The organism is Micromonospora sp. CPCC 205558, from assembly GCF_036902955.1.
Classification (GTDB): Bacteria; Actinomycetota; Actinomycetes; order Mycobacteriales; family Micromonosporaceae; genus Micromonospora.
Genome location: NZ_JBAKHR010000038.1, coordinates 1 through 47,067 on the forward strand (window position 1 = coordinate 1; position 47,067 = coordinate 47,067).

Annotated in this window: 50 protein-coding genes; 26 read left to right on the forward strand and 24 right to left on the reverse strand. The window is 72.9% G+C overall.

Features of this window, described 5'->3' with window-relative positions; translation table 11 throughout:
- Positions 1–99 precede the first annotated feature (99 nt).
- From V6U86_RS29660 to V6U86_RS29670, 3 genes are all read right to left on the reverse strand, one after another.
- A complete protein-coding gene (locus V6U86_RS29660; RefSeq protein ID WP_334509168.1) occupies positions 100–1,290 on the reverse strand; it encodes a mechanosensitive ion channel family protein in 1,191 nt (396 codons plus the stop codon).
- Between the two features lie 83 nt (positions 1,291–1,373).
- Positions 1,374–2,195 (reverse strand): DUF1206 domain-containing protein, encoded by an 822-nt coding sequence (locus tag V6U86_RS29665; RefSeq protein WP_334509067.1) that lies wholly within the window; start codon positions 2,193–2,195, stop codon positions 1,374–1,376.
- A 60-nt stretch (positions 2,196–2,255) separates the two neighbouring features.
- Positions 2,256–2,621, reverse strand: a complete 366-nt coding sequence (locus V6U86_RS29670; protein ID WP_334509069.1) for a hypothetical protein — start codon at positions 2,619–2,621, stop codon at positions 2,256–2,258.
- A 76-nt stretch (positions 2,622–2,697) separates the two neighbouring features.
- Between V6U86_RS29670 and V6U86_RS29675 the strand changes: the two genes are divergently transcribed.
- Entirely contained in the window at positions 2,698–3,924 is a 1,227-nt protein-coding gene (locus tag V6U86_RS29675; protein ID WP_334509072.1) for a cysteine desulfurase-like protein, read from the forward strand.
- Positions 3,921–4,208: a GNAT family N-acetyltransferase gene (locus V6U86_RS29680; protein ID WP_334509074.1), complete on the forward strand. Its 288-nt coding sequence runs from the start codon at positions 3,921–3,923 to the stop codon at positions 4,206–4,208. The genes V6U86_RS29675 and V6U86_RS29680 overlap by 4 nt, the downstream gene beginning before the upstream one ends.
- A gap of 10 nt (positions 4,209–4,218) precedes the next feature.
- Here the strand turns inward: V6U86_RS29680 and V6U86_RS29685 are convergent, their stop codons facing one another.
- Entirely contained in the window at positions 4,219–5,709 is a 1,491-nt protein-coding gene (locus V6U86_RS29685) for a glycoside hydrolase family 3 protein (protein WP_334509076.1), read from the reverse strand.
- Between the two features lie 216 nt (positions 5,710–5,925).
- Between V6U86_RS29685 and V6U86_RS29690 the strand changes: the two genes are divergently transcribed.
- The 4 genes from V6U86_RS29690 (at position 5,926) to V6U86_RS29705 (ending at position 9,413) form a co-directional block, all read left to right on the forward strand.
- A complete protein-coding gene (locus V6U86_RS29690; RefSeq protein WP_334509078.1) occupies positions 5,926–6,051 on the forward strand; it encodes a hypothetical protein in 126 nt (41 codons plus the stop codon).
- Positions 6,052–6,135: 84 nt separating this feature from the next.
- Positions 6,136–7,086 (forward strand): TIGR03557 family F420-dependent LLM class oxidoreductase, encoded by a 951-nt coding sequence (locus V6U86_RS29695; protein ID WP_334509081.1) that lies wholly within the window; start codon positions 6,136–6,138, stop codon positions 7,084–7,086.
- A gap of 104 nt (positions 7,087–7,190) precedes the next feature.
- Positions 7,191–8,822: a RecQ family ATP-dependent DNA helicase gene (locus V6U86_RS29700; RefSeq protein ID WP_334509083.1), complete on the forward strand. Its 1,632-nt coding sequence runs from the start codon at positions 7,191–7,193 to the stop codon at positions 8,820–8,822.
- An 87-nt stretch (positions 8,823–8,909) separates the two neighbouring features.
- On the forward strand, positions 8,910–9,413 hold the full coding sequence (locus tag V6U86_RS29705; protein WP_334509086.1) for a hypothetical protein: 504 nt from the start codon (positions 8,910–8,912) through the stop codon (positions 9,411–9,413).
- On the opposite strand, the gene V6U86_RS29710 is transcribed toward V6U86_RS29705, so the two are convergent.
- Entirely contained in the window at positions 9,403–10,998 is a 1,596-nt protein-coding gene (locus tag V6U86_RS29710) for an MFS transporter (RefSeq protein ID WP_334509088.1), read from the reverse strand. The two genes, V6U86_RS29705 and V6U86_RS29710, sit on opposite strands and share 11 nt — an antisense overlap.
- A gap of 76 nt (positions 10,999–11,074) precedes the next feature.
- Between V6U86_RS29710 and V6U86_RS29715 the strand changes: the two genes are divergently transcribed.
- Positions 11,075–11,836, forward strand: coding sequence for a TetR/AcrR family transcriptional regulator (locus V6U86_RS29715; protein WP_334509090.1), 762 nt, complete (start codon positions 11,075–11,077; stop codon positions 11,834–11,836).
- A 9-nt stretch (positions 11,837–11,845) separates the two neighbouring features.
- Positions 11,846–12,880, forward strand: coding sequence for a helix-turn-helix domain-containing protein (locus V6U86_RS29720; RefSeq protein ID WP_334509093.1), 1,035 nt, complete (start codon positions 11,846–11,848; stop codon positions 12,878–12,880).
- Positions 12,881–13,032: 152 nt separating this feature from the next.
- Here V6U86_RS29720 and V6U86_RS29725 read toward each other — a convergent pair whose 3' ends face one another.
- From V6U86_RS29725 to V6U86_RS29760, 8 genes are read right to left on the reverse strand one after another with little or no spacing between them, the layout of a single operon-like run.
- Complete coding sequence (locus tag V6U86_RS29725; RefSeq protein ID WP_334509095.1) at positions 13,033–14,016, reverse strand: DNA topoisomerase IB; 984 nt, start codon at positions 14,014–14,016, stop codon at positions 13,033–13,035.
- Positions 14,000–14,953: a glycosyltransferase family 9 protein gene (locus V6U86_RS29730; RefSeq protein ID WP_334509097.1), complete on the reverse strand. Its 954-nt coding sequence runs from the start codon at positions 14,951–14,953 to the stop codon at positions 14,000–14,002. Before V6U86_RS29730 ends, V6U86_RS29725 begins: the two co-directional genes overlap by 17 nt.
- Positions 14,950–15,651, reverse strand: coding sequence for an SDR family oxidoreductase (locus V6U86_RS29735; RefSeq protein WP_334509099.1), 702 nt, complete (start codon positions 15,649–15,651; stop codon positions 14,950–14,952). Before V6U86_RS29735 ends, V6U86_RS29730 begins: the two co-directional genes overlap by 4 nt.
- The gene (locus V6U86_RS29740) at positions 15,648–17,120 is read right to left on the reverse strand and encodes a PfkB family carbohydrate kinase (RefSeq protein WP_334509101.1); all 1,473 of its coding nucleotides are present in this window, start codon (positions 17,118–17,120) and stop codon (positions 15,648–15,650) included. Before V6U86_RS29740 ends, V6U86_RS29735 begins: the two co-directional genes overlap by 4 nt.
- A 16-nt stretch (positions 17,121–17,136) precedes the next feature.
- On the reverse strand, positions 17,137–17,826 hold the full coding sequence (locus tag V6U86_RS29745) for a D-sedoheptulose-7-phosphate isomerase (protein WP_442935031.1): 690 nt from the start codon (positions 17,824–17,826) through the stop codon (positions 17,137–17,139).
- Positions 17,826–19,043 carry a glycosyltransferase gene (locus V6U86_RS29750; protein ID WP_334509103.1) on the reverse strand — a complete coding sequence of 406 codons (1,218 nt, stop codon included), beginning with the start codon at positions 19,041–19,043 and terminating at the stop codon, positions 17,826–17,828. Before V6U86_RS29750 ends, V6U86_RS29745 begins: the two co-directional genes overlap by 1 nt.
- Positions 19,028–20,002, reverse strand: coding sequence for a glycosyltransferase (locus V6U86_RS29755; protein WP_334509105.1), 975 nt, complete (start codon positions 20,000–20,002; stop codon positions 19,028–19,030). Before V6U86_RS29755 ends, V6U86_RS29750 begins: the two co-directional genes overlap by 16 nt.
- Entirely contained in the window at positions 19,999–21,690 is a 1,692-nt protein-coding gene (locus V6U86_RS29760) for an HAD-IIIA family hydrolase (protein ID WP_334509107.1), read from the reverse strand. The genes V6U86_RS29755 and V6U86_RS29760 overlap by 4 nt, the downstream gene beginning before the upstream one ends.
- Positions 21,691–21,838: 148 nt before the next feature.
- On the opposite strand from V6U86_RS29760, the gene V6U86_RS29765 reads away from it, so the two are divergent.
- The 3 genes from V6U86_RS29765 (at position 21,839) to V6U86_RS29775 (ending at position 24,217) form a co-directional block, all read left to right on the forward strand.
- On the forward strand, positions 21,839–22,279 hold the full coding sequence (locus V6U86_RS29765; RefSeq protein WP_334509109.1) for an SRPBCC family protein: 441 nt from the start codon (positions 21,839–21,841) through the stop codon (positions 22,277–22,279).
- Between the two features lie 2 nt (positions 22,280–22,281).
- Positions 22,282–23,283 carry an SDR family oxidoreductase gene (locus tag V6U86_RS29770; RefSeq protein ID WP_334509111.1) on the forward strand — a complete coding sequence of 334 codons (1,002 nt, stop codon included), beginning with the start codon at positions 22,282–22,284 and terminating at the stop codon, positions 23,281–23,283.
- Positions 23,284–23,449: 166 nt separating this feature from the next.
- Complete coding sequence (locus tag V6U86_RS29775) at positions 23,450–24,217, forward strand: polyprenol monophosphomannose synthase (protein WP_124771281.1); 768 nt, start codon at positions 23,450–23,452, stop codon at positions 24,215–24,217.
- A 31-nt stretch (positions 24,218–24,248) separates the two neighbouring features.
- Here V6U86_RS29775 and V6U86_RS29780 read toward each other — a convergent pair whose 3' ends face one another.
- Positions 24,249–25,856, reverse strand: coding sequence for a phytoene desaturase family protein (locus tag V6U86_RS29780; protein WP_334509115.1), 1,608 nt, complete (start codon positions 25,854–25,856; stop codon positions 24,249–24,251).
- A gap of 72 nt (positions 25,857–25,928) precedes the next feature.
- Between V6U86_RS29780 and V6U86_RS29785 the strand changes: the two genes are divergently transcribed.
- Positions 25,929–27,362, forward strand: coding sequence for an aldehyde dehydrogenase family protein (locus V6U86_RS29785; RefSeq protein WP_334509117.1), 1,434 nt, complete (start codon positions 25,929–25,931; stop codon positions 27,360–27,362).
- Positions 27,363–27,434: 72 nt separating this feature from the next.
- Here V6U86_RS29785 and V6U86_RS29790 read toward each other — a convergent pair whose 3' ends face one another.
- Positions 27,435–27,836 carry a ChaB family protein gene (locus V6U86_RS29790; protein WP_334509119.1) on the reverse strand — a complete coding sequence of 134 codons (402 nt, stop codon included), beginning with the start codon at positions 27,834–27,836 and terminating at the stop codon, positions 27,435–27,437.
- Positions 27,837–28,012: 176 nt separating this feature from the next.
- Here V6U86_RS29790 and V6U86_RS29795 point away from each other — a divergent pair, with 176 nt between their 5' ends.
- The 4 genes from V6U86_RS29795 to V6U86_RS29810 all read left to right on the forward strand — a co-directional run bounded on the left by V6U86_RS29795 (position 28,013) and on the right by V6U86_RS29810 (position 30,406).
- Entirely contained in the window at positions 28,013–28,999 is a 987-nt protein-coding gene (locus tag V6U86_RS29795) for a YihY/virulence factor BrkB family protein (protein WP_334509121.1), read from the forward strand.
- Between the two features lie 100 nt (positions 29,000–29,099).
- Entirely contained in the window at positions 29,100–29,516 is a 417-nt protein-coding gene (locus tag V6U86_RS29800) for a DUF2795 domain-containing protein (RefSeq protein WP_088947320.1), read from the forward strand.
- A 52-nt stretch (positions 29,517–29,568) separates the two neighbouring features.
- Positions 29,569–30,030, forward strand: a complete 462-nt coding sequence (locus tag V6U86_RS29805; RefSeq protein ID WP_334509127.1) for an SRPBCC family protein — start codon at positions 29,569–29,571, stop codon at positions 30,028–30,030.
- 115 nt (positions 30,031–30,145) lie between these two features.
- Positions 30,146–30,406, forward strand: a complete 261-nt coding sequence (locus V6U86_RS29810) for a hypothetical protein (RefSeq protein ID WP_334509129.1) — start codon at positions 30,146–30,148, stop codon at positions 30,404–30,406.
- Here the strand turns inward: V6U86_RS29810 and V6U86_RS29815 are convergent.
- Positions 30,364–31,743 carry an MFS transporter gene (locus V6U86_RS29815; RefSeq protein ID WP_334509131.1) on the reverse strand — a complete coding sequence of 460 codons (1,380 nt, stop codon included), beginning with the start codon at positions 31,741–31,743 and terminating at the stop codon, positions 30,364–30,366. The genes V6U86_RS29810 and V6U86_RS29815 overlap by 43 nt on opposite strands.
- Before the next feature lie 157 nt (positions 31,744–31,900).
- On the opposite strand from V6U86_RS29815, the gene V6U86_RS29820 reads away from it, so the two are divergent.
- Positions 31,901–32,110: a hypothetical protein gene (locus V6U86_RS29820; protein WP_030334989.1), complete on the forward strand. Its 210-nt coding sequence runs from the start codon at positions 31,901–31,903 to the stop codon at positions 32,108–32,110.
- Here V6U86_RS29820 and V6U86_RS29825 read toward each other — a convergent pair.
- Positions 32,107–32,556, reverse strand: a complete 450-nt coding sequence (locus tag V6U86_RS29825) for a hypothetical protein (RefSeq protein WP_334509135.1) — start codon at positions 32,554–32,556, stop codon at positions 32,107–32,109. The two genes, V6U86_RS29820 and V6U86_RS29825, sit on opposite strands and share 4 nt — an antisense overlap.
- Before the next feature lie 162 nt (positions 32,557–32,718).
- Here V6U86_RS29825 and V6U86_RS29830 point away from each other — a divergent pair, with 162 nt between their 5' ends.
- Positions 32,719–33,072, forward strand: a complete 354-nt coding sequence (locus tag V6U86_RS29830; protein WP_334509137.1) for a DUF6401 family natural product biosynthesis protein — start codon at positions 32,719–32,721, stop codon at positions 33,070–33,072.
- A gap of 71 nt (positions 33,073–33,143) precedes the next feature.
- On the opposite strand, the gene V6U86_RS29835 is transcribed toward V6U86_RS29830, so the two are convergent.
- A complete protein-coding gene (locus V6U86_RS29835; RefSeq protein ID WP_334509139.1) occupies positions 33,144–33,953 on the reverse strand; it encodes a mechanosensitive ion channel family protein in 810 nt (269 codons plus the stop codon).
- Positions 33,954–34,151: 198 nt separating this feature from the next.
- On the opposite strand from V6U86_RS29835, the gene V6U86_RS29840 reads away from it, so the two are divergent.
- The 3 genes from V6U86_RS29840 (at position 34,152) to V6U86_RS29850 (ending at position 38,399) form a co-directional block, all read left to right on the forward strand.
- Positions 34,152–36,287, forward strand: a complete 2,136-nt coding sequence (locus V6U86_RS29840) for a SpoIIE family protein phosphatase (RefSeq protein WP_334509141.1) — start codon at positions 34,152–34,154, stop codon at positions 36,285–36,287.
- Positions 36,288–36,319: 32 nt separating this feature from the next.
- Positions 36,320–36,997 (forward strand): HAD family hydrolase, encoded by a 678-nt coding sequence (locus V6U86_RS29845; protein ID WP_334509143.1) that lies wholly within the window; start codon positions 36,320–36,322, stop codon positions 36,995–36,997.
- 106 nt (positions 36,998–37,103) lie between these two features.
- Complete coding sequence (locus V6U86_RS29850; protein WP_334509145.1) at positions 37,104–38,399, forward strand: cation:proton antiporter; 1,296 nt, start codon at positions 37,104–37,106, stop codon at positions 38,397–38,399.
- Positions 38,400–38,432: 33 nt separating this feature from the next.
- Here the strand turns inward: V6U86_RS29850 and V6U86_RS29855 are convergent, their stop codons facing one another.
- Complete coding sequence (locus V6U86_RS29855) at positions 38,433–39,392, reverse strand: NAD(P)/FAD-dependent oxidoreductase (protein WP_334509147.1); 960 nt, start codon at positions 39,390–39,392, stop codon at positions 38,433–38,435.
- A gap of 85 nt (positions 39,393–39,477) precedes the next feature.
- On the opposite strand from V6U86_RS29855, the gene V6U86_RS29860 reads away from it, so the two are divergent.
- The gene (locus tag V6U86_RS29860) at positions 39,478–39,693 is read left to right on the forward strand and encodes a DUF3072 domain-containing protein (RefSeq protein ID WP_334509172.1); all 216 of its coding nucleotides are present in this window, start codon (positions 39,478–39,480) and stop codon (positions 39,691–39,693) included.
- Between the two features lie 171 nt (positions 39,694–39,864).
- On the opposite strand, the gene V6U86_RS29865 is transcribed toward V6U86_RS29860, so the two are convergent.
- Both V6U86_RS29865 and V6U86_RS29870 read right to left on the reverse strand, forming a co-directional pair.
- Entirely contained in the window at positions 39,865–40,365 is a 501-nt protein-coding gene (locus tag V6U86_RS29865) for a metallophosphoesterase family protein (protein ID WP_334509149.1), read from the reverse strand.
- 16 nt (positions 40,366–40,381) lie between these two features.
- The gene (locus V6U86_RS29870; protein ID WP_334509150.1) at positions 40,382–42,211 is read right to left on the reverse strand and encodes a glycoside hydrolase family 15 protein; all 1,830 of its coding nucleotides are present in this window, start codon (positions 42,209–42,211) and stop codon (positions 40,382–40,384) included.
- 110 nt (positions 42,212–42,321) lie between these two features.
- Here V6U86_RS29870 and V6U86_RS29875 point away from each other — a divergent pair, with 110 nt between their 5' ends.
- Positions 42,322–42,909 (forward strand): general stress protein, encoded by a 588-nt coding sequence (locus V6U86_RS29875; RefSeq protein WP_334509152.1) that lies wholly within the window; start codon positions 42,322–42,324, stop codon positions 42,907–42,909.
- Between the two features lie 43 nt (positions 42,910–42,952).
- On the opposite strand, the gene V6U86_RS29880 is transcribed toward V6U86_RS29875, so the two are convergent.
- Complete coding sequence (locus tag V6U86_RS29880; RefSeq protein ID WP_334509155.1) at positions 42,953–43,540, reverse strand: DUF1684 domain-containing protein; 588 nt, start codon at positions 43,538–43,540, stop codon at positions 42,953–42,955.
- Positions 43,541–43,600: 60 nt separating this feature from the next.
- A complete protein-coding gene (locus V6U86_RS29885) occupies positions 43,601–44,170 on the reverse strand; it encodes a TetR/AcrR family transcriptional regulator (RefSeq protein WP_334509157.1) in 570 nt (189 codons plus the stop codon).
- A gap of 60 nt (positions 44,171–44,230) precedes the next feature.
- On the opposite strand from V6U86_RS29885, the gene V6U86_RS29890 reads away from it, so the two are divergent.
- Complete coding sequence (locus tag V6U86_RS29890; protein WP_334509159.1) at positions 44,231–44,719, forward strand: FBP domain-containing protein; 489 nt, start codon at positions 44,231–44,233, stop codon at positions 44,717–44,719.
- Positions 44,720–44,777: 58 nt separating this feature from the next.
- Here the strand turns inward: V6U86_RS29890 and V6U86_RS29895 are convergent, their stop codons facing one another.
- On the reverse strand, positions 44,778–45,311 hold the full coding sequence (locus V6U86_RS29895) for a GNAT family N-acetyltransferase (RefSeq protein ID WP_334509161.1): 534 nt from the start codon (positions 45,309–45,311) through the stop codon (positions 44,778–44,780).
- Positions 45,312–45,469: 158 nt separating this feature from the next.
- On the opposite strand from V6U86_RS29895, the gene V6U86_RS29900 reads away from it, so the two are divergent.
- Entirely contained in the window at positions 45,470–45,952 is a 483-nt protein-coding gene (locus V6U86_RS29900; protein WP_334509163.1) for a MarR family winged helix-turn-helix transcriptional regulator, read from the forward strand.
- 12 nt (positions 45,953–45,964) lie between these two features.
- Entirely contained in the window at positions 45,965–46,951 is a 987-nt protein-coding gene (locus tag V6U86_RS29905; RefSeq protein ID WP_334509165.1) for a pirin family protein, read from the forward strand.
- Positions 46,952–47,067: the final 116 nt, after the last annotated feature.

Consider the following 47,067-nt stretch of genomic DNA (forward strand, 5'->3'; position numbering starts at 1 on the left):
GGGCGGCGCGGCGCGGCGCGGCGCGGGGCGGCGCGGGGCGAGGCGGGGCGAGGCGGCGCGAGGCGGTGCGGTGCGGGGCGAGGGCGAGGGCGACGGGGGCTACTGGGGGCGGGTTTCTTCGGGGCCTACGAAGGCTTCGCTGCGGGCGTCGCCGTCGTCGCTGCCGCCGAAGACACGGGCGTCGTCGGGCGCCTCGGTGTCGGACCGGCGGCGGGCCGGGCGCCGCGGCTGCACCCACTGCCAGGACAGGTTGCTGTTGGAGTCGCCAAGCTCGGTGCGGAGCCGGGGCATCGCGGTCGGGCGGTTGTCCCGGATCCAGGCGACCAGGTGCTCCCGCACGAGGCAGCGCAGGTCCCACAGACTGCCCGCGTCGGCGGCGCTGACCAACGCGCGCAACCGCACCGTCCCGCCGGTGGCGTCGGTGACCTGTAGGACGCAGACCCGCCCGTCCCACAGCTCGGTGCCCTCGACGAGGCGGCGCAGTTCCTCGCGCATGGTCTGCACCGGCACCGCCCAGTCCACGTCGAATTCGGCGGTGCCGAGCACCGCCGCCTCCGTCCGGGTCCAGTTCTGAAACGGCTTGCTGGTGAAGTACGAGGTGGGCAGGATCAGCCGGCGGTCGTCCCAGATCTGCACCACCACGTAGCTGAGGGTCAGCTCCTCGACGCGACCCCACTCCCCCTCCACGACCACCACGTCGTCGAGGCGGACGGCGTCGCTGAAGGCGAGCTGGAGGCCGGCGAAGACATTGCCGAGCAGGCTCTGCGCGGCGAGCGCGGCCACCACACCGACCACACCGGCCGAGGTCAGCACACCGGCGCCGATGCCCCGCACGCTGGGGAACGTCATCAGCATCACGCCGACGGTCAGGATGACGATCACCGCGATCGTCAGTCGGCGCAGCATCACCACCTGGGTCCGTACCCGCCGGGCGTGCCGGTTGTCCGGTACGTCGACCCGGAAGCGGGCCAGCGCGGTGTCCTCCACGACGACCAGCAGGCAGGCGACCAGCCAGGCCACGGTGGCGATGACGCCGAGGATGAGCAGGTGCAGCAGCAGCCGCCGCCAGCTCTCGCCGACCGCGTACCGGGTGCTGAAGCGGACGGCGAACTGCACGGCGAGGACCGTTGCGGCGACCTGGAACGGGCGGTGCGCGTGCTCGGTCAACTCGGTCAGCAGCAGTGACCGGCGGCCGAACCGCCGGGTCAACCGGTGGACGACCTCGACCAGGAACAGGGCGGCCGCCGCCGCGACGAGCGCGGCGACGGCCGTTTCGAGATAGCTCTGCACGGCTTCGGTGCTCCCCTTCGACCAGACGACGGGCACTCCGGGCAAAAGCCCAAGAGTGCCCGTCATCCTCAGAATCGACCAGCTCAGACCTTGCGGTACCGGGACTGGAGGAAGCAGTAGATGCCGAAGGCGGCGATGCCCAGGGCGACCAGGGTCAGCAGGAACATGCCGTACGACTGCTCGCGCAGGGTGTGCAGCGCGGCGTCCAGACCACGGGCCTTCTCCGGGTCGTAGTTCACCGCCGCCACGATGACCAGCAGACCGGAGATGCCGTACGCGACGCCCTTGGCGGCGTAACCGGCGATGCCGAGGCGACGGGCCAACTGGCGGGTCTTCGGGCTCATCTCACCGGTCTTCAGGTGCTTCTCGAACTTCTTGCGGATGCCGTAGATGACCAGGCCGATGCCGATCGCGGCGAGCACCAGCCCGGCCAGCCCGACCAGCCAACGGCCCCCGCTGGAGGTCATCAGCTTGCCGGTCAGCGCCTCCTGCTGGTCGGCGCTGTTCGACCCGGCGTCGGAGAAGACCTTGAAGGCGGTCCAGGCGAAGTAGAGGTAGACGATGGTCCGGCCCGCCGAGGCGACCCGTTCCATGACCCGCTCCTTGCCGCGCTCGGCGCGGTGCCCGACCGCCGCCTCCAGCGCCTGCCAGATCGCCATCGCGAGCAGGCCGACGCCGACGGCGATGACCAGGAACTTACCGAGGGGCTGTGCGGAGAGGGTACGCAGCGCGCCGGACTGGTCGCCGTCGTCGGACGACGTGCCGAACGCGATCTGCAACGCCAACCAGGCGAAGAGGAGGTGGACGATGCCGTAGCCGATGAAGCCGGCCCGGGCGAGGAGTTCCAGCCACCGGCTGTCCGCCGTTCGGGAGGCGGTGGCTTCGGCGCTACGGGTGAGTGACATGGCGTCACAATCTCCGATTCTGAAGATTCCCAAACGTCGGCCACCGCCGCCCGATGCGAATCAGTTACCCGGGTTGCGGGAGACGCGGACCTTGACCTGCTGGTCGGTGACGCTGTCCAGGGTGACCGCGAAACCGCCGGCCTCGGCAGCCTGCTGACCCACGGTGAGGCTGAGCTGCTCCCCGGCGACCTCGACAGTCACCTGGTCGCCCTCGGCACCGATCAGTTTGGCCTCGACGCCAAGGATGGTGGTCCGCGCTTCGACACCTCGCTCGAAGGTGACCGTGCAGGCGTCCAGCGCGCAGTCGGTGGAAGCACCCTGGGAGCTGCAACCGGTGAGTACGGCGAGGCCGAGCGCCAGACCGGCGAAGAGACCGGCGGCGCGGCGGACGGAGGGAATGGGCATGGTGGCGGGTCGGTTCGTCACCCCGCCAAGGGTACGAGACGCCGGCGACGCCGAGGCGACGGCGAGCGTGAGGGCTGCCCCGGCTAGGGTCCGGGACATGCCGTTCGACATCGCCCGTACCCGGGCCGCGTACCCCGCCCTGACCGAGGGCTTCGTCCACCTCGACGGTGCCGGCGGCACCCAGACCGCGGCCGGTGTGATCGACGCGGTCACCGACGCCATGCGGATGGCCGTCGGCAACCGCAGCACCGCCAACGTGGCGGGTCGCCGGTCGTTGAAGCTGGTGGCCGAGGCCCGTTCGGCGGTGGCCGACCTGCTCGGCGCCGATCCGGCCGGGGTGGTGCTCGGCCCGAGTGCGACCGCGCTGACGTACACCTTGGCTCGTACGCTCGGCGCGAGCTGGCGCCCGGGTGACGAGGTGGTGGTCTCCCGGCTCGACCACGACTCGAACGTGCGGCCGTGGGTGCAGGCGGCCGAGGCGGCCGGCGCGACGGTGCGCTGGGCCGAGGTCGACCGGCACACCGGTGAGCTGCCCGCGGCCCAGTACGCGGACCTGGTCGGTGAGCGGACCCGGTTGGTCGCGGTGACCGCTGGCAGCAACGCCATCGGCACCATGCCGGACGTGTCGGCGATCGCCAAGATCGCGCACGCGGTCGGCGCGTTGGTCTACGTCGACGGGGTGCACTCGGTTCCGCACGGCCCGACCGACCTGACGTCGCTCGGTGCCGACGTGCTGGTCACCAGCGCGTACAAGTGGTCCGGGCCGCACCTGGCGGCGATGGTGGCGGATCCGGCCCGGTGGGCGGCGCTGCGCCCGGCGAAGCTGGTGCCGTCCTCCGACGCGGTGCCGGACCGGTTCGAGTACGGCACGCCGAGCTTCCCGCTGCTGGCCGGCGTGGCCGCGGCGGTGGATCACCTGGCGGGGCTGGACCCGGCCGCGGTCGGGGACCGGCGGGCACGGCTGCGGGCCGGGTTGGCCGCCGCCCAGGCACACGAGGAGGCCCTGCTGGACCGGCTGCTCGCCGGGCTGGCCCAACGCCCGGCCATCACCGTCTACGGCTCGCCGGCGCGGCGTTGCCCGACGGTCTCGTTCCGGGTCTCCGGGATGTCGCCCGCGGCCACCCAGGAGGCGTTGGGCGCCGCCGGGTTCTGCCTCTCCGTCGGCGACTACTACGCCTACGAGTACTTCCAGCTGATGGGTCTGCGCGACAGCGGCGGCGCGGTGCGGGCCAGCATCTACCACTACAACACGGCCGACGAGGTGGACCGGTTGCTCGCCGAACTCGACGCGCTGGCCGAGCCGGCGGGGAGAATGGCCGGATGAGCACCCTGGTCGAGGACAACCCGGCGAAGCACCGCTTCGAGATCCTGGTCGACGACGCGCTGGCCGGGTTCACCGCGTACCTGCCGCGCGGGGAGGTCCTGGTCTTCACCCACACCGAGGTGGACCGGGGCTTTCAGGGCAAGGGGGTCGGCGGCGAGCTGGTCCGCGGCACCCTGGACCAGCTCCGGGCGCGCGGCACCAAAGTGGTGCCGCAGTGCCCCTTCATGGCCGCGTTCATCGACAAACACCCCGAGTACGCCGACCTGGTCGCCGACCTCCCGTAGGGCAGGCCGGTCAGCGGGCGCCGGTGAGCACCTCGGCGGCGGCCTGTCCGCTGGCCCGGGTGGCACTGTGGGTGGCCAGGTGCACCGCCCCGGTGACCAGCTCGGGCACGCCCAACTCGACCACCACCGCGTCCGGGCGGGTGGCCAACGCGCGGTGCACGGCGGCGCGCATCCAGTCGTGTCGGTGCAGGTCCCGGACGACCAGGACCAGGGGGCGGGCGCCCGCCCCGGCGCCCGGGTCGGCCGGCACGTCGGGTTCGGCGTAGCGGACCGTGCTGGTGCCGGGCAGCAGCTCGCCCAGCGGCCCGCCGATGCCCCAGGGGGTCTCGGCGCCGATGGCGATGTTGCGCAGCGGCTCGAACTCGACGACGTGTGCCGGGCGGGTCAACGGCAACGCGACAGTCGTGCCCGGTGCGGCGGTGACCCGCACGGCCCGGCGGGCGGCGACCAGCCCGACGTCGGTGACGCCGCGCGCTCCGGCTGAGCCGGCGCTGCGGGCGGTCACCGTCCAGGCGGCGAGTTGACCGACCCGCTTGGCGGCTTCGGCGAGCCGTTCCTCGGGCAGCTCACCGGAGACGACGGCGGCCACGATGGCGTCGCGCAGCTCGTGGGCGGACTGCTCGTCGGCCCGTTCGCCACCGATGCAGATCGCGTCGGCGCCGGCGGCGAGGGCGCGGACCGTCGCCCCGGCGAAGCCGTACCGGTCGGCGACCGCGCGCATCTCCACCGCGTCGGTGACCACCACGCCGGAGAAGCCCAGCTCGTCGCGGAGCAACCCACCGAGGATGCGCTGACTCAGCGTGGCCGGCAGGTGCGGGTCGAGCGCGGGCACCAGCAGGTGGCCGGTCATCACCGCCTGCACCCCGGCGGCCACGGCGGCGCGGAACGGGGCCAGTTCGCAGGCGTCCAGCCGGTCCCGGTCGGCGGTGATCCGCGGCAGGTCGTGGTGGGAGTCGACGCGGGTGTCGCCGTGCCCGGGGAAGTGTTTGGCGCAGGCCGCGACGCCGCCGGCCTGGAGCCCGCGGACCCAGGCGGCGGTGTGCCGCGCGACCAGCGCCGGGTCGGCGCCGAAGGAGCGGACGCCGATCACCGGGTTCGCCGGGTTGGAGTTGACGTCGGCGTCCGGGGCGTAGTTGAGGGTGATGCCCGCGGCGGCCAACTCGACGCCGAGGTCCCGGGCGACGGCCTCGGTCAGCGCCGGGTCGTCGACCGCGCCGAGGGCGAAGTTGCCGGGCCGGGAGCTGCCGTGGACCGACTCCAGCCGGGTGACGTCGCCGGCCTCCTCGTCGATTGCCACGATGACGTCCGGCCGTTCCGCGCGCAGCGTCGCGGTGAGCGCGGCCACCTGCTCGGTGTCGACGACGTTGCGGGCGAAGAGCACCACCGAGCCGAGACCCTCGCCGAGCCAGCGGCAGACCCACGGCGGTGGGGTGGTGCCGACGAAGCCGGGTTGCAGGACGGCGGCGGCGAGTGCCGGGAGGTGCCCGGTGGTCGTGGTCACTGCACTCCCTCGCAGTGATCTGCGTCGATCACCGGCGACGGCGCGACCCCGTCGACCCGCTGGTTGCGCTCGCTCATGCGGCCCCCGTACCCCATCTCTCACGCGCCCTCGGCGCACCGCCACCGGCAGGCGGTCCTGCCATGGTCACACCGAGCGATTCAATAGTCAATAAACCTTACAGTTGCCCGGCGGCCCGCTCCCAGGGAGAGTGCGGGAATGGATCCCGCAGTGCTGGCCGACGCGACGAGCCCGGCCGACATCCCCGGCGTACGCCTGCTCGGCCTGGTGGTCGGTGCCCTGCTGCTGCTCGCCGCGATCCGGGCGATGTTCGGTCGACGCTGACCGGGCCGGCGCGGGCCCCGGTGTGACCGGGCGTTACCGGGGTACGGCTCTCCCCGTCAGGTCCGCGTGCCGAAGGGGTAGACCATGAAGATCGGATACTTTCTGTCCAGTGAGGAGTTCACGCCAGCCGAGCTGCTGGAGCAGGCACGCGGTGCCGAACGGGCCGGCTTCGAGGCGCTGTGGATCTCCGACCACTACCACCCCTGGGTGGACGCACAGGGCCAGAGCCCGTTCGTCTGGTCGATGATCGGTGCGCTCAGCCAGGTCTGCTCGCTGCCGGTGACCACGGCGGTGACCTGCCCGACCGTGCGGATCCACCCGGCCGTGATCGCGCAGGCGGCGGCGACCAGCGCGGTGCTGCACGGCGGGCGCTTCGTGCTCGGCGTCGGCACCGGCGAGGCGCTCAACGAGCACATCTTCGGCGACGCCTGGCCGCAGGCCGACGTGCGGCTGGAGATGTTGGAGGAGGCCGTCGAGGTGCTGCGCAAGCTGTGGACCGGCGACTTCGTCAACCACCACGGCAAGCACTACACGGTCGAGCACGCCCGGATCTACACGCTGCCCGACACTCCCCCGCCGATCTACGTCTCCGGCTTCGGCCCGAAGGCGATCGAGCTGGCCGGCCGGATCGGCGACGGCTACGTGAGCACCATGCCCGACGGCGAGATGGTCCGGCGCTTCCGCGAGAACGGCGGCGGCGACAAGCCGTGCCAGGCCGGCTTCAAGGCGGCGTACGCGAACAGCGAGGACGAGGGCATGCGGATCGCGTACGACCGCTGGCCCAACGCGGGGGTGCCGGGTGAGCTGTCCCAGGTGCTGCCCTCGCCGCGCCACTTCGAGCAGGCCTCCGAGCTGGTCAAACCGGAAATGCTGAAGGAGGCGTTCGTCTGCGGCAACAGCGCCGACGCGCACCTGGAAATGATCGACAAGTACGCCAAGGCCGGCTTCGACGAGGTCTACGTGGCCAACACCGGCCCGCACTACCAGGGCCTGTTCGACCTCTACCAGCGCGAGGTGCTGCCCCGGCTGCGCTGAGTCGGCGGTCGGCGCGCCGTTCGTCGAGGGCATGACCGGACGCCCTGCCGATGATCGCCCGAAGGCGTTTCGGCGGTCATGGGCTCGGGTACCTCCGGCCCTCGATGAAACTGTCCACGCACTCGATGACGTTGCGCCGCGCGGCCCGCAGCCTTTTCGGCTGGAAGGCGCTGCGGCCCAACCAACTGGCCGCCATGCGCGCGGTCATGAAGCGACGCGACGCGCTGGTGGTGTTGCCCACCGGTGCCGGCAAGTCGGCGATCTACCAGATCCCGGCCAGCCTGATCCCCGGCCCCACCGTGGTGATCTCCCCCCTGCTGGCCCTCCAGCAGGACCAGATCGCCTCCCTCAACGAACGGCAACGCCCGGAGCTGCGGGCGGTGCGGATCAGCTCGAACGAGTCGCCCACCCAGCAGGCCGAGGCGATCACCGAGATCCGCGAGGGCCGGGCCGAGTTCCTCTTCATCACCCCGGAACAGCTCAGCAACCCCGAACGGATGACCGAGGTCGCCGCGCTGAAGCCGGCGCTGGTGGCGATCGACGAGGCGCACTGCATCTCCGCGTGGGGGCACGACTTCCGCCCCGACTATCTGGCACTCGGGCACCTCATCGACGGCATCGGCCGGCCGCCGGTGGTCGCGCTGACCGCCACCGCCTCCCCTCCCGTACGCGACGACATCATCGCCCGGCTGCGGCTGCGCGACCCGGAGGTGGTGGTCTCCGGGCTGGACCGGCCGAACCTGTTCGTCGAGGTCGCGCACTGCCCCACCGAGGACTACCGGTGGCGGCGGCTGTGTGCGCTGCTGCGCGACGACGAGCGGCCCGGGATCATCTACGTGCCGACCCGTCGCGCCGCCGAGGAGTTGGCCACCAGGTTGACCGACGCCGGCTTCCCGGCGCAGTTCTACCACGGTGGGATGGCGGCCGGCGCGCGCGCGGAACTGCACCAGGCGTTCCTCGCCGACCAGGTCCCCATCATGGTGGCGACCTCGGCGTTCGGCATGGGCATCGACAAGCCGAACATCGCCTGGGTGGTGCACATGGCGCTGCCCGACTCGCCGGACAGCTACTTCCAGGAGATCGGCCGGGCCGGACGCGACGGGCAACCGGCCCGGGTGCTGCTGCTGTGGCAGGCCGAGGATGTGGGCCTGCAACGGTTCTTCAGCGGCGGCCTGCCCGACGCCGACGAGCTGCGCGACCTCGCCGCGCTGCTGCGGCGCAAGCCGGCCACCAAGACCGAGCTGCGCGAGACCACCGGCCTCGGGCCGCGCAAGCTGGGCCAGTACCTCTCCCTGCTGGAGCAGGTCGGCGCGGCCGAGCCGCGCGCCCGGCAGCGCATCGGTGCTCCCCGTTACTCGCCCACCCCGGCCGACGCCGCGGCGGCGGCGTTGGCGGAGGCGGAACGCCAGCAGACCGTGACCCGGTCCCGCACCGACATGATGCGGGCCTTCGCCGAGACCAGAGCCTGCCGGGGGCAGACCCTGCTGGCGTACTTCGGCGAGCAGATGACGCAGGTCTGCGGCCACTGCGACAACTGCCACAACGGCACCAGCGTTGCCGACCAGGGCGCGGTCGGGCCGTTCCCGGTGCACAGCCAGGTGCGTCACCCGGAGTGGGGGCCCGGCCTGGTGCTCTCCTATGAGGAGGACAAGATGACGGTTCTCTTCGATGAGGTGGGGTACAAGACGTTGTCGGTGCGCGTGGTGTCCGAACAGGGCCTGTTGACCCTGGACTAGCCTTACCGGGCACCGGCGTCGGGCCCGGTGGATCGACCAGAGCAGGCACCGATTGATGAAGCAGAGCAGGGCGGAAGGGGCGTTGCCGTGATCGAGCAGCCGGCGTACACCGGGTTCGGTTTCTCCGACGAGGAGTGGGGGCTGCTGGTCGGCCTGCCGCAGTCGGTATTGACCGCGGCGAGCGCCGCCGAGTCCGACGGCACCCGCCGGACCATGGCGGAGAGCGCGGCCGGGTTGGAGACCATCGCCGCCGGCCGGGAGTCGGCCAGCCCGCTGGTCGCCGCCGTGGCCGGCGAGATCGTCACCCGGGTCGGCGACCCGGAGACCGGTGCGGAGCTGCCGGTCATCGCGCCCGCCGACCCTCGGGCGTACATCGACGACGTGTTGCTGCGGGCCGGCGAGGCCGGCGCGTTGCTGGCGGCGCGGGTCGACGAGGGTGAGGCCGGCGCGTACAAGCACTGGCTCGTGAAGATCGCCGAGCAGGTGGTGGGCGCCGCGTCCAGCGGTGGGCTGCTGGGCATCGGCGGCGAGTCGGTCAGCGACTCCGAGCGGCGGTTCCGCGACCGGCTCGCGCACGTGCTCATCGACTGATCGACGACAGCGAGGTGTCGGCCGGACCGGTCGGCTCGGCGGCCACTGCCGTGGAGTCGGCCGGTCGGACGCCGCGCAGCGCGACCAGCGCGGTGACCGCGCCGAGCAGCATCACCGCCATGGCGGCGTACGCGGCCAGGTGCAGCCCGTCGGTGAACGCGATCCCGGCGGCGTGCCGCACCGCGTCGGCCAGTTCCGCCGGCAGCCCCTGGGCGACCGCGAGCGCGCCGCCCAGGGTCTCCTGGGCCGCGTCACCGGCGTCGGTGGGCAGCCCGGCCGGCAGGCCGTCGACGATCTCGCGGCGATAGACCGCCGCACCCACGCTGCCCAGGATCGCCATTCCCAGCGCGCCGCCCAGCTCGCTGCTGGACTCGGTCAGCGCGGACGCGACACCGGCCTGCTCGGGCGGTGCCGCGCCGAGGACCAGCTCGGTGACGAGGGACATCACCATCACCAGGCCACCCGCGTAGACACTGGCGCCGACGAGCAGCAGCCACAGCGGCGTCTCCGGGGTGACCCGGGTCAACACCGCGAAACCGACCACGGCGATCCCGAACCCGGCGCCGATCAGGTATGCCCGTTCGACGCGCTGGGCGAGGGCGGCTGCGGCCGGCGCGACCGCGCCCACGGCGAGGGACGGCACCAGGCTCCACAGCGCCGCCCGCAGCGGGCTCAGACCGAGCACCAGCTGCAGGTGCTGGGTGGTGAAGATGGCGAAGCCGACGATGGCGAACATCGCCAACAGGTTGACCGCGAGCGACCCGGCGAAGCCGCGACGGCGGAACAACGCGAGATCGACCATCGGGTACGCCCGGGTCCGCTGCCGGTGCAGGAAGAGCGCGCCCACCAGCAGGCCACCGACGATGGCGAGCACCCGTACCGGGCTGAGGCCGTCGCGGGCCATCTCCTTGACGCCGTAGATCACCGGCAGCAGCGCGCCGAGCGACAGTGCCGCGCTGACCAGGTCGAACCGACCGGTCGGCGGGTTGCGGAACTCGGGCACCAGGAGCGGGGCGAGCAGGAGCAGCAGCAGCATCGCCGGGATGTTGATCAGGAAGATCGAGCCCCACCAGAAGTGCTCCAGCAGGATGCCGCTGAGCACCGGGCCGATCGCGATGCCGCCGGTCAGGGTGGCGGTCCAGACGCCGATGGCGGTGCCGCGCTGCTTGGCGTCGTGGAACATGTTGCGCACCAGGGCGAGGGTCGAGGGCATCAGGGTGGCCCCACCGACGCCGAGGAGGGCGCGGGCGGCGATCAGCGTCGCGGTGCTGTCGGCGTACGCGGCCAGCAGCGACGCCGCCCCGAACGCGGTGGCGCCGAGCAGCAGGAGCCGGCGTCGGCCGATCCGGTCGCCGAGCGCGCCCATGGTGATGAGCAGCCCGGCCAGCACGAAGCCGTAGATGTCGAAGATCCAGAGCTGCTCAGTGGCGGTGGGACGCAACTCAGCGCTGATGAACGGGACGGCGAAGTAGAGCACCGACACGTCCATCGAGACCAGGAGCAGCGCCAGCATCAGCACCGTGAGCCCGATCCACTCCCGTCGACCGGCTCGCGCTGCCGGTGTGGCGGCGACCTTCATGATCATCACCCCTTCTGCGTATGTCGTACGCTGTTATGCGTAGACCATACGCAGAACTAGGATGGCGAGGCAAGGAGGAAAAGTGGCGGCGAAGACGAACGACAGCGGGCCCGTACTCCCGCCGGCCATCGAGAGCGCCTGGGGGCTGCGCGAGCGACCACCTAAGGGCCCCCGGCCGGGAATGAGCGTGCCCGCCATCGTCGACGCCGCCGTGCGGGTGGCCGACGCCGACGGTCTGGCCGCCGTCTCGATGAGCCGGGTGGCCAAGGAGTTGGGCGCCGCGACCATGGCCCTCTACCGGTACGTCGGCTCGAAGGACGAGCTGCTGATGCTCATGGTGGACTCCGGGTACGGCCCATCCCCCGGCCCGCCCGACCCGCAGGACGACTGGCGTACCGGCCTCACCCGGTGGGCCTGGGCCGAGCACGAGGTGCTGCGGCGACGCTCCTGGCTGCTGCACGTCCCGATCAGCGGCCCACCGATCACCCCGCAGCAGCTCGGCTGGATGGAGGACGGGCTGCGCTGCCTCGACGGCACCGCGCTCGGCGAGGGCGAGAAGATGTCGGTGCTGCTGCTGATCACCGGGTACGTCCGCAACGAGGCCACCCTCACCTCGCAGATCGCCGAGGGCAGCCGGGCTGCCGGCGTCGAGCCCGCCGAGATGATGCCGGCGTACGGTCGGCTGGTGGCCCGACTCATCGACCCGACCCGCTTCCCCGCGCTGCACCGGGTGCTGAACGCCGGCGTGCTCAGCCAGGACGACCACCCCGACGACGAGTTCGTCTTCGGTCTGGACCGGATCCTCGACGGCGTCGAGGCCCTGGTCCACAGGCGAGCGGCCTGAGGGAACCCCATGCTGCCGAAAGAAACCCTCGACACGAGCGTCCTGCCACCCGGTGAACGATTCGGGATGTGGCTGGAACTGGTCGCACGCACCTCGGCGCCGATGCGGGTCCGGTCCGAGCACGACGAGGACTTCATCGCCCGGGCCGATTTCGTCGACCTCGGGCCGATCCAGCTGATCCGCTACGACTACCCGTCTCTGGACGCCTTCCGGACCCCGAAGCTGATTCGCCAATCGGACCCGGAGCTGTACATTCTCGCCCTCACCACCGGCGGCGTCGGCACGTCCAGCCAGGACGGCCGCCGCAGCGAGATCCAGGCTGGTGAGTTCACCTTCTACAACGCGTCTCGTCCGCACGACCTCGGCCACCACGCGAAGGAGCCGGAGCGGGACCAGGCCAGCTCGATCGTCACGATGATCCCGCACGCCGCCCTGCCCCTGCCGCCGGAGCGGATGGCCGCGCTCTACGGCGGCCGGATGTCCGGCAGCGAGGGGATCGGGGCGCTGCTGGCCCAGTTCCTGCTCCAGGTCACCGGGCACCCCGAGCAGTACCACGCCGCCGACGCCAGCCGGCTCGGCGCGGTGGGGCTCGACCTGGCCACCACCATGCTCGGCCGGCACCTCGTCGCCGAGGACGCCGTGCCCACCGAGGTCCGCCGCCGGGCGCTGCTCACCCAGGTGCAGTCGTACATCCACCGTCACCTCGGCGACGCGGCACTCGACCCACATGTCGTCGCCAACGCCCACCACATCTCGGTGCGGTCCCTGCACAGGCTGTTCGAGGGCGAGGACGCCACTGTGGCGTCGTATATCCGGGACCTGCGGCTGGCCCGGTGTCGGCGCGACCTGACCGACCCGGCGCTGCGCAACCAGCCGGTGCAGACCGTCGCCGCGCGGTGGGGGTTTCCCGACAAGGCCCACTTCAGCCGGGCGTTCAAGGCCGCCTACGGAACGACCCCGCAGGACCACCGCGACAGCGGCTCGGATCTGGCGCGGATCGTCAACCGCCGGGCGTCCACCGTCAACTCGCGGCAGGCAGACTGACACCAACGCGGCCGATCATCGCCTGTCGGCCGCCAACGGGGGCCGTGGCGAGGCGCCCGCCGCGCGAGCGGCGGGCGGCCGCCCGGTGGCCCCACTCACGCCCGATGCTCCGGCCCCGTCGCGTTTCCCCCCAGAATCGCCGACGGGGCCGGTCAGGCCCCCTCCAGCAGCTTCAGGACGATCCGTTCCGCCTCCTCGCGAGGCGCCTGCGGATCCACCGACGCCACCACCCCGTCGTGGTAGAGGTCGACCACCCGGGGGTCCACGTACGACGCACGAGCCACCGTCGGCGTGTTGCCCAGCAGCTCCGCCACCTCACGCATCACCGCGACCACGGCCTTGCGCCGGGCGGTCACCGAACGGGCCGGGCCGGCGGTGGCCAACTCGGTGGCCGCCAGCACGGTGGCGTGCCAGGTGCGGAAGTCCTTCGCGGTCATCTCCCCACCGCTGGCGTCGCGCAGGTAGCCGTTGACCTCGTCGCTGCGCACGTCGCGCCACTCCCGGCCGTCCCAGTAGCCGAACAGCCGCTCGGCCCGTCGCCGGCGACGACGCAGATTGACCAGCACCTGGCACAGCTCCGGATCCTCGATCCGACGAACCTGCTCGATGCCCCCCTTCGCCGGAAACACGAACACCACGCAGCCGCGCCGGGACCGGGCATGCTCGGGGCGCAGGGTGGACACCCCGTACGTCGGGTCGTCGCCGTTCGCGTACTGATCGCTGCCGACCCGGAACATCCCCATGTCCAGCAGTCGGGCCACCGTCGCCAGCACCCGATCCCGACCCAGCCCACGTCCGTCCAGGTCACGCCCCACCCGCTCACGCAGCGTCGGCAGCCGCCGGGCCACCTCCAGCATGTGATCGAACTTCGCCTCGTCCTGCTTCTCCCGCCACCGCGGGTGGTAGACGTACTGCTTGCGTCCGGCGGCGTCGATCCCGATCGCCTGGATGTGCCCGTTCGGATGCGGCGCGATCCAGACGTCCTGCCAGGCCGGGGGGATGACCAACTCCCGCAGCCGGGTCAGGACCTCCGGATCCCGCACCGGGGCCCCGGACGGGTCGACGAAGAGCCAGCCCCGTCCGCGACGACGCCGTCCGTACCCCGGCCGACCCGGGTCACTACGCCGCAACCGCACCGGAGACCCGCACCACCCTCTCCACCTCGGCCACCGCGGCCAGCACCTCGTCGAGGCGCAGCGCCGCCATCGTCGGGTGGCTCCCTACCCCGTCCCACCTGGGCCAATCGTCGGCACCGGCCCAGAGCACCCGATGCCGTGGCCGGTCCGGTGGCGGCCCCCAGTGCGCCGGCGGCACCGGCCCGAAGAGGACGACCGAGGCGGTGCCGTACCCGGTGGCCAGGTGGGCGACGCCGGTGTCCCCGCTGACCACCAACCGGGCGTCGGCCACCAGCGCGGCGAGCCCGCCGAGGTCGGTCCGACCGGCCAGAACCGCGTCCGAGGTCAGGCCCGCCGCGTCGGCCACCCGGGCCGCCAACGCCCGTTCGTCGGCCGAGCCGGTGAGCAGCACCCGGTGCCCCTTGTCGGTCAACGCCCGGGCCAGCGCGGCGAACCGCTCCGCTGGCCACCGCTTGGCCGGGATCTTGCTGCCCGGGTGCAGCAGTGTGGCACCGCTGGGCAGCCCCGCCGACCCGGGCCGACGCAGGCTGAGATCGGCCCGGTCGGCCGGTATGTCGTACCAGGACAACAGCCGGCACCACCGGTCCACCTCGTGCTCGTCGACTGCCCAGAGCGGACCGTCGGCACAGCCGGCGTCGGCGTTGGCGAAGGCGAGCAGGCGGCCAGGCCGGGTGGCCGCGAGCAGCCGGTGCGACTGCGGGCCGCGCCCGTGCAGGTTGACCGCGACCCGCGGGGCCGACCCGACCCGCAGCGGTCGGTCCAGCCCGGCGGTGTCCACCAGCCGGTCGACGCCCCCGACCAGGTCGACCAGCGGGGCCAGCCAGGCGGGCGCGGCGAGCGCCAACTCCCGCGCGGGGTACGCGGCCCGCAGCGCCCGCAACGCGGGCACCGCGGTCACCAGATCGCCGACGCCGAGGGCGCGCAGCACGAGGATCACGGGTACGAGGTCTCCTGCTCGGCGCAGACCACCAGCTCCCGCACCGCGCAACCGGACGGCTGGTTGAGCGCGAACATGATCGCGGCGGCGGTGTCGGCGGGCTCGTTGAGGAACGCGTCCGGCCCCGGCTTGTACTGCGGGTCACGTTCGTCGAAGAACGCGGTGCGCATCCCACCCGGAATGAGCAGGGTGACGCCGACCTGACCGGCCAGCTCGGCGGCGAGGGCCCGGGTGAACCCCACCACCCCGAACTTCGCCGCGCAGTAGGCGGTGGCGTCACTGACGGCCTTGACGCCCAGGGTGGAGGCGACGGTGACGATGCGGCCCCGAGAGGACTGCAGGAACGGCAGCGCGGCCCGGATCACCGCCGCGGTGGCCAGCAGGTCGACGGCGACGATCCGGTCCCAGGTCTCCCCCGGCACGTCGGCGAGCCGGCCCGGCACGTCCATGCCGGCGGCGGTGACCACCGCGTCCAGGCCACCGGCCTGCTCGGCGAGGTGCAGGGTGGCCACCTCGGCGGCCCGCGTGTCGGCCAGGTCGCACTCGGTCCAGGACACCCCGTCGACCGGCGGCTGCCGGTCCAGCACCAGCGGCCGGCCACCGGAGGCGGCCACCGCGGCGACCACCGCGGCCCCGAGCCCGCTGGCGCCGCCGGTGACCAGGACGGTGGGCCCGGCAGCGGGCCGGGTGGCGGTCATCGGGTCCGCTCCGCAAGGGTGCGGACGATCAGATCCGTTGTGGAACGACCGTCCAGGTAGGGCACCACCACGGTGTTCCCGCCCCACCGACGCACGACCTCCGCCTCCGGCAGGGCGGCGGTCGCGTCCCCACCACCGGTGGCATAGTCGCCGCCCTTGACCCAGACGTCGGGGCGTACCCAGGACAGCGCCGCGTCCGGGGTCGGCTCGTCGAAGATGAGAACCGCGTCGACGCAGCTCAGGGCGGCCAGCAGCCGGCTGCGGTCACGTTCGGACTGCACCGGCCGATCCGGCCCCTTCAACCCGGCCACGCTGGCGTCGGAGTTCAGGCAGACGATCAGACAGTCACCGAGCTGCCGGGCGGCCTCCAGGGTGGCCACGTGCCCGGCGTGCAGCAGGTCGAAGCAACCGCCGGTCGCCACCACCGTGCCACCCGCGGCGCGTACCTCATTGAGGAGCGTGGCGACGGCGACGACGCCCACCCGGTCGGCCACCCCGGCGGTCACCGGGCCGCCTCGCGTTCCCGACCGCGTGGTTCGCGACCCCGACGTGGGCCCGGCGAGCACCGCGGGCACCGACGGAGGCAACGCCGCCGCCACTCCCCCACCCGCCACGTACGCGGACGCCTCGGCGACCGCCACCTGCACCGCCTCGGAGACCAGCGCGCCCTGGGCCAACGCGAGGCTGGCGGCCGCCGCGAACCGGTCGCCGGCACCGCAGGTATCCCCCTCGGCGCTACCCGGCGTCGGCACCACCAACGGCGTCGACCCGGCGTGGCAGAGCAGCGCGCCGTCACCGCCCAACGTCACCGCGACCGCGCCGGCCCGCCAGCGTCGCCGCAGCCCCTGCGCGCCGCGCGACGCGGTGGCCAGTCGGGAGGCGCCGGGCAGCGCGGGGACCAGTTCGCGCACCTCGGACTCGTTCGGGGTGGCCAGGTGTACGCCGGGCACCGCCGCCGGGCCGCGCGGATGCGGGTCCCACACCACCGGCGCGCGGGTGGCGGCCAACGCGTCGCGCAGCGCGGGCTGCCGGGCCACCCCCCGGCCGTAGTCGCTGACCAGCACCGCCGACGCCGCACCGATCACCCGGAGCACCTCGTCGGAGGGCTGACCCGGCTCCCCGGATGCGCCGCCACGGTCGTGGCGCAGCAGCACCCGCCCCCGGGCCCGCAACCGGATCTTCTCCGGCGTCGCACCGGCGAGGGCCAGGGGGTACACCTGCACGCCGGCGGCGGTGAGCAGAGCGCTCAGCCGGGCCCCGCCGGCGTCGTCGGCGAGTGCGGTCACCAGCACCACCTCGGCGCCCTGCGCGGCGGCGAACACCGCCGCCAGCCCGGCGCCTCCCGGCCGATCGGTGGCCGCGGTCTCGTCGAGCACCGGCACCGGGGAGTCCGGGCAGAGCCGGTTCACCACGCCTTCCACGTCCCGGTCGAGCAGGGTGTCCCCCAGCACCACCACCGGTCCCCTCACGCCTGCCTCCTCATCCTCACGCGTCGACCTGCTGTCCGGTCCCGCCGTCGAGCACCACCTCGACCCCGGTACGCACCGGCGCCGGGCCCCCGGGCACGGGGTGGACGACCACCGGATCGGCGACCGCCGCCAGCGCGGCGGGCAACTCCTGTTCGAGGTACTCGCAGAGCAGATGACTGGTCACCAGGTGCAGCTCCTGGACGACCTGGGTGTCCGGGGACGCGACGGCCAGCACGTCGTCGCAGGAGTCGGCGAGCGGATTGGGGGCGGCGCCGGTGAGCGCCCAGGTGGTCACCCCGACGTCGCGTGCCGCCCGCGCGGCGGCGAGCAGGTTGGGACTGCCTCCGCTGGTGCTCAGCAGCAGCAGGATGTCGCCGGGCCGGCCGTGGGCGCGCACCTGGCGGGCGTACACGTCGGCGTAGCCGTAGTCGTTGGCGATGGCGGTGAGCGCGCTCGTCTCGGCGTGCAGCGCGATCGCGGACAGCGGCTGACGGTCGTCACGCAGCTTGCCGACCAGTTCGGCGGTGAGGTGCTGGGCTTCTGCGGCGCTACCACCGTTGCCGGCGACCAGCAGGCGACCGCCGGCGGCCAGCCGGTGGGCCAGGTCCGCGCCCCAGCGCGCCAGCTGCCGCTCACACCGCCGGTACGGCACCAGCGCCGCCGCGAGATTCGTCAGGTGGGTGTCGAGCAGGCTGCCCGTCGGCATCAGGCCACCACCCGGGTCGGCCGGCGCACGGCGGCCACCTCGCTGTAGACCTCGACCAGCCGCTCGGCGGTGGCCGCCCACGAGTACCGCGCCCGGGCCCGCTCGCGCGCCGCCGTCGCGTACGCGAAGCGCCTGATCCGGTCGTCGAGCAACCCTTGGATCGCGGTGGCCAGCGCCCGCGGGTCCCGCGCCGGCACGAGGTCACCGGTCGTCCCGTCGACAACTGTGTCCCGGATGCCACCCACGGCCGTGCCGACCACCGGCACCCCGCAGGCCATCGCCTCCAACGGGGTCAACCCGAACGGCTCGTACCAGGGCGCCGCGACCAGCAGGTCCGCCGAGCGGTACCAGCGGCCCATCTCCTCGCGCGGCACCGCGCCGACCAGGTGCACCCGGTCGGCCACCCCGCACGACTCCGCGAGGGCCCGCAGCCGGCGGGCGTACGGGTCGGTCTCCAACAGCCCCTCGGGTGGGCCGCCGACGACCACGCACTCGGCGTCCGGAACCAGCGCCATCGCCCGGATCACGGTCTGGAAGCCCTTGCGCTCGACCAACCGACCCACGGTGAGGATCCGGGCCCGTCCCGGTTCCCGGTCGGCGGCCGGCCCGAGCGGGGCAAAGGTGGCGAGGTTGACCCCGGAGGGCACCACTGTCATCCGGGACCGGGGCACCCCCATCCGGACCAACTCGCCCACCTCGTCGCGGCACTGCGCGACGATCCGGTCCACCGAGCGGCCCAGCTCCCGCTCGTAGGAGATCCGTCGGGCCGGGCTGGTGTCCTGCACCCCCTGGTAGCGGCGCTTCACGGTGCCCAGCGCGTGGTACGTCTGCACCACCGGCACCCCGGTCTGCCGACCGGCGGTCAGCCCGGCCAGTCCGCTCATCCAGAAGTGCGCGTGGATCACCTCGGGCACCCAGTCGCCGCCGCGCCAGCGCTCGATCAGCCAGCGGCTGAACTCCCGCATGTGCGGCAGCAGCGCGTCCTTGGCCACCGGCTCGGCCGGGCCGGCCGGCACGTGCACCACGTCGTACCCGTCCGGGCCCCGGACGGTCACCGGCAGGTCAGGCGCGTCGCGGCGGGTGTAGACCCGCACCTCGTGCCCGGCGGCGGCGAGCGCGGCGGACAGCTCCGCGACGTGCGTGTTCTGGCCGCCGGCATCCTCCCCTCCGAGGACGGCGAGCGGGCTGGCGTGCTCCGAGATCATCGCGATCCGCATACTTCCTCCTCCAGCAGCCGGTCCCAGTCAGCGAGGAAACGGTCGAGGCCGTACCTGTCGCGTGCGGCGGTTCGCGCCGCCGCTCCGGCCTGCCGCGCGGTCGCCGGTTCGGTGATGAACCGGCGGGCGGCGTCGAGCAGGGTGTCGGTCCGGGTGGCGAGCGCCCCCGCCTCCGGGGGCACCGCCATCACCGCCTCGGTGGTGGCGAGCGCGACGACAGGCATGCCGATCGCCATCGCTTCGATGAGGCTGAGCCCGAGGGAGGTCCACCGGCACAGGTGCAGGTACGCCCGCCGCCGGGCCAGCTCGGCGTGCATCCGGTCCTGGGGCACGTCGTCGTGGCTGGTGAGCCGGTCGGCGGGCAGCCCCAGGTGGTCGGCCAGGCCGGCGACCCCCATGCCGAACACGTCCAGCGGCGCGATCGCGGCGAACTGGGGCAGCAGGTCGGTGCCGGTGACCCGACCTCGCCGTACCGGCTCGTTGATCACCACGGCGAGTCGGTCCAGCTCGCCGGTGTAGGACGCGGCGGGGGCGACAATGCCGTGGTCGACCACGGTGGTGCGGGTGGCGCCGGTGTCCCAGAAGATCTGGTTGAACCCGGTGACGTGGGCGATGAGCAGGTCGTCGCGGTCGGCCATCGGGTGACGGGTGTTGGGTACGTCGCCCTTGGGGGTGTTGTGTTCGACGTAGATGGCGGGGAGGTCACGGCCGGGGCGGCGACCAAGCCACTCCTCGGCCCGGTCGATCTCCTCGGGGCGTTGCAGGATGACCAGGTCGACGTCGGCGCTGGGCAGCTCCTCCGGGCTGACCTCGACCGCGCTGTCCGGCCACGGGTAGGTGCGGGCCCGGCCGAGGCCGTACGGGCCCCGGTCGGGTGTGGTGGGAATCAGGTAGCGGTGGTTGCCGTGCACGAACGACGTGGTCCAGGAGCCGTGCACGTGCCAGAGCAGGATGTTCATCGGCCGCCACCACCGCTGACGGCGAGCATCCGAAGCGCATCGACCACCTCGTCCGGGTCGATGCCGCTGAGGCAGGGGTGCCCGGGGACGGGGCAGCTGGCCGCCCGGGTGTCCCGGCAGGGCGCGGCGGCGTCGCCGAGGCGGACGGTGGGCACCCGGTAGGGCCCCCACTGGCCGAACGGAACGGTCGGCGCGAAGAGACTCACCACGGGCACTCCGGCGGCGGCCGCCAGGTGCGCGGGCCCGGTGTTGCCAACCACGACCGCGCTGGCGTCCGCGACGATCGCGGCCAGGCCGGCCAGGTCGGTGCGACCGCCGAGGTCGGTGCCGCCGGCCGCGGCGACCCGGGCGGTGACCGCCCGCTCGTCCGGGCCGCCGGTGACCAGCACCCGGTGCCCGGCGTCGGTCAGCGCCCCGACGATCCGGGTCGCCACCTCGGGCGGGCAGGCCCGGCTCGACGCGGCCGACCCGGGGTGCAGCACCACGTACCCCGGGTCGCCGAGGTCGGCCGGGCGCGGCGGCACGGCGTCCCGACGGAGCCGGAGCACGGGTTCGTCGCCGGCGGGCAGCCGGTGGCCGGCGGCGGCGGCCAGGGAGAGGGCACGTTCGGGTTCCGGGACGCCGACCGGCACCCGGTGCCGCAGGTCCAGCAGCGAGCCCGGGTAGTCGTCGCTGATCGCCGCGATCCGGTCGACTCCCGCCATCCGCAGCAGCAGCGCCAGCGGGAGGGCGGACTGGTGGAACGAGGTGAACACCACCGCCTGGTCCGCGCCGAGCGTCCCCAGCCGAGCGGTCAGGTCCCGGATGGCCTGCGGATCGACCGGCCCCGGTGCGGGGTCGATCCACGGCAGCGGATGCTCGATGATCTCGTCGACGCCGGGCAGCAGGTTGGCGGCGGCCCGACCGCGCGGCCCGCACAACAGCACCACCCGTTCCGCCCCGGCCGCCACGGCACGGATCGCCGGGCCGGTGACCAGCACGTCGCCCGCCGAATCCGAGCGGACCACCAGCGCCGTCCGGACCGGTTCGGTCGACGCGGTGGAGGGCTGCACGGCCTGTTGGCGGCGCAGGATCTCCGCCACCGCCGCCGGCAGATCGGCGGCCACCCACCCGGCGGCGGCGATCTCCTCCGGTCGGGTCACCGGGGTGGGCACCAGCACCCCCGCCGCCCCGGCGGCCAACGCTGCGGCGACGTCCCGGCCGATGTCGCCCACCAGCACGCACCGGGACGCGGTAGTGCCCAGCTCACGGGCGGCGGCGTGCACCAGACCGGGTGCCGGCTTGCGGCAGGCGCAGGCGTCGGCGTCGTCGTGCGGGCACACCAGCCACGCGTCGAACCGGCCCAGCAACTCCTCGACGCGGGCGTGCACCGCCCGCATCTGCTCACCGGTGAAGTAGCCCCGGGCCAGACCCGACTGGTTCGTGACGACCGCCAGTCGCAGCCCGGCCGCGCGCAGGCGGTCCAACGCGGCCCGAGCGCCCGGCACCGGCCGCACCTTTTCCGGGTCGCCGTTGTACGGCACGTCCTCGATCAGGGTGCCGTCGCGGTCCAGCAGCACCGCGTCGTACAGGACGGGTCGAGGGCTCGCGGCAGCTGTGCGACTGGGCCCGGCGGAACCGGCGCGGTCAGCCGTGGCGTACACCTGGGCTGACCTGCGCTGATACGGATCCTCCTGGCCCTGTCGCACAGCCGGCGGGTTCCCGGCGCCCCGAGGAGTAAACGTCGTCGTCGAGGCGGCGGACCGACGCCGCCACCGGGTCGGCCTTACCCGCCGCGCCGGAGAAGCTAACCCCGCCGGCCGTTAGCCCGTGCCGTGCTCCGGGTATGGAATCGCGGTGGCGATTGTGGAGAAAGTGATCGACGCTTCCCCGCAGCAGGTGTTCGACGTGCTCGCGGACGGATGGACGTACAGCGACTGGGTGGTCGGCACGGCGCACATGCGGGACGTGGACGACGCCTGGCCCCGGGTCGGCAGCCAACTGCACCACCGTGCCGGGCCGTGGCCGCTCTCCTTGCAGGACGCCTCGACGGTGCTGGTCTGTGAACCGCCGCGCCGGCTCGTGCTCAAGGCCGGGCTCTGGCCGGCCGGCGAGGCGGTGGTGGCTTTCACCCTGGAGCCCGTGGGCGACGGCGCCACCCGGGTGCGTCTCGGGGAGGACTTCGCCGCCGGCCCGCTGCGGTGGGTCCACAACAAGCTCAACGATCTGGTGCTGCACCGGCGTAACCGGGAGACGCTGGCCCGACTCTCCGACATCGCCACCCGGCAGAAGGGGTGACTGTGACACGGACCGTGGTGGTGACCGGCGCGAGCGCCGGCATCGGCCGGGCCGTCGCCCACGCGTACGCGGCGCGCGGCGCCCGGCTGGCGCTGCTGGCTCGGGGCGAGGCGGGTCTGGTCGCCGCCGAACGGGAGTGCCGACTGCGCGGCGCGACCGACGTGCGCGGGTACCGGGTCGACGTGGCCGACGCGGGCGCGGTGCAGCAGGCCGCCGACGACGTGGTGCACCGGTGGGGCGGCATCGACGTGTGGATCAACAACGCGATGGCCTCGGTGTTCGCGCCGGCCTGGGAGATTCCGGCGCGTGAGTTCCACCGGGTAACCGCTGTGACCTACCTGGGCACGGTGCACGGCACCCTCGCCGCGCTGCGGCACATGCGGGCGCACGGGCGGGGCACGATCGTGCAGGTGGGCTCGGCGTTGGCGTACCGGGGCATCCCGCTGCAGTCGGCGTACTGCGCGAGCAAGCACGCCGTCCAGGGGTTCAACGACTCGCTGCGCGCCGAGCTGCTGCACGACTGCCCGGGGGTGACGTTGTCGATGGTGCAACTGCCCGCGATCAACACGCCGCAGTTCTCCTGGGTCCGTACCCGGCTGCCCCGGCATCCGCAGCCGGTGCCGCCGATCTTCACTCCGGAGTTGGCCGCCCGGGCCATCCTCTGGGCCGCCGACCGCGGCACCAGGGAGCTGAACGTGGGTGGCCCGACCTGGCAGGTTCGGCTGGCCGACGTCCTCTTTCCCGGCCTGCTCGACCGGAAGCTGGCCCGCGACGGCTACGACAGTCAGCAGACCGGCGAGGAGATCGACCCGGCGACCTGGCGGGACAATCTGGATCACCCCGGTGATGCGGACACGGACCGGGGCGCGGCAGGTGTGTTCCGCCAACAGGCGCGTGACCGTTCCGCCGCGCTCTGGGTCAGCACGCACAAACCGGCGCTCTCCGGTGTCGCGCTCGCCGTTGCGACGCTCGCCCTCAGCGCGGTCGCTCGCCGCCGGCGCTGACCAGCGCGGTCGCCTGACCAGTGCAAGCGCCTGACCAGGCGGGTCACCGCCGGCGCACGGTAGGTGAGGAGAATCCGCAACGCCCGGGAGGGGTGCCCCCTCGGCGTGAATGCGGCAAGTGGATACGCTCTGCATGACCCGTGTCCGCAAACCGAGGATGACCGACATGATCAAGCCGGTGCAGTTGCCGTCGCCGTGGCGAGACGCACGCCTGACCGTCGTCGTGCCCACGTACAACGAGGCGGGCAACCTCCCGGCGCTGGTCGAGCGGTTGCTCGCGCTGCCGCTGCCGGGGCTGCGCATCCTCGTGGCCGACGACAACTCCCCCGACGGCACCGGGGAGGTGGCCGACAAGCTGGCCATCGAGAACCCCGACCGGATCGAGGTCGTGCACCGCGCCGGCAAGGAGGGCCTCGGCCGGGCGTACGTGGACGGGATGAGTCGGGCGATCGAGGGCGGCGCCGAGTACGTGGCGCAGATGGACGCCGACCTCTCGCACCCGCCGGAGGCGTTGCCGGGGATGCTGGGCGCGCTGCTGTCCACCCAGGCCAGTGTGGTGATCGGTTCCCGGTACGTGCCCGGTGGCGAGCTGGACGAGAACTGGCCGCTCTATCGCCGGGCGCTCAGTGGCTGGGCGAACCTCTACGTGCACACGCTGCTGCGGGTACGGATCCGGGACCTCACCGCCGGCTTCAAGATCTGGCGGGCCGACGCCCTGCGCGACATCGACCTGGAGCGGGTGCAGTCCAACGGCTACAGCTTCCAGGTGGAGATGCACTACCTCGCCACCAAGCTGGGGCACACCATCCTGGAGGTGCCGATCCGCTTCGAGGAGCGGCGCGACGGCGTCTCCAAGATGACCACCGCGACCAAGGTGGAGAGCGCCCTCATGCCCTTCCGCCTGCGCAGCAAACACCGCAACGTAACCCGCTAACCCGCCCACGCCCCACGCAGGTGGGGTGGTTTCAGGCGGGGTAGATGGCGTTGTGGGCGGTGGCGATCGCTGCGGCGTAGGCGCGGCCGGTGAGGGCACGGTCGCGGGCCAGCGCGGCGCGGGCCGCGTTCGCGCCGGGTGCGCCGTGCACACCACCGCCGGGGTGCGCCGACGCGCTGGCCAGAAAGAGCCGGTCCACCGGGGTGTCCGCCCGGCCCAGGCCGGGAATCGGGCGCAGGAAGAGCTGCTGGTACGCGGCGGCGGTCCCGCCGCCGAGCGCGCCGCCGACGAGGCTCGGGTCGCCCTTCTCCAGGTCGGCGGGACCGGCCACGTGTCGGCCCACGATCAGGCGCCGGAAACCCGGGGCCGCCGCCTCCAGCACGTCCTCCATCCGCTGTACGTGCCCGGCGACCTCGTCGGCCCGCCAGTTCCGCCGAAACGGCAGGTGGGTGTACGACCAGAGCGACTCGGTGCCCGGCGGCGAGTGGCTCGGGTCGGCCACCGACATCTGCCCGACCAGCAGGAACGGGTCGCGGGGCAGCTCGCCACGGGCCAACTCGCTGGCGTAGTGGGTGAGCCCGTTCAGGTCCGCGCCGAGGTGCACGGTGCCGGCGCCGGCCAGCTGCCGGTTCGTCCAGGGCACCGGCGCGGAGAGCGCCCAGTCCACCTTCAGCGTGGAGCCGTCCCACCGGAAGTGCGCCAGGTCCTCCACCAGCCGCGACGGCAGCGCCGCCGGGCCGACCAGGTCGAGGTAGAGCGCCGGCGCCGGAACGTCGGCGAGCACGGCCCGCCGGGCCCGCCACAGCGCGCCGCCGACGGTCCGGACCCCCATCGCCCGGCCCCGGGCGGTGAGCACCCGCTCGGCCCGCGCGCCGTAAAGGATCGTCCCGCCGCGCCCCTGGAGCCGATCCACCAGCGCGTCGGTGATCCGCCGCGCGCCGCCGTCGGGCACCGGCCAGCCGACCTGCTGGCCGAGCATGGCCAGCAGCCAGCCGTACACCCCGGAGCCGGCCTCCTCCGGGGAGAGGTCGGTGTGCAGGGCGCAGCCGGCCAGCAGGGCCGGACCGCCGGGACCGTCGAAGAGTTCGTCGCCGAGTTTGCGCACCGGCACGACGAGCCGGCGGGCGAGTCGCAGCGCGCCGGCGACGCGCAACCGACCCAGCAGACCCAGCCCTGCGCGTACCGGAGGGAACGGTGAGGTGATCGCCGCCAGCATCGGCCCGGCCACGTCGCACCACTCGGCGTACGCGTCGAGCCAACGCTTGCCGTCACCGCTGGCGAACTGGTCCAGCGACGCGGCGGTGACCTCCGGATCCCGGTTGATCACCGCGGCCCGACCGTCGGGCAGCAGGTGGGCCAGCACGTCCGGGGCGTGTCGCCACGACAACCCGTGCCGATCCAGGTCGAGGCCGCCCAGCACCGGCGAGGCGTACCCGAGGGGGTAGAACGAGCTGTAGAGGTCGCTCAGGTAGCCGGGCGCGGTGACCTCGGCGGAGCGGACCGCCCCGCCGGGCGCCGCGGTCGCCTCCAGCACCACCACCTCCCAGCCGGCGTCCGCCAGCAGGTTGGCCGCCACCAGACCGTTGTGCCCGGCCCCGACGACGACGGCGTCCGCGCTCTGCGCGGCGGTGGTTGTCATCGGATCCGCCTACCCGGCGCGCAACCGGGCGAAACGCGTTTGCCCAGCCGGGGCCGGGGCATCCAGCGCCGCATGTACACGGTTGCGCAGCTGGTGGGCGGAGTGTGGGGTGCGGGCGGCGACGGCGGCGAACTGGTCGTGCGTGACCCGGCGGACGACGCGCCGGTGAGCACGGTGCCGGTGGCCACCGCCGACGAGGTGGGCAAGGCCACCCAGGCGGCCCGCAACGCGGCGGCCCAGTGGGCGGCGACCGCGCCTGCCGAACGGGCGGCGGCGCTGCACCGGGCCGCGGACGCGGTGGCGGCGGTCATCGACGAGTTGGCGGCGGCGGTCACCGCGGAGATGGGCAAGCCGTTGGCGGACGCTCGCGGCGGTGTCGAGGCGGGGATCGGCACCCTGCGGCAGTATGCGGAGCTGGCGCCGCTGCGCGGTGGACGCACGCTGAACGGCGAGGCCGACGCGCTGGACTTCCTGACCCCGCAGCCGCGCGGGGTGGTCGCGGCGATCACCCCCTGGAACGACCCGGTGGCGGTCTCCTGCGGGCTGCTGGGCGCGGCCCTGGTGACCGGGAACGTGGTGCTCTACAAGCCGAGCGAACGGACACCGGCGACGGGTTGGTTGCTGGCCCGCGCCCTGGATCAGGCGCTGCCGGCCGGTGTGTTGTCGCTGCTCACCGGCGGCCCGGAGGTCGGTGCGGCGCTGGCGGCGCAGGAGGTCGACGTGGTGGCGCACGTGGGCGCCACCACGACCGGTCGGGCGATCGCCGCCGCCGCGGCCCGCACCGGCGCGAAGGTGCTTCTGGAGAACGGGGGCAGTGACCCGTTGATCGTGGACGCGGGCGTCGACCCGCAGTGGGCGGCGGAGCAGACCGCGCTCGGCGCGTTCGCCAACGCCGGGCAGATCTGCGTGGCGGTGGAGCGGGTCTACGTGCACCGCGAGGTGGCCGACGACTTCGTGGCCGCGCTGGTACGACGCGCCGAAGCGCTGCGGGTCGGGTCGGGCCGGGACCCGGGCACCGAGTTGGGCCCGCTGGTCGACCGGCGGCACCGGGACCACGTGCACGGGCAGGTGGCTGCCGCGGTGGCGGACGGCGCGCGGGTGCTGGTGGGCGGCGAGGTGCCGGACGGGCCGGGGGCGTTCTACCCGGCCACCGTCGTCACGGACTGCCGCCACGACATGGCGCTGGTCCGGGAGGAGACGTTCGGGCCGGTCGCACCGCTGGTGGTCGTGGACTCGTTCGACGAGGCGCTGCGCTGTGCCGCGGACTCCCCGTACGGGCTGGCCGCCACCGTCCTGACCCCGTCGATGAGTCACGCGCAGCGGGCCTGGCGGGAGCTGCCGGTGGGCACCGTGAAGATCAACGCGGTGTTCGGGGGTGCGCCGGGGGGTGCCGCACATCCGCGCCGGGCCAGTGGGCAGGGCTTCGGGTACGGCCCGGAGCTGCTGGACGAGTTCACCGCCACGAAGGCGGTGCACATCGAGGCGCCGGGCGGCGGGCACTGGTGAAACGGCGCGGGCGGACGCAGGGGTGGCGCGTCCGCCCGTACCGCGTCGGTTGGGTCTCCGGTTCGGCGGCGGTCAGTCGCCGCGGGCCTTGCGGGTGGCTCGGTCGTTGGCCTTCTCGATGGCCGTGACCAGCTCCGGTTTGGTCATGCCGGACCGGCCGGGTACGTCGAGTTTGCGGGCCACCGACATCAGGTGGTCCTTGGTGGCGTTGGCGTCCACCCCACCCGCGGTGGCGGCCCGTCGTTCCGGCCCGCCCCCGGCGGCCTGCTGGTCGCTGGGGCCCTTGCGGCCCTTCGGCTCCCAATGGTCGCCCACCTTCTCGAACTGGTGCTTCACCGCGGCGAAAGCGGTGCGGTGCGACCGCTCCCCCTCGCCGTAGGTCTCGACCGCCGAGTCGTGCGTCTTCTCCCAGGTGCGCTGCGCCTTCTCCGGGGAGCGTCGCAGCGTGCTGGGCAGGTCCTCGCGCCCGGGCATCTCGTCCTCCTCCGTGTCGACAGGGTCACTGTGACCGTTCCCCGGTGACGCGGCGGCAAACCATAGCGGCACCGGCCGGAGGCTGGGTGGGTTTGTCGATTTCCCCATCCGGGTACCGCCGGCCCAGGCCAGACCGGACGACCGGTCATCCGGCGGCCGGGGCACAGGGAGCGGGCATGACGACCACGGAGCCCGGTACGACGCTCGGCGGCACACGGCACGCCCGGGTGCCCCGGCGGATGCGGCAGTTGAGCTGGCGGACCTGGCGTGGGGTGGTGGTCCGCAGCGTGCAGAACTTCGTCACGGACAACTGCTCCGACTGGGCCGCCGCGCTGACCTACTACGGCGTGCTGGCGCTCTTTCCGTCCGCCATCGTGGTGGTGGCGTTGGTCGGCCTGGTCTCCAGCGGCGAGCAGACCGTCGACACGGTGGTCGACCTCGCCAACCAGGTGGGCGCCGGGTCGGTGCTGACCGACGACAAGGACGGCGTGGTCGGGGTGATCCGGTCCGTGGTGCTGGAGCAGAGCAACCCCAAGCTGCTGCTCAGCTTCGGCCTGCTCGGCGCGCTCTGGTCGGCGTCGGGCTTCATCGGCGCGTTCACCAGGGCCTCGAACGCCGTGTACGGGGTGACCGAGGGCCGCCCGGTCTGGAAACTTCGGCCGCTGCAGATCGGCCTGGCGGCCGTCACGCTGGTGCTGCTCGCGGTGGTCGCCCTCGGCCTGATCGTCAGCGGGCCGGTCACCGATGCGGTCGGCGACCTGATCAACGCCGGCGGCCTGGCCCGCACCACGTGGAGCGTGGCGAAGTGGCCGGTCCTCGCCATGATCATGATGGTGTTGCTGTCCCTGCTGTTCTGGATCGCGCCGAACGTGCGCCAACCGCGGTTCCGCTGGCTCACCCCGGGCGGCGCGGTCGCCCTGGTCTCCTGGACGGCGGCCTCCTTCGGCTTCGGCCTCTACGTGGCCAACTTCGGCTCGTACGACACCACCTACGGCAGCCTCGGAGCGGCAATCGCGTTCCTGGTCTGGCTCTACCTGTCCAACTCGGCGCTGATGCTGGGCGTGCAGATCAACGCCGAGGTGCAGCGCGGGCGGCAGTTGCAGGCCGGCGACCCGGACCCGGAGGAGCCGGTGCTGCCGCCGCGCCGGCCCGCCGACGAGTGAGCCCCCGTTCGGCCGCAATGTCCGGTTCGCCGCCGGGCCGAGGGCCGGTTCATGGCCCGGTGCCGGTTTATCGGGTGGGGTGCCGGGTAGCGCAGAAGGCATGGAGCGTGGCAACAGCAAGCACGGACCGAGGATCGACGAACAGATGAGTCAGGAGGTCAGCGGCCTGGTACAGGGGCCGGGGACCGGTGGCTCTCGGGTCGATGAGTCGCGGGTGCCGGAACCGGCCGGCGAGGACCAGCCGGAGACGACCACCGCCCCGGCCGGCGACCTGCGCACCGGCACCCCGCAGGGCATGAGCTCCACGGACGTCGAGCAGCGCAGCCGGCTCGGTCGGTTCATCTCGATGAGCGCGCTGCCGGGCGACCGCCTGGTGCTCATCGCCAGCGCCCGCGAGAACGAGGCGCCGGACGACATCGTGGCGGCGCTGGAACGGCTGCCCGAGGGCACCGTCTACCAGACGGTCTCCGAGGTGTGGGCCGCCCTCGGCAACAAGAACGAGACGACTCGCTGGTGAGTCGGATCGCCCCCGATCCACCAACCCACCAGCGGCTGAAGGAGGTTCCCCGATGAGTGGCGTTACCGAACATGTTGATGTTTCCGTGCCCGTACGCACCGCGTACGACCAGTGGACGCAGTTCGAGGAGTTCCCCGAGTTCATGGAGGGTGTGCAGGAGGTCCGGCAGCTCTCCGACACGATGACCCACTGGACGGTGGACATCGCCGGGGTGAAGCGTGAGTTCGACGCGGAGATCACCGAACAGCTCCCCGACGAGCGGGTCGCCTGGCGTTCCACCGGCGGCACCCAGCAGGCCGGCGTGGTGACCTTCCACCGACTGGACCAGGACAAGACCCGGGTCACCCTGCAGCTGGAGTTCGAGCCGCACGGTGTCGTCGAGCAGGCCGGCGACAAGCTCGGCATCGTCGACCGGCGGGCCAAGAACGACCTGGAACGGTTCAAGACCTACATCGAGCGGCGTGGTCAGGAGACCGGTGCCTGGCGCGGGCAGGTGGACCGCCCGCAGCCGTGACCGTGAGCAGTGACCTGCGATGGCCGCCGGGATTCCCGGCGGCCATCGCCGTATCCATACCTTCAGCCGTAGCCGAGCCCGTTTGCGATCATCGGGCCCGGGTACGGCTGAAGGTATGACCGACGACAACATCAGGGTGTGGCGGGACGAGGAGCGGCTTCCGTTGGAGGAGTTGGAGCGCGCCATGTCCGGCTCCAGCCTCGACGGGCAGGCCGACGACGTGACGGGCAACGACGCCGGCGAGGAAGCCGCTTTCGGGCACGGGCCGGCCGCGTCGGACCGGGACGGACAGGCCCGGGGCAACAGCCGGGAGGCCACCGACCCGCAGCGCGCCTACCGCCCGTCCACCACCGGCCGGACCGGGCCGGACGTCTGAGGATCGCTCCCGGGTCGGGCGGGCACCGCCGGCACGGACGGCTCGGGCCGCACAGACAGCTCGGACGGCACCGCCGGCACAGACGGCTCGGACGGCACCGCCGGTACGGGTAGCTCGGCGCTGGGTCGGCGCGCACCCCACTCGTAGAGCGCGATCAGCGCCAGCGCGAGCGCCAGCAGGGCCGAGCCGAGCACCTGCACCGAGGTGCTGCCGATCAGCACGCCCAGCCCGGCCGGGACGAGCGCCGCGCCAATACCCGCGGCGCCGATCTGCAACCCGATGGCCCGATCCGCGTGCGCCACGCCGACCCGTTCGGCGGTGGTGAGGGTGAGCAGCGGAAAGACCGGCGCGGCGGCGAAACCGACCACGACCAGGCCGAGCACCGCCAGGGCGGCCGGCCCGGGAACGGCGATCAGGGCCGCGCCAACGGCCATTCCGGCCAGGCTGACGCGCAGCACCAGCCCTGCCCCCAGGCGCTCGGCCACCAGACCCTGCACGACCCGGCCGACGAAGAGGCTCCCCCAGTACGCGGAGACGCAGCCGCCGGCCACCGCCGCGCTGAGTTCGCGCCCCTCGGTCAGCAGCAGGAACGCCCACAATCCGGCGGACACCTCGATCGCCACGTACAGCACGAAGGCGAGCGTCCCCGACCAGACCGCCGGCAGCCGCAGCGTGTCCCGGATCGCCACCCGGACGACCGGTGCCGGCCCGTCCTCCCCGGCGGCAAGCCCGGTCCGGCCAGCGGCGCCCGCGTCGGTGCTGGCCGGGACGCCACGGTGCCAGGCCCGCACGGTGAGTGCGAACGCGGTGGCGAGGACAAGTTGGGCGCCGGCCACGATGCCGTACCCCCAGCGCCAGGCGAGCCCGGCGCTCAGCACCCCGGTCATGATCAGTGGACCGATGGCCACGCCGAGGCCGAAGAAGGCGTGCAACCAGTTCATGTGGCGGGGCCCGAAGGCCCCGGCGGCGTACGCGTTGAGCCCGGAGTCGACAGCGCCGGAGCCGAGCCCCAGCAGCAGCGCGCAGCCCACCAGCACCGCCAGCACGGGGCTCATCGAGTAGCCGGTCAGCGCCAGGCTGGCCAGCAGGGTGCTGCCGGCGAGCAGGGCGCCCACGCCGACCCGGGCCAGGGTGAACCCGGCCAGCACGCTGGAGGTGAGATAGCCGACGGTGCCGGCGGTGAGCACCCACCCGACCGCCTCGGTCGGTACGTCGAAGTCGCCCCGGATCGACGGCCAGCCGACGCCGAGCAGGCCGTCGGGCAGGCCGAGGCTGACGAACGCGAGGTAGGCCAGCAGGAGCAGCGAGGCGCGGGGGCGCGCGGACGGGGTGGACACGAGACACCATCCTGCCGCAGGGCACTTTAGCGCCGCCGGCAGCCGAGCCCTCAGCACGCGAAGAAGTCGTGTCCGTACGGTCGGAAAAACGGACAGCTCATCCAGAATCGGCCGATCGGGGGACGGCAATCCGGCAGGTTCGCGTAAGAATTTCGGGATGCATCAAGGCTCCGGAATCCTCTCCACGCGTCAGCGCCGGCTCGCCTGGCTCGGCTTTCTGCTCGCCGCGCTCCAGGCGCCCGTGTCCGCCTGGCTCGTCACCGACGAGTCGTGGCTGTTCAGCCTCTGCGTCGCGCTGATGGTGGCCACCGTGATCATCGCTGATGACGCGGCACGGCGACGCCCGGCCGACGCGACCAGCGACTAGCCTCCGCCGCCCGGTCGGGCCTCGTGGCCCGGCCGGCCCCGGCTCCGGCGGCGTTCCTTCATCTCCGCCTCGTAGAGGTGGCGCCGCCCGCCCACCAGCTCGTCGCGGGCCTGCCGGTCCAACTCCCGGAACAGCGCGTGGTAGCCGTCGTCGAAGTCCTCGACGATCTGGAACGTCCACCGCCCGGCGATGACGTTGCGGCCACGCAGCTCGGTGGCGATCCGGTCGGCGAGGTGCGGATGCCCGGCGGCGCGAAACTGCTCCACCGCGTCGTCGAGCATCAGGTCGGCATGGCCGATCAACTGGTGCATCGAGTAGAGGTGCCCCCGGGCCCGCTCCGCACACTCCAGCGCCTCGCTGAGCTTGCCGAGCGCGGCGACCGTCGCGTCGCTGACCCCGTCCGGCCGCCGGTGCGACTCGTCGGGTCCGTCCGCCTGCTGTCCCATCCGTGCCTCCGTGCCGGGTGCCGCCGTCCGTGGGTGGTCCTCCTGGTGCCCCGTCTGTGCCGGATCAACCCCCCAGGTCAGCGGCGATCGCCCAGTGGCGCAGCCGACATCCACCGAGTGGACGAGGTCGACGCGGTCACCGGTCGGTTAGCCTCGGTCACCATGCGTGTGCCGTTCAACCGGGTCGCCTCCCGTACCGCCGTCGACTCGGCGCGGTCCACCCTGGCCGCCCTCACTGTCTCCGTGGGCACTGTCGGGCTCGCCGCCGCCGCCGCGCGGCCGGGGCTGCTGGCCCTGGTCGACCAGCACGCGGCGGCCATCCGGGACAGCCTTGATGGTGACCGCACGCCGCTGACCTCCGCGGCGCTCGCCGGTTACGCCGAGGGGGTGCGCGCCGCCGCCCTGGAGCACGGGTGGACGCCGCCCAGCGGGCCGGTGGACTGGAGCCACCCGGAGTGGCTGCTCACCCGCCTGCTCGCGGTCTGCGCGCTGGCTCGCGCACTCGACCGGGACTGACCTGCGAGGGGAGGGCGCCCCGCGTCGTACACGCGGAACACCCTCCCCACCCGTCGTGCCCGTCACGCCCGCTACGAGCGGTACTGCTGGGCTTCGTCGACCCGAGGCATGGCCTGGGTGCGGTCACCCCCGCGGTCGGCCATCTGCCGCTCCACGTCACTACGCCCGGCCGAGGTGGCCTGACGCTGCTGCTGCACCGCCCGGGCCTCCTGGGCCGCCCGCTGCAGCCAGCCGTCCCAGCGGTTCTGCATCGGCTTCACGAGACCACCGCCGACGCCGACGATCAGGATGCCGGCCACCGTGGCGAGCACCGCGATCAGCACCGGAGTGGTCACCGTGGTGGCGATACCCACCTGGTTCAGGGCGGCGATCACGCCGAGCGCGATGATGAAGATCGCTGTCAGGTCGGCCAGGACCTTGCCGTACGAGAGCCCGCCCAGCGCCCCGGTGACCAGATCCCGCACAGCGTTGGCGATCGCGGCCGCCACCACCACGATGACGATCGCGATGAACGCGCGCGGCAGCCAGGCCACCACGCCGCTGATCAGGTCACTGATCGCGTTGGGCCCCCAGACTCCGAAGGCGAACTGCAGCGTGAACAGCAGTACGGCGTAGTACGCCAGTCTGGCCAGAATGTCGCTGGCGTCGTACTTCGTTCTCTCCAGGGCCCGTTTGATGCCACCGCGTTCGACCGCCTGGTCGAAGCGCACCCGTTCCAGCACCGTATCCACGATCTTGAGGACGGCTCTGGCGATGAGCCAGCCGACCACGAGGATGACGATGAAGGCCACTGCCTTCGGGATGAAGAGCAGCACCGACCTCCAGGTGTCGGCGATGGCATCGCCGATGTCGGCCTGCCGGACCGCGAGGGTTTTCAGCATGATGTCCCTCCTGTCGCATGGACTGCGCCGGGCGCTTACCCGACAACCGGTCCGGCAGTCCGCGCGGCGCGCGGCGTTTTTCGCGACAGACCTCCCGACGAGGGTTCTGAACTGCCCGAACGGCTCCCGGGAGGGACGCGCCGACGGGCCGCCGCCGCGCTCGGATGCCTTTTCCGTCCGGCCGACTAGGCTGCGAACATGCCAGGAACGGTCGGGCGGGTCCCCACGCCAGCAACTCCGGGTCCGGGCGCACCCACCGGGCCCGGCCCGACCGGCGGCGGCCTGCTCGCCCACGACTGGGCCAACACCCCGCTGGGCCCAGCCGACGAGTGGGACGCTGCCCTCCGGGCCGTGGTGGAGCTGATCCTCGCCTCACCGATGCCGATGGCCCTGGCGTACGGCGACGACCTCGTCCTGCTCTACAACGCCGGCTACGCCGAGCAGTTGGGCACCAAACACCCGAGCGCCTTCGGCCGCCCGGCCGCCGAGGTGTTCGCGGAGGTCTGGGCGCTGCCCGGCGTCGGCGGCGTGATCGAGCGCAGTTACCGGCAGGGCGTGCCCTTCCTGGAGAAGGAGTCCACGCTGCCACTGGTCCGCGAGCACTCCGCGACGGTGGAGCAGGCGGTCTTCACCCGGGGCTACTCGCCGGTGCGCGACAGCTCCGGGCAGATCGTCGGCGTCTTGACGGTGGCGGCCGAGACCACCCACGTCACCGGGCAGTTGCAGAGTCTCAGCGAGGTGGCCGCCGCGCTCGCCGGCACCCTCACCCTCGACGACGTGGCCCGGGTGGCGCTGCGGTACGCGATCACCACGTTCGACCCCGACCAGGCCGCGTTCGCGGTCGACGAGGGCGGTGGCGGCTGGCGCATGGTGCGTCGGGTCCGTGGCGAGTTGCTGGACGAGGCCGACGAGCGGCTTCCCCCGCTCTGGCGGCGCGCGCCGACGGACTGGCCGGCCCCCGTGGTGCAGGCGGCCCGCTCCGGCGGCCCCTCTTTCACCCGCGACGCGCAACCCCTGCGGGACACCGCGGTGGACCGCCACGACCAGAAGATCCGCGCGATGGCGGCCCTGCCCCTGGGCACCTCGGTGGTCCGCGGCGGGCTGGCGGTCGGCTACCAGGTCCCGCACACCTGGTCGCCCGCCGAGCGGGCGCTGTTGGCCGCCTCGGCCGAGTTGATCGGCCAGGCCGCGGAGCGGGCCCGCCGGTTCGAGACCCAGCACGGCACGGCCCAACTGTTGCAACGCAGCATGCTGCCGGAGCACCTGCCGGATCTGCCCCGGTTGCGGATCGCGGCCCGCTACGACCCGGGCGTGGACGGCAACGCGGCCGGCGGCGACTTCTACGACGCGTTCCTGCTGCCCAACGGCTCGCTCGGCGTGGTGCTGGGCGACGTCGCGGGGCACGACGTGCAGGCCGCCGCGCGGATGGGCCAGGTCCGGGCCGCGCTGCGCGCCCTGGCCCTGGCCGACCCGGCGCCCGACGCGGTCCTGGCCGGCCTGGACCGGCTGGTGACCAGCCTCGGCTCGGAGGCCGGCACCCACGAACTGTTCGTCACGGTGGCGTTCGGGGTGATCGACGCCGAGCGGCGGGAGCTGACCCTGTCCAGCGCCGGTCATCCCGCGCCGCTGATCCGCCGCGGTGACCCGGATGGCCGGTTTCACGCCGAGTACGTCGACGTTCCGGCCGGGCCACCGCTGGGGCTGGGCGGCCGGGCGGGCACGACCACCGTCGCGTTCCGCCCCGGTGACACCCTGCTGCTGTTCAGCGACGGCGTGGTGGAGCGTCGCCGGCAGAGCCTGAGCGCCGGGTTGACCACCCTGAGCGACGCCATCGCCAAGGCCGGCAGTGGCGACCCTCGCGCACTCTGCGCGGTGGCCACGGCGGCAGTCCCGGGCGGCACCGAGGACGACGTGGCCGTCCTGGCCGTCGAGCACGCGCTCAAACCGAGTCGTTCGGCGAGCATGGAGGTGCCCGCCGAGCCGACCGCGCCCAGCCGGGTCCGGCACTGGCTGACCGGCCAGCTCACCGAGTGGCACGTGCCCGAGTCGGTCATCGGCGCTGCGGTGCTCTGCACCAGCGAGCTGACCACCAACGCGTTGCTGCACGCCGGCACGGCCGCCCGGGTGGAGATCGACCTCAGCGCCGAGCGGCTGCTCGTCTCCGTCGCGGATTCCGGCACCCGGGGCACCGTGACCCGGGCCCGCACCGATACGTTGAGCAGCCGTGGACGCGGCCTCGGCCTGATCGAGGAGCTCAGCGACGCCTGGGGCACCGACCCGTCGGTGCGCGGCTCCACGGTCTGGTTCGAAATCCTCACGCCGCCACACCCGTGAGACCACCCCCGGGACGGGGTAGGAGGACGCCCATGGCTCACGACCGGCTCGCCGGAGTCCTCTTCGACGTCGACGGAACCCTGGTCGACACCACCTACCTGCACACCGTGAGCTGGTGGGAGGCGTTGCGGCAGACCGACCAGCCGGTGCCGATGGCGATGGTGCACCGCTCGATCGGGATGGGGTCGGACAAGCTCCTCGACCACCTCCTCGGCCCGGAGCGGGACCGCGACGCCGACTCGAAACTGCGCGACGCGCACGACACCCTCTACGCCGAGTACTGGGAACGACTCACTCCCCTGCCCCGGGCGGCGGACCTGTTGCGCGCCTGCGCCGAGCGGGGGTTGCGGGTGGTACTCGCCACCTCCGCCTCGGCGCCCGAGGTGGCCGCGCTGCGTCGGGCGCTGGCCGCCGATGACGTGATCGACACGGTCACCTCGGCCGAGGACGCCCAGCAGAGCAAGCCCGCACCGGACATCCTGGTCGCCGCGCTGGAGCAGTCCGGGTTGGCCGCCGAGCGGGTGGTCTTCGTCGGCGACTCGGTGTGGGATGTCGCCGCGGCCGGGGCGTTGAACATCCCGTGTGTGGGCCTGACCTGCGGTGGCACCAGCCGTGGCGAGCTGGCCGGCGCCGGCGCCGTGGCGGTGTACGACGACCCGGCAGCGCTGTTGACCGCACTGGCGGACTCGCCGCTCACCCGGCCCCGGTGAGGATCACTCCGGTTCACCGGCACGTACGCGCATAGCCGGAGCCCTTGCGGGGCAAGGTCTGTCACCACCTGCCCGCGCCTTGCGGGTGCGGCGGAAGGGTGGTGCCGTGGAGCCGGTAGATGTGGCGTTCGCGCTGGTGGGCTTGGGCGCTCTGCTCGCGGGCATCCTGCCGCGGGTGCTGGAACGGCGCCCGCTGTCCATGCCGATCGCCTTCCTCGCCCTCGGCATGCTGGTGTTCCTCCTGCCGGTCGGGCTGCCGTCACCGGCACCCCTGGCCCACCCGGAGCTGACCACCCACCTCACCGAGATCGGGGTGATCGTCGCGCTGATGGGCGCCGGGCTCAAGATCGACCGGCCGTTGAGTTGGCGGCGGTGGTCGACCACCTGGCGGCTGCTGGCGATCGCGATGCCGCTGTCCATCGCGGCGGTGGCGGTGCTCGGCTGGTGGTGGGCGGGGCTGGTGCCGGCCGCCGCGCTGTTGTTGGGCGCCGCGCTGGCCCCCACCGATCCGGTGCTCGCCGCCGACGTGCAGGTCGGCGAGCCGACCGACGTGGAGGATTCCGAGGACGAGGTCCGCTTCGCGCTGACCTCCGAGGCCGGCCTCAACGACGGGCTGGCGTTTCCGTTCGTCTACGCCGCCATCGCCATCGCCTCGACCAGCCTCGCTCCGGGTGACTGGTTCGCCGAGTGGTTCACCGTGGACGTGCTCTGGAAGATCAGCATCGGCGTCGGAGGCGGGCTGCTCATCGGCTGGCTGCTCGGCAAGCTGTTCTTCCGCGCCCCCAGTGAGCTGCGGCTGGCCCGGCACGCCGAGGGGTTCCTGGCGCTGGCTGCCACGTTTCTGGCGTACGGGCTGGTGGAAGTGGTCGGTGGGTACGGCTTCCTGGCGGTCTTCGTGGCCGCCCGAGCCATCCGGGCCGCCGAGCGAACCCACGAGTTCCACTCGGTGCTGCACGACTTCGCCGAGCAGGTCGAACGGTTGCTCACCCTGGTGCTGTTGCTGCTGCTCGGCGGTGCGATCGTGGGCGGCCTGCTGGGCCCGCTGACCTGGCCGGCGGCCGCCGTCGGGTTGGCCCTGGTCTTCCTGGTGCGCCCGCTGATCGGCTGGTTGTCGCTGCGCGGCGCACCGGGACGCCCGGCCGAGCACTGGGTCATCTCGTTGTTCGGCATTCGCGGCGTCGGCTCGTTCTACTACCTCGCGTACGCCACCACCAAGGCCGACTTCCCGCAGGCCGAGCTGCTCTGGGCGACCGTCGGGCTGGTGGTGCTCGTCTCCGTCGTGGTGCACGGCATCACGGCGACCCCGGTCATGCAACTGCTCGACCGGAAGGGAGAGCGGACCTCCGACTCGACCGAGCATGACACCGACGCTCGACCCGTCGCCGCAGCCGGGCACGCCTGAGCACCCGACTCAGGCCCGCCGGGCACTGTTGTCTCAAGCCAGCCGGGCGGCCAGCGCGCGGCCCAGGTCCCGGCCGGAGCGCCAGGCGCTCTGCACCCGGGGCTTGCCGAACGCGTCGCCGGCCAGGCCGATCCCGTCGTCGTCGAGGTGGTGGGTGGCGTCGCCGGCGTCGCCGGTCGGCTTCGCGTACGTCCAGCGGTGCACGTGCACGTCGACGGCCTGCTCCGGCAGCCCGAGCAGATCCCGGACGGCCTGCTCGATCGCCGGGCCGGCACCGGTGGGTTGGGCCAGGTGCCCGGCCGCGAACTCCGGCACGGTGTGCGCGACCAGCACCGGCGCGCCGTCACCGCGTCGGTCGCCGTCGTCGCAGACGAGGCTGAGGACCGGGTGCTCGTTGACGAACGCGCCCCGAAAGTCCGGCCAGCGCCGGTGCGGGAAGCGCAGCACCGCGGCCAGCGACGGCGACCAGCGCTGCGCCTGCACGACCCGGGTGGCGTCGGTCAGGGCGGGGTCGAGCAGCAGGGCGGCCTGCGGGCCCGGCATGGCCAGGGCGACCGCCGCACACGACTCCCCGTCCACGACCGGGCCGGGCTCGACGGTGAGCACCAGCCGGTCGACGGTCACCGGCACCGCGTCGGCCAGGTGCTCGACCACCGACCGCAGCCCACCGGGGGCGGCGAAGCGCATCGGCCCGGTCACCTCGTGAGTCCCGCTTCGGTCGTACGCCCGGAAGGTGTCGGTCCACTCGCGGACCAGCCCGGCCGCGCGCCACCGCTCGACCAGTGCGGCGAAGTCCGGGTCGGTGGCGGTGAAGTAGGCGGCGCCGATGTCCGCGGGCCGCCCCTGGAAGCGTTTGCTGGCCATCCGGCCACCGCGGACGTGCCCCCGCTCCCGGACCTGCACCGGCACCCCGGCCCGGGTCAGCTCGATCGCACAGGCCACCCCGGCGATGCCCGCCCCGACCACCACGACACTCGACCGGTCCACCGTCATCCGATGATCGTAGGCGGCTGTCGGCGGGCATGAACCACCGACGATCGGGGTAATGGCACACCTGTTCGAAGAGAGGGTGATGACGATGACGGACCGCAGCAACGAGCACGCCGACCCGCGCGGCGCGATCAAGGACCCCGACGAGTGGGTCACCGGCGACGAGCCGCCGACCGCGGCACAGGAGTCCTACCTGAACACGCTGGCTCGCGAGGCCGACGCGGACGTCCCGGACGACCTGACCAAGGCCGAGGCGTCCAAGCGCATCGACGAACTCCAAGCCGAGACCGGCCGAGGCCAGTAGCCCTGCACCCGCGCACCCGCGCACCCGCGCACCCGCGCACCCGCGCACCCGCGCACCCGCGCCCCCGCGCCCCCGCGATCTTGCACTTTCGGTCGCGACAAACTGGCACACAAGGCGCGCTTCACCGACAGCAAGCGCAAAATCGCGGGGGGCGGGGTGGGGTGGGGTGGGTCAGGGGCGGGGCAGGGGGTGCAGGCGCACCTCGCTCAGGCTGCCCGCGTGCACCTCGGCGGTGAGGTAGGTGGCGTGGGGTTGGGCGCGGCGGTCGGTGGGTGAGCCGGGGTTGAGCAGGCGCAGTCCACCGGGGGCCTCGGTGTCCCAGGGGATGTGCGAATGCCCGAAGATCAGCAGATCGGTGTCGGGAAAACGGGCCGCGCACCGCTTCTCACGGCCGGTGCGTGGCCCGGTCTCGTGCACCACGGCGACCCGCAGACCGTCGAGGTCGACCCGGGCCACCTCCGGCAGCCGGGCGCGCAGCGCCGGGCCGTCGTTGTTGCCGTACACCCCGACGAGTCGACGCGAACGCGCGGTCATCGCATCGAGCAGGGCCTCGTCCACCCAGTCGCCGGCGTGCACCACCACGTCCGCCGCCTCGATCGCCGCCCAGAGCGGGCCGGGCAGGTCCCGGGCCCGCTTCGGTACGTGGGTGTCCGCCGTGAGCACCAACCGCATGCCGGCATTCTCCCTCTCAGGAACGCGTCGGGGTGAAGTGTGCCGGTGGCATGCCGCGGGTGCGCAGCGCCGGGTCCCGTTCCACGTCGGTGAGCACACCGGCGGCGTTGATCAGACCGATGTGTGAGAAGGCCTGGGGGAAGTTGCCCAGTTGCTCCCCGGTCAGCGGGTCGATCTGCTCGGCGAACAGGCCCAGATCGTTGACCCGGGCGGCCAACGCCCGGAACAGATCGTGTGCCCGACGCCGCTCACCGGCCAGCGCCAGACATCCCACCAACCAGAACGAACAGATGACGAACGCCGCCGGGTCACCATCCCAGCGGCGCAGCAGACCGTCGTGCGACAACCGCTGCTCCACCACCCGCATCGTCGAGCGCATCCGCGGGTCGTCGGCCCGCAGAAAACCCACCAGTGGCATGACCAGCACCGACGCGTCCAGCTCGTCGGATTCGAAAATGCCGGTGTACGACTGGAGCCGCTCGCTCCACCCCCGCTCAAGCACTGTCGCGCGCACCTCGTCGCGGGCGGCCGCCCAGCGGGCCACGTCCTGCGGCTCGCCGAGCCGGTCACCGAAGCGGACCGCCCGGTCCAGGGCGACCCAGCACTGCACCTTCGACGACACGTGGTGGTGCTCGACGCCGCGCTCCTCCCACATTCCCGCGTCCGGCAGCTTCCAGTCCCGCACGGCCTGGTCGGCGAGCACTCGAAGCAGGTGGTAGACGTCCGGGTGGAAGGGCTCCAGCATGTCGCGCATCAGCCAGGCGGCGTCCATCGTCTCGCCGAAGATGTCGTTCTGCCGCTGCCGCCACGCGTCGTTCCCGATCATCACCGGCACGCTGTTTCGGTAGCCGCCGAGCTGGTCCAGTCGGTGCTCGGTGAGGTCCCGTTCCCCCAGCACCCCGTACATGATGGGCACCGGCTGGGCCTCGACCCGGCCCATCGCCCGGCCCAACCAGGCGAACTGCCGCTCCACCTCGTCGAAGCAGGCCGACCGCCACAGTGCCCGCAGTGTGTGGCTGAAGTCGCGGACCCAGACGTATCGGTAGTCGTAGTTGCGGTCCCCGCCGAGCTTTTCCGGCAGCGAGGTGGTCACCGAGGCCACCACCGCACCGCTGGGCCGGTACGTCATGCCCTGCACCACCAGGGCGCTGCGCCGCACCTCTTCGGCGTAGAGCCCCCGGTATTCGTGCTCCCCCAACCAGGAGCGCCACCCGGCGACGGTGTCGGCGATTGTCTGGTCGGCGTCCGGCACCTCCGGCAACGGCGCGTCGTAGGTCGGGGCGTACCCGAGGGTGAAGTTGTGCTTGGTGCCGGCGTCGGCGACGAACGTCGCGGTGGCCTCGCCGTCGATGGGGGACATCCGCACGTCGCACCGCAGGGTGAGCCGGGCGGCGCCGGCGACGGCCTCCAGCATGTCCTCCCGCTCGACCAGGTACGCGATGGTGCGGCCGTACTCGAAACGCGGCCGGTAGTGCGTCCGCATCGGCACCGCACCGGACAGCCCTTCCACGGAGCGGACCAGCACCTGCGGCGAGTGCAGTCCGATGTCGTGACCGCGGGAGCCGGGTTCGAATGCGAGCGCGTCGGTGAGCGCCACCTCCCCCTGCGCGGTGCGGAAGACCGTCCGCAGCACCAGGGTGCCCTCCAGGTAGCAGCGTTCGACGCTGTAGTCGCCCTCCGGACGGATCGACCAGTGACCCGCGCCGTCGTCGAGCAGCCGGCCGAACACCGACGGGGCGTCGAACCGGCCCGGGCACCACCAGTTCACCGAGCCGGCGGCGTCCACGAGCGCCGCGCTTCGGCCGTCGGCGAGGAAGCCGTGGTCGCTGATCTGTCCGCTCTCCACCCGAGTGGTTACCCGGACGGTGCGCGCCCATTCCCCTCCGGCCCGACGGTGGCCACGCGTTACCGGCCGGACTGCCGGGGAACCCGGTGAGCTGACGAGGGAGGATGCTCATGACGTCAGCTTCGGGGCCGACCGCCGCCTGGCGGCCCGGCGCACAGGGTGGCGACCTGCTTCCGTCCGGGCCGACCGGGCGCCTGTCGACACCGGCCGGCGACGGCCACGGGCCGGAGACCGGCCCACCGACCGTGACGATCGGCTCGTACCCGGACTATCCGAGCGCGCAGCGGGTCGTCGACTATCTGGCCGACAACCGCTTTCCGGTGGAGCACAGTGCCATCGTCGGCACCAACCTCACCCTGGTGGAGACGGTGCTCGGGCGAATGACCACCGGTCGAGCCGGCCTGCTCGGCGCCGGCACCGGTGCCTGGTTCGGGCTTTTCATCGGCCTGTTGTTCGGCATCTTCACCGTCGGCAACTGGCTGGCCGTGATCCTGGTCGGGCTGGTCATCGGTGCGATCTGGGGTGCCGTGTTCGGCGCGGTCGCGCACGCGATGACGGGCGGGCAGCGTGACTTCACCTCGGCCAGCTCACTGCGCGCCGGCCAGTACGCGGTGACCGTCGAAGCACAGCTCGCCGACCAGGCGCGACAGCTGCTCGGCCGGATGCAGATGCCCAACTCGGCGGCGAGCGCCCGCTGAGCGACGATCCACGGCCGTCCCGGCAACACGCCGGGGCGGCCGTTCAGTCGTGGTACGCCTTTTCGCCGGCGCGCAGTGGCACGTCGACCCGGTTCTCCGGGGGTGCCAGCGGGCAGGCCCAGCGATCGTCGTAGGCACAGCTCGGGTTGTAGAGATAGTTGGCGTCCAGCCGGACCCGGTCGCCGGGCAGCAGCTGGACCCCCCGGCCGAAGGTGCCTTTGACCGTGTCGGTGAGGTACCGGCCTCCGCCGTAGCTCCCCTGCCCGCAGGTGCCGTCGCGCAGCGGCACGAACAGCCCGCCCCCGTACGCCTCGATCCACCACAGGGTCAACGGCCCCCACGGTGTCTCGGCAACCGCCACCCGCCGGTACGCGATCACCCCGTCGGGGCCGCCGGTGTCGATGTGCAGCTCACCGCTCGCCGAACGCAGGGGCGCCTCGACCACGGCCTCGGGATTGGGCGGGAAGTAGCGCACCCCGGTGAAGTTGGCGCGCTCCGCCGGCGGGATCGGGCTCTGCGGGTGGGTGGCGAAGAGTTCGTCGCGGCCGGCCCGGAAGCCGGCCAGGTCGACGTCGGACAGGTACAGCCGGGCCACCCGCTCCCGCCAGTCGGCCAACTCCAGATCATCCACGCGACCGAGTCTATGCAGTAGCGCCGCGGCACCGAGCCGGCGCCGTCGCGCTGGGGCACCTCAGCGCGACGGCCAGTTGCTGAGGACGACGTCGAGGGCGTCCAGGGTGCGTGACCACGAGTCGTCGGTGGGGCGCGGGGTGTGCCGGAAGCCGCCGGTCTTCTCCAGGCTCACGAACCCGTGGAACGTGCTGTGCATCATCCGCACCGCGTCGGTCTGGTCGGGCTCGGAGAGCCGGTAGCCGCGCAGGATCGCCCGGGTCATCTCGGCGTGCCGGACGCCTGCGCTCGTTGCGGCGGTCTCCGGGTCGAGGTCGATCTGCATGGCGGCGTAGCGGCCCGGGTGCTCTCGCGCATAGTCGCGGTACGCGTTGGCGAACGCCACCAGCGCGTCCTTGCCGGCCCGTCCGGCGAGCGCGGCGGCGACCCGGTCGGCCAGCTCCGCCAACGCCAGCAGGGCGATCCGGACCCGTAGGTCGTGTGCGTTCTTGAGGTGGAAGTACAGGCTGGCGTCCTTCACCCCGAACTGGCGGGCGAGCGCGGCGACTGTCACGTTCTCCACGCCCACCTCGTCGGCCAGCTCGGCCCCGGCCAGCGCCAGGCGCTCGACTGTCACCTTGGCACGTGCCATCCAACACACTCCAAATCTAGCCGCGTTAATCGCTTGCCTAGGAGAGCTAGGCTACTACCTATGTTGGCTCTCACCGAATCCGCCATCCGCGCGTCCTTCGTCAATTGCAGCCGGGGCGAGGCGAAGCGGCTGGTTGTACCGAACGACCTTGAGTCGCGACCCTGGAACGATCTCGACTTCCTCGGCTGGCGGGACCCCTCCGCGCCGCAACGGGCCTATCTCGTCGCCGAGACCGACGGCGAGCTGGCCGGGATGGTGCTGCGGGCCGCGACGCACCAGACAGGGCGCGTGCGGCACAGCATGTGCTCGTTCTGCCTGACCACGCACCTCGGCGGCGGCGTCTCGTTGATGACCGCCCCCAAGGCCGGTCCGAGCGGACGGCAGGGCGATTCCGTGGGCACGTACCTGTGCTCCGACCTGGCCTGCTCCCTGTATCTGCGGGGCAAGAAGCACGCCGGGCCCCCCGCGCCCGAACCGCTGCCCCTGCCGGAGCGGATCGACCGCGTCAGGACCGCCCTCGCGACATTCCTCCGCAAGGTCACCGAGTGACGGCCGAGGCGACCGGGCGCGGCCGGGGTCGGGGCGTGTGCGGTCCCCGGCCCGCGCCCTAGCGGTCGGTGGCGAGGCGGGCGTGCAGGTGCTCGTCGTAGCGGCGGCCGTCGCCGTACCGGTACGACTCGCGCAGGGTCCCCTCGGCCGGGTAGGCGGCGCGCTCGGCGACCCGGCAGGACGCCGGGTTCGCCACGGCGTGACACAACTCCAGCCGGTGCAGCCCGAGGTCCGCGAACGCCCAGTCGGTGAGCCGCACGACGGCCCGCACCGCCACCTGACGCCCACGTGCCGCCGGCACCGTCCAGTAGCCGATGGACGCGTCGCCGTCGTGGATGCTGTGCAGCGACACCGAGCCGAGCAGTTTGCCGTCGGCCGCCGCGGTGACCGCCATCGAGGCATGGGTGCCGGTGGACCAGTCGGCTCGGCGACGCACCCACCGCAGCGCGACCTCGTCGTCGATCGGGCCGTCGCCCTGCGGGTTCCACTGGGCGATCGCCGGGTCACGGAGGGCTTCGCGCACCGCCGGAGCGTCCTCGTCTCGCCAGGGTCGCAGCAACAGGTCGGCGGCAGCCAGTTCCACGTGTTCCACGAGGGCGGAGTCTGGCACAACGTACGACCTCCGCGCCGCCGGATTACCGCGATTTTTGTTCAAAGCTGTATGAGTCGACCGCATGAACGCCGAGGAAGTGACCCAGGCAACGCCAAACCTCGGTAGTTAAATTTTTAAAGAGTGCTATCGTCGTGAGCGTGACCGAGAGCCTGGACAGCACCCGAGAGGCCGCCTGGCGCGCCTACATCGAGGCCAGTCAGCGTCTCTACACCCAGTTGGAAGAGGACCTGCGGGCCGAGAGCGACCTCAGCTTCGCCGACTACCACGTGCTGGTCCTGCTCTCCGAGGCACCCCGACAGCGGCTACGGATGGGCGAGCTGGCCAGCCGGTTGATCTTCTCGCCCAGCCGCCTCACCTACCAGGTCTCCTCCATGCAGCGCCGCGGCCTGGTCAGCAAGGAGCCCTGCCCGGACGACCGGCGCGGCAGCGAGGCGGTGCTCACCGCCGCCGGGCTGCTCGCCCTACGGGAAGCCGCACCCCACCACCTGGCGTCGGTGCGCACCCACCTGATGGACGACCTCGACGATGCCGAGGTCGCCTGCCTCACCCGGGTCTTCGATCGGCTCGGCGAGCGCCTGCGGGCATCGCGGGCCAACTCGACCACCCCTGCCCCACGTTAGGAGTCCCTCGACATGCCCGCGATCAGCGTCGACAACGTTCTCGTCCTGCCCCGACTGCCTCGACTCGACGAGGCCGCCACGATCCGCCCGGTCCGCACGGTGACCACGGCCCCCAGCGGCTTCGAGGGAGAGGGCTTCCCGGTCCGTCGCGCCTTCGCCGGGGTGTCGACAACCGACCTGGACCCGTTCATCCACCTCGACCAGATGGGCGAGGTCGACTACGCGCCGGGCGAGCCAAAGGGCACCCCGTGGCACCCGCACCGCGGCTTCGAGACCGTCACGTACATCATCGACGGCGTCTTCGACCACCAGGACTCCAACGGCGGTGGGGGCACCATCACCGACGGCGACACCCAGTGGATGACGGCGGGCAGCGGCCTGCTGCACATCGAGGCGCCGCCGGAGCACCTGGTGATGAGTGGTGGGCTCTTCCACGGCACCCAGCTGTGGGTCAACCTGCCCCGCTCGGCCAAGATGAACCCGCCCCGCTACCAGGACATCCGGGGTCGGGAGTCGGCGCTGCTCACCACGCCCGACGGTGGCGCGCTGATCCGGGTCATCGCCGGTGAGGTCGCCGGCCACCGCGGCCCGGGCTCGACCTTCACCCCGATCACCATCACGCACGTCACCGTGCAGCCGGGCGCGCAGGTCGACCTGCCCTGGCGACCCGACTTCAACGCCCTGGTGTACGTGCTGGGCGGTCGCGGCACTGTCGGCGCCGACCGGCGGCCGGTGCGTACCGGCCAGCTCGCGGTGCACGGCCCGGGTGACGCACTGCGGTTCAGCGCCGACACCGCGCAGGACAGCAACACCCCGGCGCTGGACCTCTACATCATGGGTGGTCGGCCGATCCGGGAGCCGGTGGCACAGTACGGCCCGTTCGTGATGAACACCCGGGACGAGCTGCTCAAGGCGTTCGAGGACTTCCAGGCCGGCCGCCTCGGCGTGATCCCCACCGAGCGGCTCCCGCACACCGGCGGCCAGGGCGCCCGGCCCTGACCACGGCGGACCGCTGAGATCGGCGCCGACGGCCCCCGTCACTCCCGGGGGGTCGGCGGCCCCTCAGGGGGCCCCCAAAATCCCGGCGACCGCCCGAATGCACACCACCCACACCC

What these genes read in the sequence shown, in the direction of transcription:
- V6U86_RS29710 (WP_334509088.1), bottom strand. Translation starts at nt 10,998, where the DNA reads ATGATCATGAAGGTCGCCGCCACACCGGCAGCGCGAGCCGGTCGACGG.
- V6U86_RS29840 (WP_334509141.1), top strand. Translation starts at nt 34,152, where the DNA reads ATGCCAGGAACGGTCGGGCGGGTCCCCACGCCAGCAACTCCGGGTCCG.
- V6U86_RS29890 (WP_334509159.1), top strand. Translation starts at nt 44,231, where the DNA reads ATGTTGGCTCTCACCGAATCCGCCATCCGCGCGTCCTTCGTCAATTGC.
- V6U86_RS29690 (WP_334509078.1), top strand. Translation starts at nt 5,926, where the DNA reads ATGGATCCCGCAGTGCTGGCCGACGCGACGAGCCCGGCCGACATCCCC.
- V6U86_RS29905 (WP_334509165.1), top strand. Translation starts at nt 45,965, where the DNA reads ATGCCCGCGATCAGCGTCGACAACGTTCTCGTCCTGCCCCGACTGCCT.
- V6U86_RS29835 (WP_334509139.1), bottom strand. Translation starts at nt 33,953, where the DNA reads ATGCTGAAAACCCTCGCGGTCCGGCAGGCCGACATCGGCGATGCCATC.
- V6U86_RS29805 (WP_334509127.1), top strand. Translation starts at nt 29,569, where the DNA reads ATGAGTGGCGTTACCGAACATGTTGATGTTTCCGTGCCCGTACGCACC.
- V6U86_RS29860 (WP_334509172.1), top strand. Translation starts at nt 39,478, where the DNA reads ATGACGGACCGCAGCAACGAGCACGCCGACCCGCGCGGCGCGATCAAG.
- V6U86_RS29695 (WP_334509081.1), top strand. Translation starts at nt 6,136, where the DNA reads ATGAAGATCGGATACTTTCTGTCCAGTGAGGAGTTCACGCCAGCCGAG.
- V6U86_RS29885 (WP_334509157.1), bottom strand. Translation starts at nt 44,170, where the DNA reads ATGGCACGTGCCAAGGTGACAGTCGAGCGCCTGGCGCTGGCCGGGGCC.
- V6U86_RS29785 (WP_334509117.1), top strand. Translation starts at nt 25,929, where the DNA reads ATGTACACGGTTGCGCAGCTGGTGGGCGGAGTGTGGGGTGCGGGCGGC.
- V6U86_RS29800 (WP_088947320.1), top strand. Translation starts at nt 29,100, where the DNA reads ATGGAGCGTGGCAACAGCAAGCACGGACCGAGGATCGACGAACAGATG.
- V6U86_RS29845 (WP_334509143.1), top strand. Translation starts at nt 36,320, where the DNA reads ATGGCTCACGACCGGCTCGCCGGAGTCCTCTTCGACGTCGACGGAACC.
- V6U86_RS29745 (WP_442935031.1), bottom strand. Translation starts at nt 17,826, where the DNA reads ATGCCGACGGGCAGCCTGCTCGACACCCACCTGACGAATCTCGCGGCG.
- V6U86_RS29665 (WP_334509067.1), bottom strand. Translation starts at nt 2,195, where the DNA reads ATGTCACTCACCCGTAGCGCCGAAGCCACCGCCTCCCGAACGGCGGAC.
- V6U86_RS29865 (WP_334509149.1), bottom strand. Translation starts at nt 40,365, where the DNA reads ATGCGGTTGGTGCTCACGGCGGACACCCACGTACCGAAGCGGGCCCGG.
- V6U86_RS29810 (WP_334509129.1), top strand. Translation starts at nt 30,146, where the DNA reads ATGACCGACGACAACATCAGGGTGTGGCGGGACGAGGAGCGGCTTCCG.
- V6U86_RS29820 (WP_030334989.1), top strand. Translation starts at nt 31,901, where the DNA reads ATGCATCAAGGCTCCGGAATCCTCTCCACGCGTCAGCGCCGGCTCGCC.
- V6U86_RS29735 (WP_334509099.1), bottom strand. Translation starts at nt 15,651, where the DNA reads ATGACCGCCACCCGGCCCGCTGCCGGGCCCACCGTCCTGGTCACCGGC.
- V6U86_RS29830 (WP_334509137.1), top strand. Translation starts at nt 32,719, where the DNA reads ATGCGTGTGCCGTTCAACCGGGTCGCCTCCCGTACCGCCGTCGACTCG.
- V6U86_RS29755 (WP_334509105.1), bottom strand. Translation starts at nt 20,002, where the DNA reads ATGAACATCCTGCTCTGGCACGTGCACGGCTCCTGGACCACGTCGTTC.
- V6U86_RS29855 (WP_334509147.1), bottom strand. Translation starts at nt 39,392, where the DNA reads ATGACGGTGGACCGGTCGAGTGTCGTGGTGGTCGGGGCGGGCATCGCC.
- V6U86_RS29750 (WP_334509103.1), bottom strand. Translation starts at nt 19,043, where the DNA reads ATGCGGATCGCGATGATCTCGGAGCACGCCAGCCCGCTCGCCGTCCTC.
- V6U86_RS29780 (WP_334509115.1), bottom strand. Translation starts at nt 25,856, where the DNA reads ATGACAACCACCGCCGCGCAGAGCGCGGACGCCGTCGTCGTCGGGGCC.
- V6U86_RS29700 (WP_334509083.1), top strand. Translation starts at nt 7,191, where the DNA reads ATGAAACTGTCCACGCACTCGATGACGTTGCGCCGCGCGGCCCGCAGC.
- V6U86_RS29680 (WP_334509074.1), top strand. Translation starts at nt 3,921, where the DNA reads ATGAGCACCCTGGTCGAGGACAACCCGGCGAAGCACCGCTTCGAGATC.
- V6U86_RS29720 (WP_334509093.1), top strand. Translation starts at nt 11,846, where the DNA reads ATGCTGCCGAAAGAAACCCTCGACACGAGCGTCCTGCCACCCGGTGAA.
- V6U86_RS29775 (WP_124771281.1), top strand. Translation starts at nt 23,450, where the DNA reads ATGATCAAGCCGGTGCAGTTGCCGTCGCCGTGGCGAGACGCACGCCTG.
- V6U86_RS29825 (WP_334509135.1), bottom strand. Translation starts at nt 32,556, where the DNA reads ATGGGACAGCAGGCGGACGGACCCGACGAGTCGCACCGGCGGCCGGAC.
- V6U86_RS29675 (WP_334509072.1), top strand. Translation starts at nt 2,698, where the DNA reads ATGCCGTTCGACATCGCCCGTACCCGGGCCGCGTACCCCGCCCTGACC.
- V6U86_RS29790 (WP_334509119.1), bottom strand. Translation starts at nt 27,836, where the DNA reads ATGCCCGGGCGCGAGGACCTGCCCAGCACGCTGCGACGCTCCCCGGAG.
- V6U86_RS29795 (WP_334509121.1), top strand. Translation starts at nt 28,013, where the DNA reads ATGACGACCACGGAGCCCGGTACGACGCTCGGCGGCACACGGCACGCC.
- V6U86_RS29875 (WP_334509152.1), top strand. Translation starts at nt 42,322, where the DNA reads ATGACGTCAGCTTCGGGGCCGACCGCCGCCTGGCGGCCCGGCGCACAG.